The following is a 57671-nucleotide window of genomic DNA, read 5'->3' as shown; positions in this document are numbered from 1 at the left end:
TGATCAGTCTTCACCGCAGATCAATCAGGCTTTAGCTGGTTTAAATGGCTCACGATATTTAACAAGTCAAGAGTTTCATAATTTGCCTGAAGCAGAGCAGGCCATTCGAGATGGCGAAATTGATGCCATTTTGTATTTTCCTTCAGATTTTGCCAGTCAGGCACAGCAAGGTAATGCCAAGGTTCAACTATTATTAAATGGTACATCCACCACTATAGCAACAGCCTTAGAAGGTTATGTTGCAGGTGCTTTAGCTACCGCGCCGTCTATACAAGTTGACCGTGGGCAAATATTAGCAACGCCAAGCTCCGTTAATATTGAACAACGAATATGGTTTAACGAATCTGGTAACAGTGCTTGGTTTTTAGTCCCTGGCTTAATGGTGCTCATTTTGACTTTAATCGGTGCATTTTTAACTGGTTTACTTATTGCCCGTGAAAGGGAGCGAGGAACTCTAGAAGCTTTATTTGTTACGCCTGTACGGCCATTTGAAATTGTATTAGCAAAACTCATTCCGTACGTTGTCGTCGGCATGATTGATATCATGATCTGTCTTGTTGCTGCATATTTTATTTTTGAAGTGCCTATGCGCGGTTCATTATTCTCAATTTTATCTGCTTCATTTCTATATTTAATTGTGTCGTTATTACTTGGTTTAACTATATCAGGCTTTGCTCAAAATCAGTTTCAGGCGAGTCAAATTGCCTTATTGGCAAGTTTTATGCCCGCGCTGATGCTTTCTGGGTTTGTTTTTGATACACGCAACGTGCCTTTGGTTGTGCAAATTATTAGTCAGTTACTACCGGCTACACATTTTATGATTTTAATTAAAACCTTATTTATGGGAGGTGATGATTGGAAGTTATGGTTTAAAGAATGCGGTTTTCTAGTGGGATATATCGTTATTTTGATATGTGCTGTGAACTTTTCACTGAAAAAACGGTTGAGATAAAGATATGTGGCAGCAACTAATCGCTTGGCTAAAACACTTAAGTTTTTTGGTCAAAAAAGAATTCTTAACCATTTTTAGTGATCCTGCAAATAGAGTCATTTTATTTGTACCCGCACTGATGCAAGCGCTTTTATTTGGTTATGCTGCTACTTATGATGTTAACCGTGTGGATTATGCAATTTTAGATCAGAGCAATGGGCAGGTCTCACATGAACTCATCTCAAAACTAGATGGCTCTGGTATTTTTAAGCGTGTTGCAACCCTTGAATATAGTGATCAAATCAAACAAGTTATTGATAATCGTCAGGCACTGGTTGTAATTACGATACCGTCTGACTTTGAGAGTAAATTAAATAATAACCAAAGTTCATCTATACAGGTGATTGTTGATGGCAGGAACTCATCAACTGCTGTTGTGGCGGGTTCATATCTAAATAAAATTATTGGTCAGTTTAATCAGCAAAAATTTAACTCAGCTTTGCCGATTAGCCTTGAAACAAGAACATGGTATAACCCAAATCAAGAGTCAAGATGGAGCTTAATGCCTTCATTAATTGCGGCCTTAAGTATGATGCAGACATTACTTTTATCTGCTTTATCAGTTGCACGTGAACGTGAACAGGGTACATTTGATCAGTTATTAGTGACCCCCTATACACCATTACAAATAATGATTGGTAAGGCCTTACCGCCAATTTTTGTAGGCTTGATGCAATCAACCATTATTTTATTGATCATTTTGTTCTGGTTTAAAATTCCTATGAATGGCTCTATTGGGCTGCTTTATTTTGGTTTATTGAGTTTTAACATAGCTGTAGTCGGTGTGGGCTTATCAATTTCGGCATTATCTTTAAATATGCAACAAGCCATGCTTTTTACTTTTTTATTGATTATGCCTTTAATGTTGCTTTCAGGTTTACTTACACCCGTAGAAAACATGCCGGAAGCATTACAAATAGCAACGTACGCAAATCCTTTAAGGTTTGGAATTAACTTGGTACAACGAGTTTATTTGGAAGGTGCAGGTTTTACACAAGTCAAATTTAACTTTATTCCAATGATCATACTTGGACTGGTCACTTTACCTTTGGCAGCTTGGCTATTTAGAAATAGATTATCTTAATTAAAAAGCCCCATTTTAGGGGCTTTAAAACTTACTTAAGCACGTACGATCAGCTCGTAACCCGTATATTTACGGACGTTGATGACACCAATATCAAAGATTAAATATTGCCCTTTAATACCTTGTAATACACCACGAATTTTTGGTGTTTTATCTAGATTAAGAGACTTAATTTTTTCAGGATATTGTTCAACTGGATAAACAAACTCACGTGGCAATTCATTTTCCAGTAGTTCAACCGTTTCGTTAAATTCAAGGTTTTGACTGAATTCCTCACGAATAGTTTGAATTTTCGGTGCAAACTCTTCGATTAACTGATCACGTTGTTCAGTCAGTTTCAGAGGTTCAGCTTCACCCTTAAGGAGTTTACGCCAGTCAGTTTTGTCAGCAACTAAAGAACCAAACATAGTTTCAAGTTGACCAGATAAACGGCGTGATCCAACTTTTAAAATTGGTAAGGCTTGGGTTGCACCTTGATCTAACCAACGACCTGGCATATGGCTAACACGAGTAATGCCTACTTTTAGAGCACTTGAGTTTGCCAAATATACAATATGCGGTTGGAAACACACATTATGGGCAAAGTCATCTTCACGACATGTACCTAAATGATAGTGGCATGTTTCAGGTTTCATAATGCATAGGTCACATTCTGCTTTAGTTTTAAAGCATTTAAAGCAGTGGCCTTGAGAATAAGATTTTGGTGTTTTAGTGCCACAAGAAGTGCAATAAATATTACCTGTCCATTCGATTTCTAGTTCTTGTCCTAAATTAAAAGGAAGATCAATTTCTGAACGGTCTAATACAAATTTGTATTCAACATTTGCCTTGGTTGTCTGTTGATCAGTTACACTAGCATCTTTTAGGCCTGCATGCATTTTATGGCAAATGCCTTGTAGTTCCATAAAGTTTAAACTCACATCTTTCAATTAAGGGTTGCAGTTATGGCTGAACAAAATGTCATCACTTCTATGCTAGACGATTTATCAAACGAACAGCCCATTCATACTGCACTTTGTATTGGCCAGAAAATTGACCAGAATAACGCAATTCAATGGCACTATTTTACCGTAACTGAGCTTTTAAGTCTGCCTTTTACTCAGCGTTATGACTTGGGTTTTGTATTGTTTGATACAGATGAAATGCAGAACATAACTGAACTACAAAAGTCACAATTATTAGTGAAGCTAAGAGATTTATTAGCAAAACGAATTGTTGTAGTAAGTAAACGCAGTGATGAACAGTTATTACGTTCTTTAGGTTTCACGCAACTCATTGATAAAACTTCACATGATAGTGATTTTGCTTTATGGCAATTTAATATCTTGACCTATAAGCATGTTCCAGATTGGTTTAATTCAAAGTTCTGGGCAAACCCAGAGAATTGGAATAAATTCCGCTGGTAAAATGGCACAAAATCTCTTTCAAAATTTAACAATTTGGCTTTTGCTGTCTTAACAAGAATCCGCGTATGCTCGTGTATAAACCATACATAAGAGTTACACATGACAAATTTAAGCAACATTGTAGAAGTTCTGGCTCAGCAGGCTTTAGGTGGGAACCAGCAAGCATCAGGTCAAGGTGGTTTAGGTGGAATTTTAGGTTCAGTACTCGGACAAATGGGGGGCAATACTTCTTCTGGCGCACAAGGTGGTCTTGGAGGCGTACTAGGTTCTGTATTAGGTCAAGTGACTGGAAATAATAATAACGCACCTCAAGCAGGTGGTGGCGTACAAAATTTATTAATTGCAGTTGTACCTTTAATCTTAGGTTGGGTTCAACAACAAGGTGGTTTGCAGGCTGCTTTAGAAAAGTTAAAAGGTGCGGGTTTAGGTAACCAAGTTCAAAGCTGGGTTGATCCAAATCAAAGTAATAGCGAAGTTCCTACTCAACAATTGCAGAGTTTATTTAATCCAGCTGACATTGAGCAAGTTGCTGCGCAAGCTCAAGCTCCAAAAGAGCAAGTTTACGGTGCAATTGCTTCAGTCTTACCTCAAGTCATTGACTCATTAACACCTCAGGGTGAAAGTACCGATCATCAAGAAGCAAACCAAGACATTCAAAACGTTATGAATCTTGTAAGTGGTTTCTTAAAGTAAGCTACAAAGTAAAAAAAAGCCGATATAAAAATATCGGCTTTTTTAGTCTGAACAATAAAATAAAAGGGCATTAGCCCTTTTATTTTAGATATGAATCAAAGATAACTAATTAGAAGTTATATTCGATACCTGTACCTACAACAGTTTGTTTGTCATCATCATTCAACCAGTCACGTTTTTGTTGAGCAACGATGCCGTAGAAACGAGCTTGCTTGTTGATTTGGTAATCAAGACCTAAACCGTACAAGTCTATTTTACGATCTGATTGACCACTTACTTGTGTTTCAGCTGAAGCATATTCTGCTTTTACTTTAAGTTTAGTGTTAGGAATTTTATAAGCAGCTGTTACTGCATATGCTTGTTCCTCTAAACCACGGTAAGCTTTACCCGCTTTATCGATTGAACCATCTGATTTATATGATTGACCATATGCAGTCAATTCATCAGTAGGTTCAGCGTGTTGCCATAAAGCACCTACAACAAAACCTGATTTTGCGATGTCATAAGAACCAGTTACACGGTAAGCATCTGTATAAACATCTTTCAAACCGTAAGCCGCATATTTACCTTTAATACCAAAGTCACCAGCGGCAGCTACTGCTAAGCCAAGGTCTTTGTTTTCATAACCAAGCGCAGTAGACACAGAGTCAAAGCTGTCATTCTTGCTGTCTTTACCAGTTTCACCTTGTTTGCTGTCAGAGGTGCTTTCACCAGTTTGAGCCATGATGTTGAAAGTTAAACCAGCTAATAATTTAGGGTCTAATTCAAAACCAACTACGTTATCTAAGCGGTTTTCACCGTACATGATATTGGTAATATCTAAACGTGTATCGTCATTAAAGATGTCTTGGTTACCACCAGCAGCAGTTTTAAAGTAAGAGTCGTATTTACCTACTTTTAAAGTACCAACACCTTCAGTTTTTAAACCGATGAAACGGTTACGAGCGCTAAGGTCACTATCAGAACCTGAACCATCAGTAGAAATTGCCCATTCAGCTAAATAAACAGCAGATAACTTGTCAGTTAATTTCTCTTCGCCTTTTACCCCAATGCGAGAAGAGTTTGAGTTAACTTCGGTAACATCACTTTTACCATCGAAATTTTTATTATCAACTTGGTTAATAGAAACATTTAGTTTGCCATACAAAGTTGGCGCTGCTTGCACCGCGTTTATGCTCAAAGTTGCAACTGCGGCAGCGAGTAGCAATTTCTTCATTGAGATTTCTCCAAAAGGTATTTAAAAATGGCGTATGCCTAGTTAACTATTTATTTTGTAGTTGACTTATGTACAAAAAGTTACAAAAGCTCACCAACTTGCTAAGCAGTATCGGCAAACTTTGTGACAGGGGCGTGAAAAATAAATGACAGTTTTATGACGATTAAAATTTAGAAATAAATTAATTATTTTAATTTTTTATAGTTTTTAGACGAAAAAAAGCGGAGTCAAAACTCCGCTTTAATATATTAAAAATCAAAGAGCTGCTTTAATTTTCTCAGCTAAAGCTTTAATTTTTTCTTGATCACCTAACTCTACAGCATGTCTTCCAAGTTGATGCACATTTGTAGGAATAAGGTGAAAATGAACATGCGGAACAGTTTGTCCAGCCGCTGCTCCAGAAAGTTGCATCAAGACAATACCTTCTAAATTGAGGGCTTTTTCCATTGCTTTCGCAATTTTCTGAACAATTTGGATAGTATATGCGGCTGCTTCTGGGGGTAAATCAAGGAGCGTTACAGCAGGTGTTTTTGGAATAACTAATGTATGACCATCGGCTTGAGGCATAATATCCATAAAAGCTAGAACTTGATCATCTTCATAGATTTTTATCGCTGGAAGTTCATTGCGTAAAATTTTGGCGAAGATATTTTGATCATCGTATGCCATGTATTAGTCCTTTAAAATTATTTACATTTCAATTCTTTCTGACGCTCTTTAATAGCATCAAGACGTTGTTGCTCTTTGTCAGAAAACTTTGGTTTTGTCGTATGACAGTTTTCATTACCATATTTTTCTTTAGCATCAGGATCTTTAAAACAAAAGCCTTTTGATGCATAAATCAAATTATAGTCATCTTGCAATTTCTGACATTCTTGCTCAGGCGTTGCAGCTTGAACGCTTAAACCAGCCATGCTCACCATGCCAGTAAAGACTGCAACCATAAATTTATTCATGAGCGTTTCCTCAGTTAAAGGTATGAACCTGTACTCAATATAAGGTTTATTACCAATATTTCAATGATTATTAATTACTCAAATGTCATTTTGGGTGATAATTTGTTCATAAAATAAATAAAAACTTTAGATATCAATAATTTATAAAAATCAAATAAAAACATAAACTTAAGAGAAATTATATATATTTTTTTAGAATTTGATTCTTTTTAATTCACTTTTAACTTTTATTGGCGATATAAAAATATGCCTAAGATTAAGGTGATCAGATATAAAAAATTTTAGCAAAAGATGAGATCTTATAGCCTATTCCATTTGCTAAATAGACAAATGAAGTTTGAAATTAGGTCAATGAAAAAGGGGATTAGCAATGACATTATCAAAAACACAAAACGTGATAATTATCACAGTTTGTGTTTTTAGGATTAAGTGGAATTCACTGGGCCCATTTTAATTTAGACGGAAATGGGCTTTTTCTTTTAAGCTGTAAAATATTAATAGACCAAAAGTAATCTTATTTTACACTTCAATTGAAAGATGTATTGATTTTGCATGTTTTAACTTCTATTATATAGTCCTTAAATTGCTGCGTTTGATAGTTTTTTGTTTTTGTAGCCCATTTCTAAAATTGAGATGGGTTTTTTTTATTTAAGTTATTTCGAAATATATTAATTTAACCCCACTCTTGTGAGTTGTAATTAGCTATATGTTTAATTAGTGTGATGCATTAGGCATACAACTTTCACTTTTACTGTTGTGGTTACTTTTTAATCTAACTAACTTACATATAGCAATGTTATATTCATCATACTTCCTTAAAGGATCTGATTATTCATCGGAGACAAGATTAAAAGGAAATAGAGAATGCCAAAATTTTTACTCATTGCTGAAAGCATTTATGAGAAATCTGAAGAAGAAAAGCTTTTCTCAGAGGATATTATTGAACACTTGAATCGCTTAGTTAGTATGATTCGACAAGAGATAAAAGATACTTCATATAAATTAAAATATAACTTTATTGATTTTGAAGAATGTTTAAATAAGCCAGCAAATGAATGTTCAGCTAAACTCGATATTAGTTTAATGCCAACATATAAAAATAAAGGTGAATATATTATGTGGTTGGCTAGTTTTATTGAAAAGATTACTTTGGGGGGAAGAGAAAAGTTCCCACCACTTGCTAATACTTTGCTTCCTAGCTGTATGCTTGCCAATCCTTATTCAGCAAAAATGGAACAGGCTAAGGTTGTATCCGAAAAAAGTGCACAAATGATTGTAAATTATTTTAGATCCTCCGATTATAAAAAGGTTAATAAAGTACCTACGTAGTATAAAAATAATAATCTTTCAGATACTTAATGTTTTTATATAGAAAAATTTTCGTAATGAATGACATGAGTTTGCATGTTTGAGATTTCCTGCTATTCATTATTGAGCCTATTAAAACTAAGTTTAATAGGCAGCCTTCTAAAAGATTAAATTTACTCTAATGTAATCTTTGTCCACGCTTCATACATTTTAACTGCCGCAGAGAAGTCACTGTTGTCTTCAGCAGTTAAATGAGCAGCTTGGATTAAACTTTGTGTTAATGACAAAAGCGGGGCAGGAAGCTTTGCTTGCTTGACTAAATCCAAAGCAATTCCTGTGTCTTTGGCAAGAAGAGGTAAGCCAAAGGTTACTGGAAATTCGCGACTCAATACACGCTGTGGGAAGATAGTTTCTGTTACCAGACTTTTACCACTTGAAGCGTTAATACACTCTAAAGCTTCGTTCAAACTTACCCCATGCGCTTTTAAAGCACTGAAACCTTCTGCAACAGACCAAAGGTTGACCGCAAGTAGCATATTATTAACTGCTTTTACTGCAAATCCAGCGCCAGACTCACCGACATGTTTAATTAATTTTCCTACCGCTTGTAGAGCTGGTAATGCGCGTTCGAAAGCTGCTGCATCACCACCCACCATTACAGTCAGAGTTGCATTTTCAGCTCCTACGGTTTGACCGCTTACTGGAGCATCCAGAAAATCAATATTCAATTGCTTTAATGAGCTGGCTAAGGCGCGGGCAGAGTTAGGAACCCCGCTGGTACAGTCAATCCAGATTGCACCAGATTTAATTTCAACACCATTAATAAGTACTTCTACATCAGTGCTTGTCGGTAAGCATGAAAATATAATATCTGCTTGTACAGCTTGCTCTAATGAGACAGCCTTAGTGCCATAGTCTGCTGCATGTTGTTTGGCTTTTTCAAAATTTCGATTCCATACATAGACAGTATCGAAGTGTTTTGGTAAATGCGCTGCCATACGGTAGCCCATTGCACCCAAACCAATAAATGCAACAGATTGACTCATGACCTTATCCTTAAATTTGTGTTGAACGTTCGGCGAGCCATGCAGCCAGTTTCGGCCAAAACTCCAGAGCACTTGCTTGACTCGACATTAGGCCTAAATGACCACCGGGGATGAGAGTAAACGTGACATCCTGACTGTTTGTCAATTGACTTAATGGTGAAGCAGCGTCAGCAGTGACCAACTGATCACTACGACCCGCGCCAACTAAGAGGGAACAATCTATATTTTTTAATTCGATTTTCTTATCTTTTAACTGAATAAAGCCGCGTTTTAGCGGATTTTGTAGCCAGACATTAAACAACATGTCCTGATTAATGCCACCCGGATAGTCAATCATATTATTTAAAAAGTTACTTAGGGTGGCATGCTCTTGTACAAATTGCAGGTCATCAAGATTCTTTAGCAATTGCACATGTCCATCTAACCAACCTTTAGGATCAAGAATTTTGAAACCTAATGAATTTAAAATCCCGGGACTGTGGATCAGACGTTTTGGCAATCCAGAGTAAATACGTTCCTGTATTTTCTTATTGCGACTAATCAACTGATTTATGGTTTGATAGAGCTTGCCAATATGGCCAGATGCATAACTATCTATTGGACTACCAAGAACAATTAAATTTTTAATGTAGTTGGGTTGGTTCAGAGCAGTATATAAAGTAACGAATATGCCTGCCATACTCCAGCCATGGAGCGAGATTTGCTCACTTCCTGAATGTGCGCGAACGAGTTTTATTGCTTTAGGAATGAAATCTTCAATAAATGATAAAAAGTTAAGGTGTCTATCTTTAAACTTTAAGCGTCCCCAATCGACCAAATAGACATCGAAGCCCGCATTTTGAAAGTATTTAATAAGAGAACGATAAGGATATAAATCATAAATCGCCATATTAATTGCGAGTGGTGCAACAAACACTAATGGTTCTTTAAATTTTTTTTGTGTTGCTGCGTAATAACGAATACGCGTTTGATTGAATTCGCCAATTACCTCAAAGGGGGTGCTTTGTGATAGTACCAATGTTTTTGAATGAAATAGTCGGGCAGAAAGGTGCTTGATTTGGCTTTGTTCTGAGACAAGGGACTTTAAGCGTTTCATCTTGCTTTACCAACTATTTACTAAAATTAAATAAAGTCTAAGCGATAATTTTAATGTTTACCTTGACCTTAAATACCTTAGACACTCAAAATGATGATAGTTTTTTAGTACATGACCAGTAAAGGCGAACATTTAATGAACCAGTCTGATGATTTAGAATACCAACTTGATACTTTAGCCATTCGTACCGGACATACTCGTAGTTTTGAAGGTGAGCATGGCGAACCGATTTTTTTGACATCATCTTTTGTATATGAAAATGCAGAAGAAGCTGCAGCAAAATTTTCTGGTCAAGTTCAAGGAAATATCTATTCTCGTTTTACCAATCCGACTGTATCGATGTTCGAAAAACGTTTAGCAGCTTTAGATGGTGCTGAACGTGCTGTTGCGACAAGCTCTGGAATGGGCGCGATTTTGTCAGTTACTATGGCATATCTCAAAGCGGGTGATCATGTTATTTGCTCAAGAGCAGTTTTTGGTTCAGTTGTTGCCTTGTTTGAAAAATATATTGCCAAGTTTGGCGTAGATATTACATTTGTCGATTTATGTGATTTGGACGATTGGAAAAACGCGGTACGTCCAGAAACTAAACTTTTATTTGTTGAGTCGCCGTCTAATCCTCTAGCCGAGATCGCAGATATTCAAGCGCTTGCAGATATTGCTCATGCGAATGGTGCATTACTTGCGGTTGATAACAGCTTCTGTACGCCTGTTTTACAGCAACCATTAAAATTTGGGGCAGACCTTGTCATTTACTCTGCGACTAAATATTTAGATGGACAAGGGCGCGCACTAGGCGGTGCTGTTGTCGGTAATCATCAGTTATTAGAAGAAGTTTTTGGTGTTGTCCGTACGCTTGGACCATCAATGAGTCCATTTAATGCATGGGTTTTCTTAAAAGGTTTAGAAACTTTACGTTTGCGTATGAAGGCACACTGTGAGAGTGCCCAAATTCTTGCAGAATGGTTATCTACTCATGAAAAAGTAGAAAAAGTTTACTATGCTGGTTTACCAACTCAAGAAGGTCATGAACTGGCCGCTAAACAGCAAACTGGTTTTGGTGGGATTGTTTCTTTCGTTGTTAAAGGCGAACGTGAAGGTGCTTGGAAGGTTATTGATAATACTAAGTTTATTTCGATTACTGGTAACCTAGGTGATGTGAAGTCAACAATTACCCATCCTGCAACGACTACACATGGCAAACTTTCTGTTGATGCAAAAGCTGCGGCTGGTATTCAAGAGGGGTTAATCCGTGTATCTGTAGGCTTAGAAGATATTAATGACATTATTCGTGATATCTCACGTGGTCTTGATCTGATCTAATTATCCTTATTGAAATAATTCTTTTGGGTTATTTTTTCATGAAACCATCTCTTTAATCGAGATGGTTTTTTTATATTTAAATGTTACTCAAATTTCAGAATTACAATAAAAAACCTACATTTTTGTTTAAATGAGAGCTAAGAGTACAAGGTATAAAGACTGTAAATTTAATTAAAAGAAATGTGAGTTTTAAAATGCTTAAGCCTATTGCTATTGTCGTTGTAGTGGGGGTAATCGGGGTAGTTGGATACAAATTGCTGACCAAACCGAGTCAGAACCCAATGAATGAGACAACTTTATTGATCAACAATGCAGAGAAGTCTGTTCAAGAAGCAGATAAATCTATTCAAGAAGCAAATACCTCCTTTAAGAAAGTTCCTTTAAGTGAATATAAAACAATTGATAAAGGTCTACAGGCATCTCAATAGTGCTATGAGTTTTTATAAGACTTTAACGTATGCCATCTAAATATTTAAGAAGTGTACCTAAGTATGAGCATGTTACTCATGTCGCTACGTAAAATAGAGCTAGAGATACTGATAGAAAACATTAGCCTATTGTGTCAGAATTACGGATTAATTTGAGTTCAATGCACTAATCTGTATGTATTTTAATCGCATAGGTTGGTTCAATGAGATTAAGTTTTTATAAAGTATTACCAGATAACGCATAATACTTTAAAGATTTGATAGAGATACGGAGTAAAGTTATGAATATCAATATGCTCATGCAGCAAGCGCAGCGTATGCAAAAAGATATGGAAACAAATATAAAAAAGGCGAAAGAAGAGCTTGCTCAAACTGAAGTTCATGCAGAAGCTGGTGGCGGTTTGGTTAAAGTAACCATGACTGGGCGCTATCTTGTAAAACGTATCGAAATTAACCCTGAATTACTTCAAGATGAACCAGATATGATTGAAGATTTGATTGCTGCAGCGGTAAATGATGCTGTACGTCAAGCAGAAGTTATTTCTGAAGAAAAAATGCAAAAAGCGAATTCTGGTATGGGCTTGCCACCTGGCTTAGCGGGCATGTTCTAAGGAAATTCTGTGTTTAGCGATAGATTTGAACAACTCGTTCAAGCTTTACGTATATTGCCTAGCGTTGGTCCGAAATCGGCTCAACGTATGGCATTACATCTTTTGATGAAAAATCGAGAAGGTGCGTTTGCATTAGCCCATGCTTTACATGAAGCTTCAAGTTATATTCATGAGTGCAGCATTTGCCATTCTTTAACTGAACATGAAATTTGTGATATTTGCGCCTCAACTGAGCGAGAAGATCAACTATTGTGTGTGGTTGAATCACCAGCAGATGTAATGGCGATTGAGCAAAGCGGAAGTTTCCGTGGTAAATACCATGTTTTAGGTGGGCATCTTTCACCTTTAGATGGTATTGGTCCAGAAGAAATTGGTATTCCTTATCTGATTCAGCGTTTAAGCCAAGGTAAAATTGAAGAAGTGATTTTGGCAACAAATGCGACTGTAGAGGGACAAGCGACCGCTCATTATTTGGTAGAGGCGACTAAGCACTTACCTATACAAATGACACGTATTGCTCAAGGTGTACCGCAAGGTGGTGAACTTGAGTATGTAGATAGCCATACCTTAAGTCAGGCAGTTCATAATCGTATGAGAATGAAATAAGCATTTCGATGCTTATTTCATTGATGTCATATAAAATTGAATTAGATTTATTAATTTAGCAATATAAAGGCAAATATTATTTTGTCTTTAATTACAAAAATCGTTTAAATAAAATATGAAAGCCCATAAGAATGAAAAAGATCTTATAGATTTTAAACAATGAATATTTGGAGTTAACTTTAAAAATATAAATAAAAGATCAAAAAATTATCTATTTTCGAAAAATTGTTCAAAAATAGAGTATTCATAAAGGTTTAAGTGGTAATTTCCCACTTCTATGTTATATATACCAGAGTTCTAAGCACTCTTTGCATTTACTTGAGAAAGCATGTTTCAGTTTATCCAACAGCAAACCGATTTGGTTGATGTTCTTCAAAAAATGGATCAATGTTCGATATACGGACTTGATACAGAATTTATTAAGGTTGACACACTCTGGCCTAAACTTGGAGTATGCCAAGTTAATGTAAATGGCGATGTCTATCTGTTGGATGGTGTTTCATTAGATCTAAGTCAGTTTTGGAAAAAAATATTTCTCGCTCAGCAGAACATTTTTCATGCGTGTGGAGAAGACATCGATTTAATCTATCATTACGCTGATCAAGAAGATCTGCTTAATGTGTTTGATACTCAAGTGGGCCTTTCTTTCTTGGGCCATGGGCTGCAAGTAAGTTACCAAGGGGCTTTGAAGCTTTGTCTCGACATTGACATTGAAAAAGATCAAACAAGATCTGATTGGTTAGCTCGACCTTTATCGCCTCAGCAACTTTGTTATGCGGCAAATGATGTTCTATATATAATGAAGTTAGCGCATCATATTCAAGAACAGCTTAAGCAGAAAGGGCTTTATGACTATGTTCTTGAAGATTGTAGTAGTTTAACTAAAGAAATTATTAGTGAAACGCCGACAGAGTTGCTTTACACCGATGTTGGTAATTATCGCCATTCGCGTCGTCAATTGATGCAACTGCAAAATTTAAGTGAATGGCGCGAATACATTGTTAAAGCAACGAATCAGCCACGCAGTTTTATTCTTAGAAACTCAACCATGATTGATATGGTTGAAAAGAATCCACGTAATAGTTTTCAACTCTCGCAAGTTAAAGATATTCGCCCAAACGTAGTTCGTGAATATGGAAAAACTATTTTAGAATTACTTAAAGATTTGCCGATTGAAAGTGAATGGCCAACAAGAATTGCCAAACCTTTTAAAGTAACATCTAAAGAAACTTTGCATAAAATGGATATGGTACTTGCCCATGCAATAAGTGAAACTTCTATTCCTAAAGAAGTATTGCTTAGAAAGAAATGGCTAAATGCAATTCATCAACATGTTCTTTCTCAAGGGGATGAACAAGATTTACCTGATTATCTTTTGGGTTGGCGTTACGAGCTATTAACTCAACCATTAATTCAGTTATTTCAAGAAGAAAAACAAAGTCTATCCATTTAAAATGATGTGATAGTTCAAATTTAAAAGCTCATCTTCGTGATGGGCTTTTTTAATGAAGAGTAATGAATAATTTAAATTGAGTAGTTTTTATTTATAAATAATAGATATTCAATATTAATAGTTAATAAAGTAAATGTTTATGTTAGCTATATTAAATAATTAACTTTATTAAAAAGCTAGTAAAGTGATGGGTTGAAGTAATTTTAATTTGTAAAATTGATAATGAATTAAATTAACTGATTCAATGAGAAAAATTCAATTGATTAAACATACAGGTCTGTATATTCTTGGTTGTAAGAAAAACAATTTCAATATAAATAATATATAACTATAAGTTTGTTTCGGTGCAGAAATAAAAAAGCCAACCCAATTGGGTTGGCTTTTTATTTTTAATCATATAACTCAGTTAAAATGTCAGTAGATTCTTAAATTTTAAAAATTAAGGATTTATATTTTACTAACTTTCTGTATATGAAGCGGAAAGTTCAGCTACGAGTTTCTCTGCTTTTTGAAAAGCATTTTCTAATGATTTTAGATGTCGTGCATCTCTAAATTCTTGATATTCTGAAGCAATTTCATAAATTTTCTCTACGCCTAAATATTTGCTGAGCGTGCGAAGGTGAGGTGTGAGGTGATTCATCTGATGGCGGATGCCTTCTTTCTCAAAACCAAACTCTCCACTAGAGGTGATAATGATTAAAATTTTTCCATATAGAAGCGGTTGTAAAGGAAAGTCTCCTCGAGCAAGGTCAAAATCAAATGTTTTATTAATCCGAATAATTTGGTCAAACCATGCTTTAAGTTGAGCAGGCATACCATAATTGTACATAGGGGAAGAAATTAAAATGATATCTGAACTCGAAACTTCCGCGATTAACTGATCTGATATAGATAAAACATCACATTGAGCTTGAGTTCTTTTATTTTCAGGTGTGAATACAGCATCAATCCAGTCTTGATTAATAAATGGTGGCGGATTCATTCCTACATCACGATAAATATACTCATCTATAGGCAGTTGTTTTTTCCATGAGCTGACCAATCGGCTGGCAATATTTTTAGAAATCGAATTATGGTTTGGATTAGGGTTAATCGCAGCTCTTACACTAGCATCTATATGTAATATTTTACTCATCATAAATTCCAAAAAAGTTAAGGTTTAATTTATTTTGAGTTTTAAAAGATAAGTAGACAAACGAGAAAATTACATTTATAGATGAGTTTAGTTCACCTATAAGTATCACTTTGGAGAAAGCATGCAAGTCTCTTTGCAAGCACTTAAGGCATTTGAATCAGCCGCTCGATTGGGGAGTTTTAAATTGGCTGCTGAAGAACTTTCGCTAACACCTACTGCGATTTCACATCATATTACTAATTTAGAAAGCAGATTAAATGTTGATTTATTTCATCGACAAGTAAGAAAAATAACGCTTACAACCACCGGAGAGAGACTTGCTGGGGCAATTTCTGAAGGGTTTCGTAAAATTGAAGATGCATTAGATGAAATAACAGTAAATGGAAATGTAGTGAGAGTGGCTAGTACGTCTTCACTCGCTGCAATGCTGTTAATTCCTTCTATAAATGAATTTTATCAATTGCACCCCGATATCTCAGTTGAATTCTCTACAGGCGAAGCTTTAGAAAGTCATTTATATACATTGCCTATTCGATATGGTGATGTATCTTCAGTACCAGCTAAAGATGTCCTTAAATATGAGTCTTTTAATGTATTTGGTGCATCTAAACTTGCTCTGACCAAAGATGCGAGTGAGCCAATAACGTTATTTACCACAGAATGGAAAAATAAAGCATTACCAAGTCCACCATTAGACACATGGCTTAAGGTGAATGGATGGGACCAAAAGAGGGTGATAATTAAGAAATTTGATCAGGAAATTTTTGGCATACATGAGGCTTTATCTGCCAATGGATTAGTATTTTGTTCTGCTACACTTACCCATAGGTTCATTAAGGCGAATCTTTTACAGGAGTTTAAAACCAAACCCATTCAATCCGAGCTGTGTTACTACATTCCAAATAAGGAAGATTTTAAAAATAGAAATGCGAGAAAATTTATTGAATGGGTAGAAAGTTTATTCAACCAGTAAACTTATATCTTTGATTGGTTTTAACTACACAACACTAAAACTTATATAGCCTTTTTATGCTATAAACTTAGATAAATTAATAATTAGAGAGATAAATATGCTTAACAACTTTAATGCTGAACAAGCTCGTCAAAATGCTAAAAACTTTAAAATAAACCAAGACGTCATATTGGAAAAAATTTTAACTGGTACTGAGTCTGAATCTAAGGAGGGAAAGAGAAAAGCAACTTTCTGGTTTCCTGTTGATGCTATAAGCCCTGATCATCTTACTCTGGTTGAAGAGGAGCTTAAAAACAGAGGGTTTAATGTCTCAACTGATATTGAGCACTCTGGTACCACGATCACAATTGAAATAAGTTTCTAATTATCGTTGTGTTTTAACCAAACCATCCTTAAAACAAGGATGGTTTTTTTTGTTGCATGATTTTCTGTGATTTAGAGGAAGTAAATATAAATTTATTTACAATTAAATTTATATTAATCAGGATATTATTTGACAGACTCCATCTTCTTCTGTAGCTTTACTTTTTGAGTGGAATATGGATATGAACTTCCAAACAATACTTTTATCTTTCAAAAATCAATCTACTGGTACAGATGCATTTAAAGATTTAAAAAATGCTTGTGAACAGTCTCTTAAAGAATCTCAAAATACAAAAGAAAAAGCAGCCGTCTATTTAATCTATGGTTTTGCGCGTAGCTACGTGATCTTATATGAAGATGAAGCAGTAACGTCTGAATTTGCCAACACCTCTAAGTCTACGCTTATAGACTACATGGAATGTTTAAATGAAGCTCTATTAAGTCAAAATGATAGCGCTATTTTGAATGCCTTAAATCAAGTAAGCGATGACTATATAAAGAGCTCTCGAGTTTTCTAAACACTATTAATTTATTTTTGATGAAAATACTTCTTTAGCCCAAGCTAAAGAAGTATTTAATGTTTGTTTTAGTGAGACTTTTTCTTACCGCCACCATCTTGTTTATTGACAGTAGACCATGCAATTCGTTCAGCTTCTTCTTGAGAATGACCTCTATCTACTTCACTCTCAACAATATGTTTAGCCTGACGTTTTTGCTTTGCTGTATAAGCTGTTTTATCACCGCGAGGCATAAGTTCATCCTCCATATCTATCATTAAGATACTTAATATTTAAACATGCTGAGAATTTAAACCAGTTAAGTAATGTCTCCCAATGTGTATTAAGTAGTTAGAAGTTTTACCTAAATGTGAATGTAAAAAAGTAATACCTCACTTTAATATCATAAATTTCATAGTATTAATGTGTGCAAGTATTAAAAATAGATCACAAAAAGTACTCAGTAACGAACATTTTTTCTTTTTTCCTAAAAATTGTTTTTATTTTATTAAAGTTGAAAATTAGGTTTAGTGTTTAAAATCAAATATTTATTAATTTGTTGTGAAAGCGAATTTTTATCTGGAACAAAGTTATTATCGACCTTAATCAATGTTGTAGGTTAATATTTCCCAAGAATTAAAAAAACGACTGATGCGTAAACAAACCTGCGTGTGTGAGTCGTTTTTTTTCATGTATGCTGTCCTTAGTTCAAGAGTTGATTTGAAATGCACTGTGATATTTATAGATCGAGCAAAAAAGATGAAATGTACATGTATATTGCTCGTCCAAACTATCCTGACGATGCGGAACAAGCTGATCCGTTTGAAAATGTTCCTGAAGCTGTTTTACAAGCGTTTGGTCGTGCAACGTTTGTCATGCATTTAGAATTAGCTCCAACACGCAAATTGGCGCGTGCTAATGTTTTACATGTTTTAGACTCATTACAAACAAAAGGTTTCTTTATTCAGATGCCGCCAGAAGGGTTAATTAACCCAAATGCGGTTGAACCAGAGGGCTTACGTGGTGCGTGAAGATCAAACTGGAATAATGAATCAATTATTCTCTTTTTTGGATGTTGTTCCTGAAGGTGTTATTGCTTTAACAGCTTACGGAATAGGCGCTATTATTGCTTTATGGTGTTGGTGGCGATTAATGCGTCGCCTTCCTACAACTTTTGGTGCAATTAGCTGGCTTATTGTATTTGCTGTTTTAGTTACCCCAACAGTGTCTGAAGGACCGAATGCATCAGTAGCACCGGCTATTTTTGGACTCCTATTTGGTGTTTTAACCAAAGATAGCCCTCTGATTTGGTCAAATTTATCTTTAATTCTGTTTGTAGTTGGTCTAGGTTTGGTTGTTGGCTATTGTTGGTCAAAATATTCAACAAACAAAAGCATGCGTTCCATCTAACCATTGAAATAGAAAAATAAGGTCTTTACATGTCTGCTGATACCCAACATTTTACCGGTACAGATCAATATATCGCGACTGATAGTCTTAAGCTCGCTGTAAAAGCAGCTCGTGCTTTACAAAAGCCTTTACTAATTAAGGGTGAACCAGGTACGGGTAAAACTTTACTTGCTGAACAAGTAGCACAAAGCTTGGGTTTAAAACTGATCACTTGGCATATCAAATCCACAACCAAAGCGCAGCAAGGGTTGTATGAATATGATGCGGTTTCTCGTTTAAGAGACAGCCAGTTAGGTGATGATCGAGTTTACGATATTAAGAACTATATTAAACCCGGTAAACTGTGGGAAGCTTTCACGAGTGAAGAGCGTTGTGTTTTGTTAATTGATGAAATTGACAAAGCCGATATCGAGTTTCCAAATGACTTGCTGCATGAACTCGATAAAATGTCTTTTTATGTTTATGAAACCAATGAAACAATTACGGCAACACAACGCCCAATTGTAATTATTACTTCGAATAATGAAAAAGAATTACCAGATGCTTTCTTGCGTCGTTGTTTCTTTCATTACATTGAGTTTCCAGATGAAGCTACAATGCGAGAAATCATTGCTGTTCATTTCCCAAATATCTCTGCAACCCTAGTAAACGAAGCTTTACAGGTTTTCTTTAAACTACGTGAAATTCCTAATTTGAAGAAACCACCATCAACCTCTGAGTTAATTGATTGGTTAAGCTTGCTCATGGCAGACGATATGCCAGAAGATGTATTACGCAATCGAGATACATCAAAAGCGATTCCACCTTTATATGGCGCGCTGATCAAAAACGAGCAGGATGTGCAACTCCTCGAACGTTTGGCTTTCATGTCTCGACGTTAAAGGAGGGAATAACCCATGTTTGTGCGGTTATTTTACACCTTACGTAAATACGGTGTTCCAGTTACAACTCGTGAGCTTATTGATTTAAACCGTGCAGTAAGTGAAGGTTTAGTTTTTGCCGATCAAGAAGAGTTCTATCAACTTGCTAAAACAATTTTAGTTAAAGATGAGCGCTTTTTTGATAAGTTTGATCGTGCCATGAAAGATTATTTTGACGGCATTGAAACCTTTGATCTGGACGAGTTACTCAAGCAAGTTCATAAGTTACCAAAAGACTGGTTTGATTTAGAACTTATAGAAAAGCATTTAACTCCTGAACAACGAGCAGAACTCCAAAAAGCAGGTTCCTTAGAAGAACTGATGAAAATGCTGGAAGAGCGGTTACGCGAACAGCATAAAAAACATCAGGGTGGTAACCGCATGGTGGGTACTGGTGGTACTTCACCTTTTGGGGCCTTTGGAGATCATCCAGAAGGTGTCAGAATTGGTGGACCAGGGCGTAAACGTTCGGCAGTTAAAGTCTGGGAACAGCGTAAATATCAAAATCTGGATGATGACCAAGTTCTTGGTACTCGCCAAATGCAAATTGCTTTACGTCGGTTACGTAAATTTGCGCGCCAAGGTGCAGCTGAAGAATTAGACGTTGACGGTACAATCCGTGAAACAGCTAAGCAAGGTATTTTAGATGTTCAAATGGTACCTGAGCGTCGAAACCGAATAAAAGTGCTGATGTTGTTCGATGTGGGCGGTTCGATGGATGCTCATATTGCACAATGCGAAAAACTGTTTAGTGCCGCTAAAAGTGAGTTTAAGACACTCGAATATTTCTATTTCCATAATTGTCTCTATGACTATGTCTGGAAAGATAACTACCGAAGAACTGCAACCCGCATGAACACATGGGATTTGTTTCACACCTATGGACGCGACTATCGTGTAATTGTAGTGGGTGATGCCAGTATGGCACCGTATGAGTTGAAATCGGTGGGCGGCTCGGTTGAATATATGAATGATGAAACAGGTGAGGTTTGGTTACGTCGCCTACGTCAACATTTTGATAAAACAGCGTGGTTAAACCCTGAAACAGAAGGGTATTGGCATTACACTCAAACCATTGGGTGGATTAAAGAGATTTTTGAAAATCATATGTATCCAATGACACTAAAAGGTATTGAGGATTTAACGCGTTACCTTTCTCGATAAGCTTAATAACTTTAATAATTTAAAAAAGAGGGATGATATGCAACATCAAATTAACGGTATTGCTTTGCCGAATGAACAAGGATTTTTTGGTGAATATGGCGGACAATTCATTCCTCCACATTTAAAAGAAGCAATGGATGAAATTAATGTTGCCTATGAAGAAATTCGCCATACATCTGAATTTCAAAATGAACTATCAGACCTCTTTACAAATTATGTAGGCCGTCCAAGTCCGTTATTTCATGCGAAGCGTTTGTCTGAACAGTTAGGTGGCGCACAAATTTACTTAAAACGTGAAGATTTGAACCACACTGGTGCCCACAAAATTAATCACTGCTTAGGTGAAGCTTTACTTGCTAAATATATGGGCAAAAAGAAAGTTATTGCTGAAACAGGTGCTGGTCAACATGGCGTTGCTTTGGCAACCGCTTGCGCATTAGTAGGCATTCCCTGTGAAATTCATATGGGTCAAGTCGATATCGAAAAAGAACATCCAAATGTGGTCAAAATGAAAATTTTGGGTGCTCATTTGGTGGCAGTTACACGTGGTACAGCAACATTAAAAGATGCTGTAGATAGTGCGTTTGAAGAATATTTAAAAGATCCTAAAAACTTTATATATGCGATTGGTTCTGTTGTAGGTCCACATCCATTTCCTAAAATGGTTCGTGATTTTCAATCGATTATTGGCAATGAAATTAAAGATCAAACGCATCAACGATTTGGAAAAAGTCCAGATTATGTTGTGGCATGTGTAGGTGGTGGTTCAAATGCAATAGGTGCATTTACTGCATTTTTAAATGACTCAGATGTAAAACTTGTTGGGGTTGAGCCAGCTGGACATGGTTTAGAAACTAATATGCATTCGGCAACGCTAACTTTAGGTAAGCCAAGTCAAATTCATGGTATGGCGTGTTATGTGCTTGAAAATGAGGCGGGTGAACCTTTACCCGTGCATTCTATTGCTTCAGGACTAGACTATCCGGGTGTTGGGCCACAACACAGCTTTTTAAAAGATTTAGGGCGTGTTGAATATAGCACTGCAACTGACCAAGAATGTTTAGATGCTTTTATGACACTTTCTCGTGTTGAAGGCATTGTTCCTGCACTTGAAAGCTCACACGCTGTCGCATGGGCAATTCGTGAAGCACCAAAACTGCCGAAAGAAACCATGATTGTGGTGAATCTATCAGGGCGCGGGGATAAAGACTCTGATTATGTTGCCGAAAAGCTTAAGCTTTAAAAATAAATTAAACTTTAAAAACAGCCCTCCATTTAAGGGCTGTTTTTTGTTTTGAACATCTAAATCAAATTTCATTATTTTATAATTAAAACAAAGTATTCTGATTTTAACGTGTGATTGTTAGAGATAGGCATGTAAAACTCCTGTTCACAAGGCAAAGCGTTGCTTTGCTGTACCTCACTCAGTAGAATAGTCACTTTGCAAAATTTGCCTTTGGAGACGCCTAAGTGGAGCGACCGACGATTAGCCCTGAAAATTTACAGGAAGCGGCTGAAAATTTATCAACAATTCGAGATTTTATTCGTTTTGGGGTATCAGCATTACGTCAACATGATGCACATTTAGGACAAGGTACTGAAGATTATTTTGCAGAAAGCTCTGCATTAGTTTTACAAACCTTATCTCTTGAATGGTCAGCAGACGCAGAAATTCTAGATGCGAAGTTATTACCAAGCGAAAAAGCAGAATTTTTAAGCTTATTGGAACGTCGTATCAATGACCGTATTCCAACATCTTATTTATTAAATCTTGCTTATTTCTTTAATAAGCCATTTTATGTAGATGAGCGTGTACTCATTCCACGTTCACCAATTGCAGAATTAATTGAGCAACGTTTTGCACCATATTGTTTAGATGAAAATGGTCAAATGCGCGAAGCTCTTAATAATTTGCCAGAAAATGCAAAACCTAAAACTCCACAACGTATCTTAGATATGTGTACAGGTTCTGGTTGTATTGCGGTTGCTTTGGCTTATGCATATCCAGACGCTGAAATAGATGCAACTGACATTTCTAAAGAAGCTTTAGAAGTTGCTTCAATTAATACTGAACACCACAATAAGCAATATCAAGTTGCATTACTTGAATCTGACTTGTTTGCCAAGATTCCGGCTGAAAATCAGTATGATTTGATTGTAAGTAATCCTCCATACGTTGATGCTGAAGATATGGCTGACTTACCAGAAGAGTTTTTACATGAACCTGAACTTGCATTGGCAGCAGGCCAAGATGGTTTAGATTTAGTTCGTAAAATGCTTGCACAAGCGGCAGATTACTTAACTGAAGATGGTCTTATTGTCATTGAAGTAGGTAATTCTGAATGGTCTATGCGTCAGAACTTTAATACGATTGATTTCAACTGGCTCACTTTCCAAAAAGGTGGTTCAGGTATTTTTGCTTTGACTGCTGAACAATGTCGCCGTTATAGAAAACTATTTGAAGAGCAAATATAAGGAGTTGGGCATATGGCAGGGAATAGTATTGGACAACTCTTTCGTGTAACCACTTGTGGTGAGTCTCATGGCGTTGGCTTAATGGCAATTGTTGATGGTGTGCCACCAGGCCTTGAGCTAACTGAAGAAGACTTGCAAAAAGATCTTGACCGTCGTAAACCGGGAACTTCTAAATTTGCGACTCAACGTAAAGAGCCAGATCAGGTTAAAATCATTTCAGGTGTTTTTGAAGGTAAAACGACAGGAACGCCAATTGGTTTATTGATTGAGAATACTGATCAGAAATCAAAAGATTATGGCAATATTGCCCAAACTTTTAGACCTGGCCATGCCGACTATACATATACGCAAAAATACGGTTTCCGTGACTATCGTGGCGGTGGCCGTTCAAGTGCTCGTGAAACTGCTATGCGTGTTGCAGCGGGTGCAATTGCTAAAAAATATTTGGCAGAAAAATTTGGCATCTTGATCCGTGGTCATGTTACTCAAATTGGCAATGAAGTTGCCGAAAAACTGGATTGGAATGAAGTTCCGAATAATCCATTTTTCTGTGGTGATGTCGACGCTGTTTCACGTTTTGAAGCTTTGGTGACTTCTTTGCGTGAACAGGGAACAAGCTGTGGCGCGAAGCTGGAAATTTTAGCTGAAAAAGTTCCTGTAGGCTGGGGTGAACCTGTTTTTGACCGTTTAGATGCTGATATTGCTCATGCGATGATGAGTATTAATGCGGTTAAAGGGGTAGAAATTGGTGATGGTTTTGCAGTTGCTGGACAGTTTGGTCATGAAACACGTGACGAATTGACCAGTAATGGCTTTTTAGCGAATCATGCTGGTGGGATTTTGGGTGGTATTTCAAGTGGTCAATCCATTCGAGTTGCTATTGCACTAAAACCAACAGCAAGCATTACAACACCAGGTAAAACGATTAATTTAAATCGTGAAGATACCGATGTGTTGACTAAAGGCCGTCATGATCCATGTGTAGGCGTACGTGCAACACCGATTGCAGAAGCAATGCTAGCGATTGTTTTAATGGATCACTTCCTACGCCATCGTGCTCAAAATGCAGATGTTATTCCGCCATTTGCGCCAATTGAACCTTAATCATATTTTTTGATTATAGTACTTAAAACCCCGTATTTAATTTAAATATGGGGTTTTAAGTTTTTATTACACTGAAGTTTGATTAAATTTTAAATTATTATCTTGTCTTATAATGTTTATATAAATATAATATTCTGCGATTTATTTTTGAATATATTCATCTGTAAAATCAGCAATTAAATATTGTTAATTTTTACTACACCAGATTTTTATATTTATCAAATAAAGTTAATTTAATCAAATTGCTTTTATATAAGCTTATTACATATTTAAATTTTTAATACTTTAAACAAAGAATTTTCAAAGTCATCATTGAAATTGGGGAAATATCAATGAATCAATGCACATATAGAATTGGCTGTATGTCAAAGGATAGGCTATTGCCTAAAAATTTAGAGGCAATGATAAAAGTTATTCATGACTTATCTTTGTCATCTCATCTTTTAGGGAATTGGATATACAGCGAAGATAATCCAGACATACATATTATTGATTTAGATAGCGGTTACACCAATATACTTATTCCAAAAAAAATTAAGATCGTATTAAGTAATAATCCTGAACTTTTAAAAGGCTACCAATATGGTTTGAAGAGACCTATAAGGTATCAGGAGCTTCTCAATATTTTACAAGATATTGAGAAGAATGAATATTTTAAAATTAGTCATCAAGAACGTATAACAAATAATGAGAATATCGTTTCTAAAGATCATTTGGAGACAAAGATTCTTTATAAACTTGTTTGTTATCCAAACTTTAAAAACATTCATGCAGAGCAGATTGTTAATGTTACTAGAGTTTGTGCTTTATTATCTATTGAGTCAAAAACAGCTCAAGAAATTAAGAGGTTTTTGAATTTATCCCTTGATGAAATACAAAAAATTATAGAAATAATAAAAAAAGAAGCTTATCCAAATTATGAAACAATACATGAAAATATTGTTTCGATTTTACCATTTTCGGCTGAAACCATTTCTACTGTGCCGCAGAGAATAGAACAAAATTCATTTTTTTATTTTTTAATTAAATTTTGGAAGAAACTGAAGAGAGGGTTCTAATGAAGTAGAATTTTTCTACATTATATGGATTGGAGCCTATAATTTTTATTATCTAATACAAAAGTTAATTAATTGAAAGTCGCTAAATTTATTAAGTTTATATAAGCCATTTTTTAACAGATGGTTTAAATTTAAATAAAAGAGATTTTCGTATGTACTGATTCTAAATTATTTTTAGCTTTGCCACGGATGGAAAAGCTAATTATTTATATTGAGTCATTTCAAATGGAAGTTAGACTTTTTAAGTTAAATCTACAATTTGTTCTTCGTTTACAGCAATCTTATATTGATTACGCCCATTCGTTTTTGCCTTATACAAAGCATGGTCAGCGCGTGCTACGAAAGCAGAAATTGAATCGTTTAGGCGTGGAATCGTGGTTGCCACTCCAACACTAATAGTGACTTGTGGTGAAACATCACTACATGGGTGTTTAATTGCAATTTTATCAATAGCATTCATTAAACGTTCAACCTGAATCAAGGCTTGCTGAGAATTTGTCATTGGAAATAACAGTAAAAATTCTTCGCCACCATAACGAGCCACCAAATCACCACTACGCGCAGCAATAGAGGAAATAGCAATTGCGATTTCTTTTAAGCATTCATCACCCTTTAGATGTCCTAAAGTGTCGTTGTAAGCTTTAAAATAGTCGATATCGACCATCATGATGGTAAGGGGTGTTTCATGCCGTAAAGCACGTCGCCATTCGTTATCCAGTGTTTCATCTAGATAGCGTCGATTGGCTAAACCGGTGAGTGCATCTTGCTGGGAAAGCAAAGATAATTGCTGTGCTTGCTGCATCAGTTCAATGCGATTCAGCTCGATCATGCAGTTTTGTAAGTAGTTTTCTCGATGTTGGCGGTCAGTTGCATAGGCAAGGGTCATTCCCAAGAAACTACTGAAGGTGTAAGTCCGGTTCAAGAAAGTCCAGTCGATCACCCCATTTAAGTAGTTACTTACCAAAATTCCAACAAGTCCTCCAACCCACCCAGCAAATATGGCGGTATAAAAACGCATACCTACTGCACCATAGATAATTACAATTGCATACATCATCGCTGCATGAAAAAGAACGTTCTCTTGGCCATTTTCTATAACGTTAATTAAAATAAAAGTAATTGCGACTGCTAAAGCTGAGCCAATTCCTACATAATAATCAAAATACTGATTTAATTTTTTAATAAACGATAAAATCCAGGCAAGGAAAATAATTACACCCACCCAAGAATAATAACTAAACCAGGGTAAAACTTGTTCAGTTGGCAATACTTGATATATACCAAAGCTTAAAAATATATATAATATTAAAATAATAGGCGCTCTATAGCGGAACTCATAGGCAGCACCGTTTTGGTATTGAAAACGATAAATCGTTTCAAGCTGCTTTGGAAACCATACGAAATTTAATCCTCGTGTGGTTAATAAATCTATTTGTTCCTGTCCCAATATATTGGAACCCTGCAACTTCATAATTAATGCTCTCTATATTGGAAGTTGTCATAAAATGAGACTTATTTTTAGTAAAGTTCCATCTAAAAATATTGATTATATAATGTGTGATTTATTCAAAATAATAATACAGATTTTTTAAAAAAGTAATGATTTTTATCTGAGTTAAATGTGATAAAAATCACGACATTTCAATGATTAGCGTAACAATTATCTAAAGCGTCGCAATCCATCGAAAAAAGTTACAAATGGTCGATTAACGATTGTATCTTTATCATTTTCGGATAGACTTGTAGCGTGAAATACAGATGATTGCTGTCATATAAATAGGAAAATTAGCAATGACTGCTCTAAATCAATATGGAATGCATTTAGAAATTACACCGCATAATGGATGGTCACAGCAGTTCTGGGATGACCTGCTACCAGCGAAAGAACGGGTAAGTAAACATCCGTTTTTTTCAGAAATGGCCAATGGGGGATTGAGCCTAAATAGTTTCCGTTATGCTTTACTTAATTTCTATCCATTAGTCGCGCATTTCCCGTCATATATGGCTGGGGCGTTAGGCAAAGCAACTGGTTTTTCTGAACCTGGCGTTACAGAAGCACGAGATTGGTTAATCCAAAATATTAAGGTAGAAGAGCGGCACTTAAAATGGTATCGCGATTGGGCTGGAGGTTTTGGTTTAACTGTAGAAAAGCTTGATAGTGTGCGGCCACCAGCTGCGATGAATGCAGTAAACCATTTCTTATGGAATATGAGTCATCGCGGTAATTTGGCAGAGTGCCTTGCTGCAACAAATCTGGCAATTGAATGGGCAACTGGAGACTGGTCTATTCAGGTCTATAAAGGTATTCATGCATACACTGATCATCCTGACGTAACGATTGATAAACGTTCTTTGGCTTGGTTGCGTGCGCATGCGCATTATGATGATCTTCATCCTTATGAAGCCATGGAGCTGATTAAGCGTTTATGTAATGATCGTCCTGACTGGCAGAAAAAAGCATTTCATGCTGCTGAAGAAGGGCTGCGTTATTATGAATTAGCCTTAGATGATTGTTATAGGGTGCAGCTTCAAGCTTCTGCTTGATCTTGCCTCAATAAAAGGGAGAATATTTATACGATATTCTCCCTTTTATTTTATTCGAGTAATTTTAAAAGTTTAGTTCGATAAGGTGTTTCTTCAGGTAATAATTCAAGTAAACGTTCAACAGCATCTACACGATCTGGCACACGACTGACCACTCGTAATAGTTGATCAACATCTTCAATTTGATAAATCACATGACTCAAGCGAGCATCAAAGCAATCTCTCCACGCACACAAAAATGGGCTTTCTGATTTAGCTAAAAAACTTCCTCTATAGAGTGTAAGAGTAGTCGATGTGAAGCCTAGGTTTAATGCTTGCTCTGCCATTAAGAAATCACATTGGATTTCACAGTTAAGTTTATAAGGGCGAGACTCGATAACATCGGGGATTAGGTTTCTAAGTTGAGAAAGTTCTGCTTTTAAGGTGGTGGTACTTACTGGTCGATCGCCATATAAAGCATAGTGAAGTTCTTCAAGATTAATTCCCTCAGGACAAAGCGTCAGAATGCACAGAATCTCAATTTGACGTTGAGTCAATGTAAGACTGTGCTGGTTATATTGAACTTTAGGAGTACCAAAAGCCTTAATATATAAAATATTTTTTTGATGAAGCTGAATTGCTTGCTTCACAATATCAGCGCATCTTTCAACAGCTAAAAGCCCAAGAGAATTATGTTTTTGATATTTGGTCGACAAATTCATAATGCCATAAAATTGGCCTGTATTTGTATCGGTAATTGGTGCCGCATAGCAGACCCAATCTCTTACACTATTCATTTGGTTTTCGTGTGAGTAAACGCAGTTAGCTGAATGAGTATTTAATGCTAAACCAATTGCATTTTGACCTACTGCCTGAGTTGACCACTGGCCGCCTTCAACAAAATGAACTTGCTCGGCCGATGAGCGCATCGGTGTACTGCTCCATGTCCAAAGTAGAGTGCCATGTGGGTCGGTCACACCAATTGCCATATCGGCATCTTCGGCAATATGCATTAAATTCCGATGACACTCGTGAATCGAACGACCAAACAATGAATGTTCCCATTCTTCGGTTAGGTCAAATAACGGAGCCGCTTCGAGGTCAACTGGTGGTTTTTTTCCTAATTGTTGAGAATGAGATGACTTTTCTGGCCGGAATAATGACGGCGTGGTATCTAAAAAGGGTGATGATAATTGTTTTGACATATCCATATCGAAATTCCTTTATCATTGAAATGGCGTATCCGTAGCCGCTCAACCGTTATAACTTTCTTATTGTGACTATTTCCTAGTTATCTCCTTACCTTAAATAATTTTATAAGCCTTGACCATTATCCTATTGGATAAGTTTTGTTAATTACCTGATCTTTAAGATAAGACATCTTGTCGGCTGAAAGGCTTTGGTACTTCTTCTCCAAAATATTGTCGATCAGCAAAGTAGCTAGAACGGACCATAGGGGCACTCCAAATATTTTTAAAACCTAATCGTTTACCGTGTCGCGTGTATCTTTCAAATTCTTGTAAATTTACAAACCGATGAATAGGTGCATGTGACTTTGATGGCTGTAAGTACTGTCCAATGGTAATAAGGTCTACCTGATAATCTTTTAAGTCGTTCAGTAGAGCAAGTACTTCTGCTTCAATTTCTCCTAATCCAACCATTAAGCCAGACTTGGTTTTGATATCGGGACAATATGCTTTAAAGCGTTTTAGTAACTCTAGTGAGTGTTGATAGTCTGAGCCAGGGCGCATCGCTTTATATAAACGCGGAACTGTCTCAATATTATGATTAAACACATCTGGAGGAGATAAGCTCAAAGTCGAAAGAGCTGTCTCTAAACGACCACGAAAATCTGGTACTAAAATCTCAATCAAAGTTTCTGGGCAGCGTTTTCGGATTTCTTCGATGCACTTTACAAAATGTGCAGCGCCACCATCGTGTAGATCATCACGGTCTACAGAGGTAATCACGACATATTTTAAGTTTAGGTTTGCGACCGTTTCTGCTAAATGCTTAGGTTCATCTTCATCTAAAGGTTTTGGGCGACCATGGGCGACATCACAAAATGGGCAACGTCTAGTACAGATATCGCCCATAATCATAAATGTTGCCGTACCTCCACCAAAACATTCCGGTAAATTTGGACACGCCGCTTCTTCGCAAACACTGTGTAACTTCTGTTGGCGTAGCAAATTTTTTATGCGTTTAATTTCTTCAAAATCGGTTATTTTGGCTCTAACCCAGTCAGGTTTAGTCGGTAACTCTTCTGTAGGTAAAATTTTAATCGGAATGCGAGCAACTTTATCCGCTCCTCTTAATTTAATACCAGCTTCTACTTGTCTTTTAAAATCCATATTCATAATTCCATTTTATTTAAAACCCGCTTAAACTTCTATATTTTTAATTTAATTAGATTATATTAAAAAGCGCAATTAATTAAAAACACAGGGTGTGGCGAGTATTATAAAATAAGAAAGGTTGGTTAAAGGTTTGTTTTATAACTTAATGAAAATTATGAAAAATTTTTAAAATTATTTTTGATAATTAAGTTTTTGAAATTTAAAAAATAATTACATATATTTTAATTAAAAACTTTTTAGTCTAATAGATTGATTATTAATTTTGAGTTTAAGTATTTATAGCGAATTAGATTTTCGCTTGAAACTTGGTTGAATTTTTAAAATCAAGATAATAAAGGAAAAGGATATGCAATTAACGGAAGAGCAATTACTCGCAGCATATAAACGCATGCGTGATATTCGTGAATTTGAGGATCGACTTCACGAAGAAAATACTAATGGTGATATTCCTGGCTTTATTCACTTATATAGTGGTGAAGAAGCTGTAGCAGTCGGGATTTGCGAAAACTTAACTGACAAAGATTATATCACTTCAACACACCGTGGACATGGTCACTGTATTGCAAAAGGCTGTGACATTCACGCCATGATGCTGGAAATTTTTGGTAAAGATGACGGGCTATGCCGTGGAAAAGGCGGTTCTATGCATATTGCCGATTTAGATAAAGGTATGCTCGGTGCCAACGGGATTGTGGGTGGGGGACCTCCTTTAGCAATTGGTGCGGCGTTGACAGCGAAAACCTTAAAGACTGGTGGCGTCGGACTATCTTTTACAGGTGACGGCGGTTCAAACCAAGGTCTTACTTTTGAAGCAATGAACATGGCGGTTGTTCTTAAACTTCCAGTCATTTTCGTTTTCGAAAATAACGGTTTTGGTGAAGGGACTGGTCATGATTACGCAGTAGGAAGCAAAGACATTGCTGGTCGTGCAGCAGGTTTTGGTTTACCAGCGGTTAAAGTTGACGGTACAGACTTCTTTGCTGTTTATGAAGCAGCCCAAACTGCCATTGAACGTGCACGTCGTGGTGAAGGTCCGAGTGTTATTGAAACCATTACAAACCGTTTTTATGGCCACTTCGAAGGTGACCCTGGCTTGATTCGTTCTAAAGAAGAAGTCGAGTTCATCAAAGAAAATAAAGATCCTTTGAAAATTTTCCGAGAGAAAGTTAAAGGCAAAATTGATGAAGCTAAGCTAGACGAGATCGATGTCGCATCTAAGGCAAATGTTGATGATGCTGTTGCTAAAGCTCGTGCTGCGGCATACCCACAACCAGAACAACTCCTTACCGACGTCTATGTCTCTTACTAAAGGAATAGTTAAGATGCCAAATAAAAGTTTTCGTAATGCAATTAAAGAAGCCATTGAATCAGAAATGCGCCGCGACCCAACGGTTTTTGTAGTTGGTGAAGATGTTCGCGGTGGACATGGTGGTAAAAATACTGAAGATAACGAGCTTGAAGGTTTCGGTGGTGTACTTGGCGTAACCAAAGGCTTATGGACTGAATTTGGTTCAGAGCGTGTTATTGATACGCCAATTACCGAATCAGCAATTATTGGTATGGCCGCTGGTGCTGCTGCAACAGGTTTACGTCCTGTTGCTGATTTAATGTTTATGGATTTCTATGGCGTGTGTCATGACATGCTCTATAACCAAGCCGCTAAGTTCCGTTATATGTTTGGCGGAAAAGCAAAAGCGCCAATGGTTGTACGTGGCATGATTGGCGCAGGTTTTTCTGCAGCAGCTCAGCATTCGCAGTCACCATATAACGTATTCGCTGCGGTTCCTGGCTTAAAAGTTGTGGTTCCATCTAGCCCATACGACGTGAAAGGGCTATTAATTCAGGCTATTCGAGATGACGATCCTGTGGTGTTCTGTGAGCATAAAATGCTTTATGACATTAAAGGTGAAGTTCCAGATGATGCCTACACCATTCCTTTTGGTGTAGCAAATTACACCCGTGAAGGGACAGACGTGACCATTATTGCTTTAGGTTTGATGGTACATCGCGCTAATGAAGTGGCAGACAAACTTGCAAAAGATGGTATTTCAGTTGAAGTGGTCGACCCTCGAACAATTTCACCTCTTGATGAAGAAGGAATTTTAGAGTCTGTTGCATCGACTGGGCGCGTGGTCATTGTGGATGAATCAGCAGCACGCTGTGGTTTTGGTCATGATGTTGCTGCACTGGTCGCGCAAAAAGGTTTCCACTATTTGAAAGCACCTGTTGAACTCGTAACGCCACCACATACGCCTGTTCCATTCTCTCCAGTTTTAGAAAAAGAATGGATTCCAAGTGTAGAGCGTATTGAGCAAGCTGTGCGAAAAACTTTGGAGGCTTAGGATGAGCGAAATTAAAACGTTGGAGATCCCGAAATGGGGATTATCCATGGAAGAAGGTACTATTGCCCAATGGTTGATTAAAGAAGGCGATAGCTTTAATAAAGGCGATGAAATTTGTGAAATTGAAACCACAAAAATCGTCAATGTATTAGAAGCGCCTTTTGCAGGAATACTCCGTAAAATTTTGGCGAAAGACGGGGATACTTTACCCGTCGGTGGGCTTATTGCGGTATGTGCTGATAGTGAAATTTCTGATGCAGAAATTGAAATGTTTATTGCCTCACTAGGTGGGTCAGCAGCTAAAGCCCCTGAAGCACCTTCGGAGCAAAGTAAAGCAGAAACATCTGCACCTGTTGCTGAAAAAGCAGAACAGCCACAGACTTCAACAGCTAGCGCTCCAGTTCCGGTAAAGGTAGCTAAAGGTGATTACGCTGTACCGGAGTCACTACAAGGCTATCAAACATCTGATGAGTTGTTTACCACACCGCATGCATTAAAGCTTGCAGAAAAGCACAATGTGAACTTAGCAAAAATCACGGGTTCTGGTCGCGAAGGACGTATTAGTGTTCAAGACATTCAGAAGGCTGTACAGGTTGCTGGTGGTCAATGGCCTGATATTAAGCAGCAAACTCAGGCTAAAGTGGTTAAATCTACGGCTGATGATAGCCGAGTTTCAGCGACACCTGTAGCACGCCGTTTAGCAAAGCAATGGGGTATTAACCTAAACGACTGCCGTGTTTCAGGTACTCGTGGCCGTGTCTGTAAAGAAGATGTTGAAGCGGTTTATTGCCGTAGTAATCCAACGTCGGTAAATGAACAATCTGCTCAATGTGCTGCTCAACCACAATCGACCGTTACTACTGTCGCGATGAATGGTATGCGTAAAGCGATTGCTTCACGGTTACAGGCTGCAAAACGTAATGCACCGCATTTTCGCTTAGTGGTCGATCTAAAAGTAGAAGCTTTGCAAAATTTGCGTAAGCAAATTAATGAGACTGTTCCACAAGTGAAACTTTCGATTAATGACATGCTAATTAAAGCAGCTGCTGCGGCACTGATTAAAGTACCTGAGGTAAACGTTCAATTTGATGAGGTGACTCAATCAATTTTACAGTTCTCTCAAGCCGATATTTCGGTGGCCGTAGCGATTCCAAACGGTTTAATTACACCTATTGTGAAAGCTGCGAATCAAAAATCGTTGGCACAAATTTCTGATGACATGCGTGATTTGGCAACGCGTGCCAAGACTGGCAAGTTACAACCTGATGAGTTTCAGGGCGGCAGCTTTAGCATTTCAAATTTAGGAATGTTAGGCATTAAACAGTTCGATGCCATTATTAATCCACCGCAAGGTGCAATTATGGCATTAGGTGCTTCTGAATCTCGCGCTGTTGTCGAAAATGGTAATGTCGTGGTTCGTGAGATTGTCACAGCGACGTTGTCATGCGATCACCGAGTCATTGATGGTGCAGTTGGGGCGAAATTCTTGGCCAGCTTTAAGCAGTTTGTTGAAAACCCTGCTTTAATTTTGGTGTAGGAGAACCCGCATGTCAGAAGCTCAATTTGATTTAATTGTGATTGGCGCGGGACCGGGTGGATATGTGGCTGCAATTCGTGCAGCCCAGCTCGGGTTAAAAACCGCAATTGTAGAAGAGCAACACTTAGGTGGAATTTGTCTAAATTGGGGCTGTATTCCAACCAAAGCTTTGCTTGCAGGCGCAGAGCTTGCAACCCAGTTTAAACATGCTGGACAGTTTGGTTTTCAGGTATCGCAACTCGATTTTGATATTCAAAAGCTTGTGCAGCATAGCCGACAAGTTTCAGCACAGCTGGTACAAGGCATCGATTACTTACTAAAAAAGAATCAGGTGACTGTATTTAATGGTCGTGCTCAACTTACAGCGAAAGAAAAAATTGAAGTGACTGATGCTCAAGGTAACAGTCAGGCTTTGAGTGCACCACATATTATTTTGGCAACAGGAGCTAGAGCTCGACATGTTCCTCAACTTCCTGTCGATGGAAAATATGTGTGGAGCTATAAAGAAGCGCTTGTGCCAGAGGATTTACCAAAAAGTTTACTGGTTGTTGGCTCAGGTGCAATTGGCAGTGAGTTTGCTAGCCTTTATCAAGATTTGGGTTGTCAGGTCACGCTTATTGATTTAGCCAAGCAAATTTTACCAACCGAAGATGCAGAAGTTGCTCAATTTGTCAGAAAACAATTTGAACAAAAAGGAATGAAAGTCTTAACCGATGCTGTCGTTCAAAGTATTCAAATTGAAAATGATCAAGTTCACTGTGTGATTGAAACGGCAAATGATGTTCAAACGCTTGTTTTTGACCGTGTGCTTTCGGCAATTGGTGTACAGCCTAATACCACAGGGCTAGGCCTAGAACGTTTAGGTGTGGAACTCAATCCACAAGGTTTTGTGGCAATTGATGATTATTGTAAAACCAATGTAGCAGGGCTTTATGCCATTGGGGATGTTGCTGGAGCACCGTGTCTTGCCCATAAAGCAAGCCATGAAGCCATGATATGTGTCGAAAAAATTGCTGGTGTAGCTAATGTACATTCACTTGACCGTAGCCAGATACCCGGTTGTATTTTTACGCATCCACAAGTGGCGAGTATTGGTTTAACGGAAAATGCAGCAAAAGCTCAGAATCTACCTATACGAATCGGTAAGTTTTCTTTAACAGCAAATGGCAAAGCTTTGGCAATTGGTGATGCATCAGGTTTCGTTAAAACGGTAATACATGCAGAGACGGGGGAATTACTTGGTGCACATATGGTCGGCCATGAAGTGACCGAGCATATTCAGGGCTTTGCAATTGCTAAATATCTAGAAGCAACTGATGAAAGTTTAGCTCAAGTGATTTTCCCACATCCAACATTATCAGAAGCCATGCATGAATGCATTTTGGCCTCAATGCAACGAGCGATTCATATGTAGAAATTCTACATTTACAGGAGTTGAACATGGTTAAGGGATTAAAAAATAAAGTCGTTTTAGTGACTGGGGCAGCTCAAGGCATTGGCCGTGGGATTGCCCTGCGCTTAGCGCAAGAAGGGGCACATATTGCATTAGTGGATATGAAACAAGATCGACTGAACGATGTGCAGCATGAAATTCAGGCTTTAGGTGTAAATGCGAGCACATTTATTGCTGACGTAAGTGAGCGCGAGCAAGTGTATGCTGCTATAAATCATGCTGAGCAGACCCTTGGTGGGTTTGATGTCATGATTAATAATGCTGGAATAGCACAAGTTCAAGCGATTGCGGATATCACACCTAATGAATTTCAAAAAATAGTCGATATCAATATTGGTGGAGTGCTGTGGGGCATTCAGGCTGCTGCTGCAAAATTTAAGCAACGCCAACATAAAGGTAAAATCATTAATGCCTGCTCAATTGCGGGCCATGATGGGTTTGCTTTACTCGGTATTTACTCAGCAACCAAATTTGCAGTACGAGCACTTACCCAAGCTGCGGCAAAAGAATATGCCAGTCATGGTATTACGGTAAATGGATATTGTCCCGGAATTGTCGGAACAGACATGTGGGTTGAGATCGATAAACGTTTTGCTGAAATTACCGGTGCAGCAATCGGTGAAACTTATAAAAAGTATGTGGAAGGCATTGCTTTAGGTAGAGCCCAAACACCAGATGATGTAGCCGCATTAGTTGCTTTTCTGGCAAGTGAAGATTCAGACTATATTACGGGTCAATCCATTTTAACGGACGGCGGAATAATCTATCGCTAAAACAACATCCTGATTTGAGGGAGATAATAATGAAAGCAGCGCGTTTTTATGACAGAGGCGATATTCGTATTGAAGATATCCCTGAACCAGAAGTCACTCCCGGTACTGTAGGCATTAAGGTAGCTTGGTGTGGAATTTGTGGTACAGATTTGCATGAGTTTATGGAAGGACCGATTTTTATTCCACCGTGTGGACATCCGCATCCTATTTCAGGCGAATCTGCACCGATTACCATGGGACATGAATTTTCAGGTGTGGTCTATGCCGTAGGTGAAGGTGTGGATGACATTGAAATTGGTCAGCATGTGGTGGTAGAGCCTTATATTGTGGCGGATGATGTACCCACTGGACCAGGCGATAATTATCATCTTTCCAAAAATATGAACTTTATTGGTTTAGGTGGTTGTGGTGGTGGTTTGTCGGAAAAAATTGCGGTTAAACGCCGTTGGGTGCATCCAATTTCCAATAAAATTCCACTGGATCAGGCGGCCTTAATTGAACCGTTATCTGTGGGTCATCATGCTTTCGTACGCAGTGGTGCAAAGGCTGGTGATATTGCACTGGTAGGTGGTGCGGGCCCAATTGGTTTATTGCTTTCGGCAATTTTAAAAGCAAAAGGGCTTAAGGTCATCATTACCGAACTAAGTGCCAAAAGGAAAGAAAAAGCTAAAGAGTCGGGAGTCGCAGATTATATTTTAGACCCGTCAGAAGTTGATGTTGTTTCTGAGGTCATGAAAATTACTAATGGCGATGGTGTCGATGTCGCGTTTGAATGTAGTAGCGTTAACAAGGTATTAGATACTTTGGTTGCGGCAGTGAAACCAACAGGTGTGATTGTTATAGTTTCGATTTGGAGCCATCCAGCATCAATTAATGTGCATAGTGTAGTAATGAAAGAGCTTGATGTACGAGGCACAATTGCCTACGTAAATGACCATCAAGAAACCATTAAACTGGTCGAAGAAGGTAAAATAAATCTTGAACCTTTTATTACGCAGCGTATTCAACTTGATGATTTGATTTCACAAGGTTTTGAAACCTTAATTCATAACAATGAGTCAGCCGTTAAGATTATTGTACAACCCTAAATAAGTACTTAAACCTATAAAAAAAGAGCGAATCATCGCTCTTTTTTTATTAAAGTAAGTTGTTGTTTTGAGCTTTAATAATAGGGGGTAATGGTTGTCCTAATGAACTTAAAGACTCTCGTTCAATTAAACGCACAATAGAATCGAGCGGTAAATCATTTTCTTGCAAACCAAAAGGTTCTTCAATTTGAGCACTTAAGGCATCTAAACCTAAAAACATATAAGCGATTAAGCCGACAATAAGCGGTGTCCAAATACCTAAGGCAGCTTCAAGGCTAAACGGTAAGATGAAACAGAAACAGTAAACGGCACGATGTAAAAGTACTGAATATGAGTAGGGTAAAGGTGTTCCAGCAATCCGGTCACAACCCGCTTGAATATTACCTAGCTCAATAATATGTCGATTTAGCGTGCTATAGATAATGTCACTAATTTCGCCGTCTTTGAGTATTTTAACTAAATCTTTTTGAATATTTTCGAGTACAAATTGCGGTGCATTAATATGCTCATTTAAATAATTAAGTGAAGAGTTATTTAAATAGGCATGTTCAAGAAATTTTGTGGGTTCGACTGTTTGTTGACGCAGTCGATCACGCAATAAATTACTAAAAATTAAGACCTGATGAATTAAATGTTCGCGTTGTTCATTAGATAAAACATGGCTATCTCTAACAATATGTCTGGCATTGGCAATTAGCGCACCCCAAAGTTTGCGGCCTTCCCACCAACGGTCATAACATGCGTTATTTCGAAAACCCGTACAAATTGACAGAATCACACCGAAGATAGTAAATCCGATTGCAGGTACGGTAGGAATTTGAATCCAATGATAATAAGAGAGCCAAACTACACATGCTGAAATAAGTACAACAAAACTCAGTGCAGGCAAAACCTTCGGCAAAATTGTTCCTTTCCAAGCAAATAATAATTTAAATACATTGCTTTTATCGCGAACAATCATATAAAGCCTTTGAACTAACGAACCTAACCAAGTGCAATATGATACGCCTTAGACGAGTTAAATATCTCCCTAAAGCTTATGTTTTTGTCTATATCGCCAAAGAGTAGTGCGGCTAATACCAAAAATATTCGCGACCATATTCAGGTTATGGTTATATTTTTCTAAAGCAGCTTGCACATTTTTTGGACTAAGTTCTGTATTTGTCTCGGGTAATTTAACGTAATCTTCAGCATTTAAGAGCTCATTCGGTAAGTCTTCGACTTCAATTTCATCCTTACCATTTGCCATGGTTAAAGCATAAAGCAGGGTGTTTTTTAGCTCACGAACATTTCCCGGCCAGTCATAGTTCAATAAAATCTGCATGGCTTTTTGATTAACATGACGAGGCATTGTGTCTAGTTGAGTGGAGCTTTCTTTTAAAATCTGATCGACAATGAGAGGAATATCGACTTTTCGCTCTCTGAGTGGCGGTATAAAAATTGGAATTACACGTAAACGGTAGAGCAAATCATGACGGAAACGCCCAGCTTTGGCTTCTTCGCGTAAAGCTTTATGTGTTGCGGTAATAATTCGGACATTGGCTTGAATCGGTTTTTCACCACCTACAGGAGTAAATTCACCTGTTTCTAACACCCGTAATAATTTAGCTTGAAGCTCTAAAGGAATCTCGGCAATTTCATCCAAAAACAGTGTTCCACCGGCGGCACGCTCAAACACGCCTTTATGGTCGCGAATTGCTCCCGTAAAAGCACCTTTCACATGCCCAAAGAGTTCACTTTCTAAAATATTAGAATTTAAAGCAGCACAGTTAATCGCTACAAAAATCTTATTTTTACGTTGGCTATAATCATGAATTGCTTTTGCCACTAGCTCTTTACCACTACCAGATTCGCCGCGAACGAGCACAGGAAACTCAGTAATTGCCACTCTTTGAATGATTGAAAACATACGGGTCATTTCAGGCGAACAGCTATTAAAAACTTTAGCCAAGTCTTGCAATTGTTCTGTGAGCTCTACTTCATCAGCAATATCATTCTCTATGCTAACGGGCTGTAGGATATGCAACTTCCCGATAATTCGATGCTCTGCAATGTAAATATCATTTTCCTGATAGATAAAGCGCTTTCTCATTTTAGGAGTATTAACTTCGAGATATTGATTGTGATGGTCTTGAGTAAGCGCTGCCATGCTCTCAACAGAAAGATCATCTGTATTAAATTTATAGTGAATTGCTTGAGTCGTTGTGTCTGCTAAAAACAGACTCGCACTTGGGAATAAAGCTTTTAATTGCTCAAATAAAATAAAAAAATCTTGTTCTGACTCAAAATTTAACTTTGCCATTGTCTGTGTTTCATAATCGTTTCATTGAAACATACTTGAGTTTCAAAGGAACATCAAGCTGAGTTTATTTTCTAACTTTAATTTTACCTATTATTTTAATTGTTTGATTTTTATATTTATTATTTAATTTTAAATAATTGGCATCTTATTTGCAAAATATAGGAAAGAAATAAATTATTGGGGTATAAATCATGTTCTTTAAGCAGTTTTTTGAGCAGGAAAGTTCGACTTATACATATATGCTTGGGTGTAAAGAAACTCGAGAGGCTGTTTTAATTGACCCAGTTGCATCAGATATAGAGATTTATACAAAAGAGTTAGAGCGGCATCAATTTACGCTCATCTATACCTTAGATACCCATGTTCATGCAGACCATATTACTGCTGCAAATTTGCTTCGTGAACGTTTCAATTGCAAATCGGTTTTACACCGTAATTCAGATGTAAGTTGCGGAGATATTTTAATTACAGATGGTTGCATGCTTAAAGTCGGCAATCTCAGTATTGAAGCACGTTATACACCAGGTCATACCAATGCTTGTACGAGTTACCTAGTTGGAAACATGGTTTTTACGGGTGATGCATTATTAATTGATGGATGCGGTCGAACTGACTTCCAGCAAGGTAATGCAGGGACACTTTTTGACAGTATTCATAAACAACTTTTCAGCTTACCTGACGAAACTATTGTGTATCCGGGACACGACTATAAGGGTCGTTTGTCTTCAACGATTGGTTATGAACGTTTAAAAAATTCACGTCTAGGTCAGAATCGCTCACGAGAAGATTTTATTGAATTAATGAATAACTTAAATCTGCCATATCCAAAACAAATCGATAAAGCGCTTCCTGCCAATCAGGCTTGCGGCTCAATTTCACAATCATAAGGTGGCAATATGGAACTTAAACGAGTTAATCAAGAATTTTATGTTGCTGGCCAAATTACAGCCGACGATATTGCGGAAATTTCACATCAGGGAGTAAAAACTCTGATATGTAACAGACCAGATGGAGAAGGTGCAGATCAACCCAATGTGATTGAAATTGAAGAAGCAGCTCAACAATATGGTCTAAATGTAATTTATCAGCCTGTTACCAGTGGCAAAATTACCGACCAACAAGTTACCGAGTTTAAGCAGCTTTATCAGAATGCCCAAAAACCTGTTTTAGCGTATTGTCGCTCTGGTATGCGTGCAATCAGTTTGTGGGCTTTAGCAGAAGTTGCCCCGAAAGATGCGGCTTTATTAGTAGAATTGGGTAACAAACTTGGTTTTAACTTGAAAGGGTTAGTGCCACGTATTTTAAAAAGCGATCATGAATCAGCGACAATTCCTTGTTATAGCGTTGTGATTGTGGGCGCTGGAGCAGCAGGAATTTCTGTAGCATCTAGTCTTTTATGTCGTGAACCTAATTTAGATATTGTCATTATTGATCCGGCAGATACACATTATTATCAACCGGGCTGGACCATGGTTGGTGGTGGTATTTTTAAACCACAAGTAACTGCACGCTCAATGGCAAGTGTGATTCCTTCAAAAGTAAAATGGATGAAAGCAGCAGTTGCCGGATTCGACCCTGAGCATAATCAGATTATTTTGGAAGGATGCCAACCCATTCAATATAAAGCGTTGGTCGTCTGTCCTGGTTTAAAACTCAATTGGCATGGCATTGAAGGTTTAGTCGAAACCTTAGGAAAAAATGGGGTGACGTCTAACTATCGCTATGACTTAGCGCCCTATACATGGGAATTGGTACAACAGCTAAACGGTGGAAAGGCAATTTTTACCCAGCCGCCTATGCCGATTAAATGTGCGGGTGCTCCTCAAAAAGCAATGTACCTTTCAGCTGACTACTGGTTAAAGCAAGGCAAACTCAAAGATATCTCTATTCATTTTTATAACACTGGCGGTGTTTTATTTGGTGTGAAGGAATATGTACCTGCACTAATGCAATACGTTGAAAAATATGGCTCTGAACTGCACTTTAACCATCAACTTGTCAAAGTAGATGGGCCTGCAAAAAAAGCATGGTTTAAGGTTGTGAACGATGAAAATGCAGCATTGGTCGAGACTGATTTTGATATGTTGCATGTTGTTCCACCGCAACAAGCCCCAGACTTTATTCGTGCCAGCACACTCACTGATGAAGCAGGCTGGGTGAGTGTGAATCCACAAACCTTACAACACACACAGCATGCCAATATTTTTGCTTTAGGCGATGTGATGAATGCACCTAATGCCAAAACTGCTGCTGCGGCACGTGCACAAGCTCCTATCGTTGCTGTAAATGTTCTAGCACAACTAAACGGTGAACAAAACTTCTTTGAATACAACGGCTATGGCTCATGTCCACTCACCGTAGAGCGTGGAAAAATCGTTCTGGCTGAGTTTGGCTACGGCGGAAAATTACTCCCAAGTTTTCCGAAATGGGTAATTGATGGGCAAAAGCCATCTCGTTTGGCATGGTTACTTAAAGAGCAGATTTTACCGCCGATTTACTGGCAAGGCATGCTTAAGGGCCGCGAGTGGATGGTCAAACCTGAGCGAGGATAAGAGTAAAGCAACGCTTTACCCTGAGAAGCGGCTAAAGCTTCGCAAGAAGGCGAGAGCTGTGCTCGAGTGGAAGAGGATAAACAAAGCAACGCTTTGTCCTGAGAAGCGGTTGAAGCTTCGCAAGAAGGCGAAAGCTGTGCTTGAGCGGAAGAGGATAAGTAAAGATTAATAATCTTTGCCCTGAGAAGCGGTTAAAGCTTCGCAAGAAGACGAAATCTATTCACTCATTAAGCAGTAGTCTACTGCAAATGATGTATATGCAATTTTAGGCTTTTGATATGTTATTACTTGTCGTTGAAGGCATCGTGATTGGCTTTTTACTAGGTCTGACTGGTGCAGGTGGTGGCATTCTTGCTGTACCTGCGCTAATGACTAGTCAAGGCTGGAGCGTGGCTCAAGCTGCACCGATTGGTTTGCTCGCTGTTGCGCTGTCTACACTCATTGGAACCATTGAAGGCTTATTTAAAAAGATTGTTCGTTATCGTGCTGCTATTTGGATCGCCCTAATTGGTGCCCCTATGGCCCATATCGGCATCTTAATAGCCAATGCGATTTCGCCTGTCTGGCTCATGTTAATGTTTAGCTTAGTCATGTTTACAGTGGGTTATCGGCTCATTAGTAATCGAGTATCAGACTTTCATAATCCGCCGTGTCAGGTTAACCCAAGTACGGGACGCTTTATCTGGAATTTTAAAACTGGTGGCGTTCTTGCCAGCATCGGAATTATTGCTGGGCTTTTAACTGGCATGTTAGGCGTTGGTGGCGGCTTTGTAATTGTGCCAGCGCTTAGAAAAGTCACAAATTTGGATATGCACAGCATTGTTGCAACCTCACTTATGATTATTTTTCTCATCAGTGGAATGAGTATTGTGATGCATATGGCAGAGGGTTTTCACTATCCAGTAGGCATTACTAGTGCGTTTGCGCTCGCATGTGCAGTTGGTATGTTATTAGGGCGTAGAGCTATTCGTTTTATTCCCTCTGCAATTGTGCAAAAAGTCTTTGCTTTAATGGTTTTTGCTGTCGCAATTTATATGGTCATTAAGATAGTTAATCTAACAAGTATCTAAGTGATATAGTATTTTAACTATCTCTATAGTTAGCAATTTTTCAAAGATGAGATGTTAAAATTATCTTGGGAAAATTGATTTAAACCATTTAAATTTTTGAGAAAGCGAAATGAAGCGAGTTAACGTGGCAATTTGTGGTTTTGGACGGATTGGGCAACAAATTGCAGAGCTTCTTTTAAATCGATCGACATACTATAAACAAAAATATCAAATTGATGCCCGTTTAGTGGGTGTCTGTAACTCATCATCAGGCTTAATTGACCAAGATGGTTTACAAGCTGATAAATGGTTAGATAAAACACAATATCAAGCAGGCCTAACTGAGCAAAAGTTTTTAGAACAGGTTCAAGCAGATGTCATTATTGAGACAGGGCCAAGTGACTATGTGACAGGTGGAAAGGGCCTATTTTATTTAAATTATGCTTTAACACATAGCATGAATGCGATTGCGGTATCTAAAGGTGCGTTAGTCGTAGAAGGCAAAAAATTAATTAATTTGGCACATCAACAAAATAAAAAACTATTTTTTAGCGGTGCGACGGCTGCGGCCTTACCGACTGTTGATTTGTTTGAATATAACTTAGCAGGCTGTGAAATTTTAGAAATAGAAGGCGTTTTTACAGGCACCACGAATTTTATTTTGAATGATATGTTGCAACATGAATGTGCGTTTGTAGAATCTCTTGAAAAAGCTCAAGCAAAAGGTATTGCGGAACCTGACAGTTCTTTCGATGTAGATGGATGGGATACCGCTGCAAAAATTACGATATTAGCCAATACTGTTTTAGGAGCTGATGTAAAAATTCAGGATATTCCAAAACAAGGAATCAGTCATGTCACAGCCGATCATATACGTGATTGGAAAAAAGAAGATCTAATTCCTCGTCTGGTCGGTTTTATTCATATTAAGAATCAGCAAGTTCAAACAGGCGTTGAGTTACGTTTAGTGCCAGCACATCATCCTTTTGCTCATCTGCAAGGTTCCAATAAATGCATTCGGGTGTTAACTCAAGAAATGGGGGAACTTGTTGTAAGTGGGGGAGCATCTGCACCTTTAGCTACGGCAGCTGCGGCTTTGAAAGATTTTGAGCTGATGCTAAAAAAGTACTGCTAGAGATGAATTATTACTTATAAAAAAGCAGGCTTTTAGGCCTGCTTCTCACAACTTTTTTGACTATTAAATAACTTTTTTCCAATTTCAAACTTACTAAACATTAAGTAATTGCCGAGTAAGATCAATAAAATTCCAAATAATGCATTTAAGGTCCACTCATATCCTTCAAAGAAGGTAGAAACTGTTAGAGCAACTAAAGGGAAGAGTAATGTGCTATAGGCTGCTTTAGCTGCACCAATTCGCCCAACCAAAGAAAAATAAGCTGAAAACCCAATAACCGTACCAAATACAGCCAAGTAAAGTATCGAACTTAAAAATGGGAAATTCATCGGCGGCATTAAATCTTGTCCTGTAAATAAAGCTAGGCTTAACATCACCAATGCCCCATAGCTCATGGCATAACAGTTTGTTGAAAAGATATTTAGACCACGCTTTTGGTGTCTAACACTAATCATATTTCCTAAAGAAAAACCGTAAGTGCCTATTGCACATAGTCCGATACCCATTAATAACTGTACATTAAACTGGCTATTAATCAGATCATGCCAAAACAGTAAAACAATACCTATGAGTCCTAAAATTGCAGCTGGCGCAAAGTTTGGAGAAGGTTTCTGTTTAAAAAAGATAAGCGCATTAATGGCATTAAAGAAAACAGCCATCGAAAAAATGACAGACTCTAAACCGCTATTTACATATTTAACTGCAGTATAAAAACAAATAAAGTTTAGGCCAAAAACGCAAAGGCCTTGCAGCATACAAAACAAGTGATCTTTTAAAGCAATTCGCTGCAATTTTCCTGAAAATAGTAAAACAACCCACAGTAATAAGGCTGAAATGGCAAAACGCCATAAAATTGCGACAACTGGTGTTGCATAATGGCTCTGAACGGCAATTCCAATCCATGTTGTTCCCCAAATCAACACCACCGCAACATAGAGTAAAATATTCATAACTTCATCCTCGATTACCAAGCTTAAGTATCTAGGAATGCTTCATTTTTCACGTATATATTCTTGTGTTGTACATGCAAGATCTTGCGTTTTTTATATGACTGAACTAGCTGAATTTTACTGAATATGGTTAACTTAAGCTCAATGATATTCGTTTTAATTTTGCATGGCCTATCAAACTTTAGAACAGCTACAGCAATCTAAAGCCAAGCTTCACGAAACTGTGGTGCTTGATGAGAATATACAACTTGCATTTTGGTCTAATCAGCAAGATCGTGTAAGTGTCTGTAGCGACCACCATACTTTAAGTCTCTATATTCAAGATGGCTATGAAAGCTATCAAAAAACCCCTGCAGGTTGGAAAAATGGCGGTGGGCCGGGGCGTTTTTGCTTATTGCCTGAACATCAGGAATCAACTTGGGACATACGTGGTGGGCTTAAATTCGTTCACTTGTATTATACCGACCAACATTTGCGTGATGTTGCCGAAAAAATATGGGACAAAGAACCGAATCAAATTCAACTAAATGAAGTTGCATTTAGTGATGACGAACGGATTCGAGCACTTTATCAGTTCTTCTTGCTAGATTGTGATTGGCAAGATTCTTCAAACCATTTACAAATGAGTACAACAGCAAGTTTATTGTTGAATCATTTAATTCGAAGATATAGCAATGTTAAGTGGCAACAGCCTGTCATTAAAGGTGGACTGGCACCTCATAAACTCAAATATATTCAAGACTGGATTGAAGGGCATTTAGACCAAGCACTCACTTTGTCAGACTTGGCAAATGTTGTGAATTTAAGCGAATACCATTTTGCTCATATGTTTAAACAATCCATGAATATGGCGCCTCATCAATATGTCATGCAAAGACGCTTAACTAAGGCAAAAGGGTTAATTCAGTCATCTCAGCTTTCTTTACAAGATATTGCTTTGGTATGTGGTTTTAGTTCAGCAAGCCATTTAAGCCATCGCTTTAAACAATTTTATGGCATGAGTCCTTCGCAGTTACGTTAAAGGACTCATGACTTATTTTTATAAAAGATAAACAATTAATTCAACTTACTAATTTATTGATATTCATTGAAATTATTTTTTTAACTAAAGTTATCGCTTTAAATTATTTCCAAAGCTGAAACATTTTAAACATTATTTGCTCAAGTTGTTATAACAGGTTGTAAGCCGTGAGCCAGCTACCCCACGATCCCAAAAATCATAAGCCTCTTTACGATCAGTTAAGGGAACTCATCCTTAACAAAATTGTAAATGGTGAATATGCCGTGTTGAGTCAAATTCCATCTGAAAACGAGTTTGCTGAACAGTTTGGTGTAAGCCGAATCACAGTTCGCCAAGCACTCAACCAATTACAGTTGGAAGGCTATATTTTTAAGGTGCCAGGTAAAGGGACCTTTGTAAGTAAGCCAAAAACGTTCCAGAACATTTCAAGTTTGCAAGGTTTTGCAGAAGCAATGTCATCTGCTGGTCACGAAATTTTAAACCGTGTCATCTCGGCCGAGCTTAAACAGATCCCGATGCACGTTGTGCCCAAATTAAAGTTACCTGTTAAAGCCAATGTATATGAAATTCAACGTGTTCGTTTGCTCAACCGTCAACCAGTGTCTTATGAGTTGACTTATTTGCCAGAACATATTGGTTTGAAGCTTAAAGAAAAAGCGATTGATTTACGCACAACCGATATTTTCAAGGCATTAGAACAAGAGTGCGACATCCCTTTGGGACATGCGGATTTAAGCATTGATGCCACGGTGGCGGATGAAGAATTAGCGGCTTTGTTGCAAGTCGAAATCGGAACTCCTGTATTACGGGTTGAACGTTTGACTCATGACGCAAATGGCCAACCGATTGACTATGAATATCTCTATTTTTCAGGCGATACCTTCCAGTACCGTTTACGTATTCATCGTTAATAACTCAGATAAAAATAAGGATTTTACAATGGAAACTAAATATCTTGAGTTCGATATTGTGGTGATTGGTGGTGGAACTGCTGGACCAATGGCTGCGATTAAAGCAAAACAAGAAAACCCGAATTTAAAAGTCTTACTCATTGAAAAAGCGAATGTAAAACGCAGTGGGGCGATTTCAATGGGAATGGATGGACTGAATAATGCTGTCATTCCTGGCTACGCAACACCCGAGCAATACACCAAAGAAATTACCATTGCCAATGATGGAGTAGTTAACCAAACCACTGTATATGCATATGCGAAGCATAGTTTCACAACCATTCAACAGCTCGATCAATGGGGTATTAAGTTTGAAAAAGATGAGACAGGCGAGTTTGCTGTAAAAAAAGTACATCACATGGGGGCATATGTTTTACCAATGCCTGAAGGCCATGACGTTAAAAAAGTTTTATATCGTCAGTTAAAGCGTGCTCAAGTCAAAATTAATAATCGAATTGTCACCACAAAGCTTTTAAAAAATGAGCAAGGTGCAATCAATGGTGTACTTGGTTTTGACTGTCGTAGTGGTGACTTTTATGTCATTAAAACGAAAGCTGCCATTTTATGTTGTGGTGCCGCAGGGCGTTTAGGTTTGCCATCTTCTGGCTACTTAATGGGTACTTATGAAAACCCAACCAATGCAGGTGATGGCTATGCAATGGCATATCATGTAGGTGCTGAACTTGCCAACTTAGAATGCTTCCAGATTAATCCGTTGATTAAAGATTATAACGGTCCGGCTTGTGCCTATGTAACTGGCCCTTTAGGAGGTTATACCGCTAATAGTAAAGGTGAACGTTTCATTGAATGTGACTACTGGAGTGGTCAAATGATGTGGGAGTTTTACCAAGAACTGGAAAGTGGTAATGGTCCTGTTTATTTAAAAGTAGATCATCTGGCCGAAGAGACAATTCAAACCATCGAAGAAATCTTGCATACCAATGAACGCCCAAGCCGTGGACGTTTTCATGAGGGCCGAGGAACCAATTACCGTCAAGATATGGTAGAAATGCATATTTCAGAAATTGGTTTCTGTAGCGGACACAGTGCTTCTGGCGTATGGGTCAATGAAAAAGCCGAGACTTCGGTTAAGGGATTATACAGTGCTGGCGATATGGCAGCTGTACCTCATAACTATATGCTTGGTGCATTTACCTACGGATGGTTTGCGGGTGTAAATGCCGCGCAATATGTGAATGCAATTGAAGACAGCGAATTAAACCAAGGTGAAATAGAAGCAGAAAAAGCTCGAATATTTGCGCCACTAGATTGTTCAGAAGGTTTACCTCCAGAACAAGTGGAATATAAGCTGCGCCGTTTTGTAAATGACTATTTGCAACCACCTAAAACACGCCAAAAAATGGAAATTGGGCTCAAGCGTTTTGAAGAAATCAAACAGGATATCAAGCGAATCTCTGCAAGAAACCCGCATGAGCTGATGCGTGCCGCTGAAGTTTCTTTTATTCGAGACTGTGCGGAAATGGCAGCCAGAGCTTCACTGTTTAGAGAAGAAAGCCGCTGGGGACTATACCACTATAGAGCAGACTTCCCTCAAAAAAATAACTCGGATTGGTTCTGTCACGCGCATTTGAAAAAAGATGAACAGGGCAACATGGTCAGTTTCAAAAAGCCAATCGAGCCTTATGTGGTTCCGATTAACCAAGATGAAGCTGTGTCTTATGACCGTTTACGCATTCAAAAAGACGTTGCTCTTGCAGACTAAATAAATCAGGAATTCAAATCATGGCTTTTATTTTTAAAGAAGTTCAGCACCGTACTGTCGCACCCGTCATTATCGATGAAGATAAATGTATTGCTGATAAAGGATGCACAGTCTGTGTAGATGTTTGTCCAATGGATTTATTGGCAATCGATCCAACCACTCAAAAAGCTTTCATGCAGTTTGATGAATGTTGGTATTGCATGCCTTGTGAAAAGGACTGCCCAACGGATGCGGTCAAAGTAAATATCCCATACCTACTCAAATAATTAATTTGGAATACGCAACATGAGACAAAATAAATTGATCAATAAAAAACTATTACTCAGTAGCTTAATTGGTGCCATTGTACTTGGCACTTTGGGGTGCGGCAGTAAAACAGAAACTGTTCGTGTCGCTATTGGCACGCAAGACACCACCATTAACTGTGCAACAGGTGGGTTGCTCATTCGTGAATTGAATTTATTACCAAAATATTTACCCAAAGATGGTGAATACAAGAATGTTAAATATGACATTCAATGGAAAAACTTTACCTCTGGTGCACCACTGACCAGTGAGATGGTGGCTGGGCGTCTAGATTTGGGAGCAATGGCTGACTTTCCTGCTGTTAATAATTTAGCGGCATTTAAAAAAGCTGGAAAAGAAAGCATATTTTTAGCGCCTTTGTCAGGCAGTATTAATGGTAGCGGTAATGCGATTGTTGTTCCCATTGACTCAAAAGTAACTTCACTTAAAGAGCTAAAGGGGCAAACAATTTCTGTACCTTTTGCCTCAACTGCTCACGGACTATTATTGCGAGCAATTCAAGCTGAAGGTTGGCAACTTGATAAAGATATTAAAGTGATTGCCCAGGCGCCAGAAGTGGCGGGGCCTGCATTAAAAAGTCATAAGATTGCTGCGCATGCTGATTTCGTACCATTTGGAGAGTTATTTGCTTACCAAGGCTTTGCCAAAAAAATCTATGATGGTTCACAAGCAAAATCACCTACATTTCATGGTTCACTTGCCAGTAAGGATTATGCACAGCAGCATCCAGAAGTCATAAAAGCTTATTTACAAGCAACCATTGAAGCGAATCGCCTGATTCGAGAACAACCTGAAAAATATAGTGAATTTATTGCTGAAAAAACTGGTATTCCTGCCGAAGTTGTCTATCTCTTCCATGGTCCATTAGGTCTACAAACTCGTGACTTAACGTGGAAACCTGAATATCGAAAAGCGACTCAAATTGCGATAGACACCTTAAAAGTTTTAGGCAAAAACGACGGTACGCTTGATGTAAATAAATTTATTGATGACCAATATATTAAGGATGCATTTCAGGCATCTGGACTTAATTACAGCCAGCAACTCGCTGACTATGCAAAATCACCTTTGGTTGCCAATGATGCTTTAACGGGCCAACCCATCAAAACATTTGATCGGGTGACTCAAATTTGGGTAAAGGGTGAAGAAAAAGTTCGTAGCTATGAAACGCCTGAGCATGCTTTTTCTGATTTAAAGAAAATTCAAACCGATGGAAAAACGGTGCGTGTGGTTTATAGCCAAGATCATCAGTCCGACATTAAGTTACTTGCCAATCTGGCATGGTATGCCACAGATAAAGCAGGACAAATTCAGGCCTTTTTATTAAAAGATGATGCTGAAAAATGGGCTAAACAACAGGGCGGAAAAGTATATGACTTTAAAGCTATTCAGCTTGTAACACAGAGCTGATGTGTTGTCTTACCTAATGAGCAGGAGGTGACGAATGAGTAGTTTAGTCCAAACAAAACCTAAAAACCAAAGTACATTTTTGGTTAAATTTTTCCAACAATTGAAGTTATATCCGGCGCATTTAAAAAACTATGCCATTGCTTTTACATCTATAGCTTTCTGGATAGTCATTTGGCAAGGACTTGCTCAGTTTAAAATAAATTTAGGCATTGTGAACTTTAGCAATGTCCCGACACCTTTAGATGTCATTCATGCGCTATGGGCTTTCTTTCAACTTAGCACTGCATTTGAACATGTTGAATCTAGTGTCTTTCGCGTAGTGGTTGGTTTTGTGCTCGCGGCTTTAATTGGTATAGGTATTGGTTTGTTGGCAGGACGTTATCAAAAACTTGCTGCATTTCTGATGCCGCCATTAGAAGTATTACGTCCAATTCCAGCAGTTGCATGGATTCCTTTAGCGATTCTGATTTTTCCATCCTCAGAAGCTTCTATGATTTTTATCACTTTTATCGGGGCTTTATTTCCAATTTTATTAAACACTGTACATGGTGTTGGTGCAGTTGACCCAAGACTCGTTGCGTCAGCGAAAAGTCTAGGTGCTTCTGATCTCGCCATTATTCATGAAGTCATCATTCCGGGAGCATTACCGAACATCATTACCGGTTTATCTATTGGAATGGGGACTTGTTGGTTCTGTTTAGTGACTGCCGAAATGATTTCAGGCCAACACGGAATTGGATACTTCACATGGGAATCGTTCACCTTGCAAAACTATAGCAATATTGTGGTTGGCATGGTGCTAATAGGAGCGTTAGGTATGTTTAGCAGTACATTGGTGCGTGTGATTGGAAACCGATTTACCCCATGGTATCAACTAAGGAAATCATAAAATGTCAATTACACAAGGCCATGTGCGTATTCAAAATCTATCGCTACATTTAGGGCAAGCTAAAAATCGTTTTCAGGCATTAGATCGGGTTAATTTTGAAATACAACCGGGTGAGTTTATATGTCTACTTGGCCCATCTGGTTGCGGTAAATCTACATTATTAGGTGCTTTGGCAGGGCACTTACCGATTAGTTCTGGGACTTTAACGGTCGATAATGAATCTATCCTCGAACCGCATCCAGACAGAGGTTTGGTGTTCCAGCAACATACCTTATTTCCATGGAAAAGCGTGCTTGAAAATATTGCCTTTGGTTTAAAAATGAAAGGCATCGCCAAACAAAAGCGTATTGTACAAGCTCAGAAAATGGTTGATCTGGTCGGGCTTAAAGGTTTTGAACATAAATTTCCAGCCGAACTCTCTGGTGGCATGCAGCAACGGGTTGAAATTGCGAGAGTACTAATTAATCAACCTCGTATTTTATTAATGGATGAGCCTTTTGGTGCGTTAGATGCTCAAACTCGTTTAAAAATGCAAATGCTATTACTCGAAATTTGGCAAGAAATTCAAACTTCAGTTTTATTTATTACCCACGATATTGATGAGGCACTTTTTTTAGCTGACCGAGTCTTGATTATGAGCCATCGACCAGGGCGAATTATTGAAGAAATTCCGCTTAAGTTTGAACGTCCAAGAGACGTTGAGCTTGTAATAAGTAGTGAATTTACAACCATTAAAAAACATTGCATTCAGACTTTAAAAGAAGCTACTCAACAAGAAGAGTTAAGCCGTTTAAATCCATTAGGGCTTGGAAAGAAATCACAAATTAAGGAATACGAATGAGTTTTTATTATCAAGCTTTAGATGACCTCGATGAATATAATCAGGAATTTCTTGCACAGCTTAATCACGCAGATGAAAAGATTCGCTTTGTTGCTTTAATGAATATTGGTGATGAAGAAAATCCGGATTTACTTCCTTGGTTGCATGCAGCACTACAACACGATTCTTCAGCTTTAGTTCGTGAAGAGGCAGCAAAAAAGTTAGAAAGTTGGGAAGATCCACCCAGTTTACAAGTATTGGCTCAAGCCTTATTTGATAGAGATCTGAATGTTAGACAAGCTGTCAGCCAAAGCTTAAGTGAAGTGAAAAATGCGGCATCCGCCCAGATCCTTGCGCCTTATTTAAAGCATACGAATACTTTTGCTCTTAGTACAATTTTACGTGCTTTAAAACCTTTAAGACCACAGCAATTATTCACAGAGATATCTGCTTTGGTAGATCATGAAGATGTTCTTGTGCGCCGTGAGGCAGTCAGTGCATTAAGTTGGTTACAACAGGACCAAGCGATTACGATATTGGCAAAAACTGCTGAAACAGATGTAGATAATGAGGTTCGCCGCATTGCAACAGGTGGTTTGGCCTATAGTCAGAGCATATCAGCTGAGGTTATCCAAGCACTTCAACATTCTTTAACTTCGGAAAGTTGGCAACTAAGAGTTGAAGCTGCACTTACGATTGGAAAATTACATATCGTTCAGCTCGAAACTCCCTTAATTCATGCTTTATCTGACTTATATTGGCAAGTACGTATTGCCGCAGTCCGAAGCTTAGGGTTACTCAAGTCGCGTCTGGCAGTTGCTCATTTGTCTGATAACTTTAATCATGAAATTAGCAATTTACGTAAAGAGGTCGCTTTAGCACTCGGTGAAATTGGCACCTCAGAAGCTCAAACGTTATTGGAACAACATCAAAATGACACCGATCCTGAAGTACGAAAAGCGATTCGTATTGGATTAAATCAAATTGGTGAGGTGAAATATGCAAGTCAGACCTGATATTCGTGTTGATACTACAAATAAACAAGTTCACTTTATATGGACCGATGGCTCAAGCGTATGTTTGAGTCATCAAAATTTGAGGGAAATTTGTCCATGTGGTTTTTGCCGAGCGAAGCGAATTAAGCAAATTAAAATAGAACACCAAAATGTTGAAGTGACAGCTATGTTCGATCAAGGCTACGGTGCCCAAATTTGTTTTAGTGATGGGCATGATAAAGGAATTTTTCCGTGGGCTTTTTTAAAAGAATTTGCTAAGTGCTAAAAAATGCCTTCTGCTTGGGACAGAAGGCATCTCATTTACTTAATGATCATGTTCTAAATAATCTGGTTTTTTCGGAAGCGCAAGGCTACACAAGAAACAGATAATCAGCATGACAATGACATAAATAAAGAAGGTATTTTCAATTCCGGCAGCTTTGAATTGCAAGGCAACCGAAGGTGCAGAACCACCAAAAATAGCATTACCTACCGCATATGAAAATCCTACTCCGAGTGCGCGTACGTGAGGTGGGAACATCTCAGCTTTTACTAAACCACTAATAGATGTATAGAAACTCAAAATCATCATCATAAAAATGAGTAGCAAGGTAATGATGATCGGTGAATCTATATAATTAGGCATCCCAATTGCCATCACTGGATAGATAAAAATCGCAGATAATAAGCTAAATGCCAGCATTGAAGAACGTCGCCCAATACGATCCGAAATGGAACCAAATACAGGTTGAGCACACATATAGACAAATAGTGCGAAGGTCATGATATAACCAACGGTTTTTCCATCCATACCTAAATTAGTTAAATAGGTTTTTGAATAAACAGTTTCTACATAAAACGTTAATGAACCAGCAGAAGTGTAGCCGACTACTAATAAAAAGGTTTTCCAATGCTTTTTAAAGAGCTCTCTTAAGCTACCAGACTCTTTGCGTTCACTATCTTGATGTGAAAGTGTTTCTTCTAAACGACTCCGTGCAAGTAAAGATAGAATGGCAGCAATACCACCAATAATGAACGGAATACGCCAACCACCATCAAGTAATTGTTGTTCACTTAAAAACGTTAATAAGATTACACCAAGTAGGCTGGCAAGTAACTGGCCACCAGAAAGGGTGACATATTGGAAAGAGGAATAAAAACCACGTTGACCCTTTAAGCCTAATTCACTCATGTATGTTGCGACTGCACCATATTCACCACCCACCGATAGACCTTGAAGTAAGCGTACTACCAGTAAAAGGAAAGGGGCAAATAACCCAACTTGTTCATAAGTGGGTAGGGCTGCAAATAGAAAAGAGCTCAAAGCCATTAAGCAAATTGAGACAATCATTGATTTTTTTCGACCGTGTCGGTCTGCAATGCGTCCAAATATCCAGCTACCAATAGGACGCATAAAAAAGCTTGCTGCAAATACACCCCAAACGTAGATCGATTTGGTCGTGCTATCCATGTCTGGTGCAGTCAGAGCTTGAGTAAAGTAAGCAGCAAATACCGCATAGATATAAAAGTCGAACCATTCAACCAAATTACCTGAAGCTGCGCCTACAATCCCTCGTATTCTGCTGCTCTTTTCTTCCTTAGTATATGTCATAGATATTCCGTCAGTTAGCAGAAAAAATAGAAATTTTCAGATGTACTGAACAGGAAATAGAATGAATCTTTAGATATCACTCAATCCTGAGTACTTTCTTAGAATTCCTCTCCATTCATTTTTTATAATTTTAAATTTCCATTCTAGTGATTCTATGATCTTTTGTTCGATTTAAAGAAATTTTTACCGATAATCGAACAATTCCTTAATTTAGTGAGTTGATCAATGCACCATAAACTTTATTTAAAATCAAACATCTAATTTATTAACCATATTCGTTATTGTATTCCTCCTTGGTCTAGACCTATTTCTGAGCTTAGTTTTATTTTGACTATTTGGTAATACTTAAAAAGTTATAGTCCTAATTTCATAGAAAATAAACGATATTCATATAATGATGACGCTTTATTACACAAAATTTACTTAATCTAAAAAATATATAATTTGTTGTTTCTCTATATTTGTCACTGTATTCTTGCGTGGCTAAAAATAGGCTCAGCAGTTACTTCTAGCGCTTCAAATTATGCACGGTATGGCAGGTAGTTATTCAATGGAAAGACGTTCGTTAAATCTTCACTTCATAACATGCTCTAAAACAGCATTGGCTTCATCTATTGCACTGATGACATCTGTAGTCTACGCAAATGAAGCGGAGGTTTCGCAGCTCCCAACCATTACTGTGAACGCTACACAAAATAGTGATGCGCTATATACATCTAAAAAAGTCAATTTATCTGGTTTTCAAACAGGTGATGTAAAGAAGGTACCTGCATCTATTACCACCATTACCTCTGAGCGCATAGCAGATCAACATGCAAAAACACTGACCGATGTTATTAAAAATGATTCATCTTTAGGAGATGGCTACGCTGCTATTGGCTACTATCCAAACTTTGTAGCACGCGGTTTTGCCCTCGATTTAGGCTCTAGTTATCTCATTAACGGCCATACCATACGTGGCGAGCAAAATGTAGCTTTAGAAAATAAAGAGCAAGTTGAGATTTTAAAAGGCATTTCTGCGATTCAAAGTGGAATGTCGACACCAGGTGGTGTTGTTAACTATGTAACTAAAAGACCTGCCGATGTTAAAACTATTACGGTCGATGCAAATTCAGAAGGTGGTTATACACTAGCAACGGATGTAGGCGGCTTTTTAAATGATAATTTTGGCTATCGAATAAATTTAGCGCATGAAAGTATTCACCCAAATGTCGATCATGCAAATGGTAAGCGTGAGTTTGGTTCAGTTGCTTTAGACTGGAAAATTAATGATCGCTCTAAATTACTATTTGATATTGAAGCTCAGCATCAAAGCCAACGCTCAGTACCAGGTTATCAACTACTTGATGGGCAAGAAGTACCAACAAATGTAGATCAAGACCGTTTATTGGGGTATCAGTCTTGGAGTAAATCGGTTGTAAATAACAGTGTAAATGCAAGTTTGAAATATCAATATGCATTTAACGATCAATGGAATGGTAGCTTAAGTGCGTCTCAAAGCCGTGTTGTGATTGATGATAATAGTGCTTTTCCATGGGCCTGTTACAGTACGCCAGTTTGCGAAATTAATACTTTTGATAAAGATGGTAATTATGGTATTTATGATTTCCGTAGTCCAGATGACACACGCATTACCAACCAGTTTGCTGCTGGGTTAAATGGTCAATTAAACACTGGCACCATTCAGCATCAAATCGCTTTTGAATTACAACATACTTATAAAACTTTAAAACGCTATAATTCTAATTCAATGGAGCTGGATCCTATCGGATTAGGTAATATCTATGAAGAAACACGGGATTATGCACCAGCTCAGATTGACTTAAGAAATTACTACAAAGCCCTAGAAAGTGATCAGACTGCTTTCACCATATCTGACCGAGTTCAATTTAACGATCAATGGTCAACTTTATTGGGTGGAAAACTTATTCACCTTGATGAACAAGCTTATGATCCAGATGGACAGCAAAGCCGTGATACAGATTTAAATAAGTTCTTACCGCAATTAGCTCTCATGTATAGCCCAACTGCTACGACTAATCTTTATGCTTCATATGCCAAAGGATTATCTGATGGTGGAGAAGCTCCATGGTTTGCTAATAATGCTCTAGAAGTTTTATCACCTAAAAATTCTGAACAATATGAACTTGGTGTTAAGCAACAAATTCGAAACTTTTTGGTAACAGCAGCTATTTTTGATTTAAAACAAGACAATCAATATAGCAAAGTAAATGCAGATGGAACTTTCGATTTTATTGAACAAGGAGAACAACACAACCAAGGTATTGAGTTAGGTTTAACTGGTGCTTTAACCGATTCAGTGGACGTAAGTTCTGGTGTTACCTATACCAAATCTCATCTTGTTGATATTGAGAGTGACAGCTACAAAGGTCATCAAACTCAAAATGTGCCGAAAGTCCGTGCAACTGCGCAGTTATCTTATAAAGTACCTTCAGTTGAAGGGTTAAGATTACTCAGTGGTATGCAATACAGTAGCAGTAAATATGCAAACAAAGAGGGAACGGCAAAAGTAGGTGGTTATAGCGTCTTTAATATTGGTGCTGC

57 protein-coding genes (2 of these 57 running past the window's edge) are annotated in these 57671 nt (G+C 37.8%); 42 read left to right on the top strand and 15 right to left on the bottom strand.

What is annotated here, in order from left to right; translation table 11 throughout:
- Both MJX77_RS15610 and MJX77_RS15605 read left to right on the top strand, forming a co-directional pair.
- Window positions 1–952, top strand: the 3' portion of a protein-coding gene (locus tag MJX77_RS15610) for an ABC transporter permease (protein WP_252059592.1). 173 nt of this gene lie to the left of the window's left edge; 952 of the gene's 1125 nt are visible here — the last part of the coding sequence; its start codon lies beyond the left edge, outside the window; it ends in the stop codon at window positions 950–952.
- 4 nt (window positions 953–956) lie between these two features.
- Window positions 957–2075, top strand: a complete 1119-nt coding sequence (locus tag MJX77_RS15605; RefSeq protein ID WP_252059591.1) for an ABC transporter permease — start codon at window positions 957–959, stop codon at window positions 2073–2075.
- 35 nt (window positions 2076–2110) lie between these two features.
- Here MJX77_RS15605 and MJX77_RS15600 read toward each other — a convergent pair whose 3' ends face one another.
- Entirely contained in the window at window positions 2111–2980 is an 870-nt protein-coding gene (locus MJX77_RS15600; RefSeq protein WP_049836561.1) for a DUF2797 domain-containing protein, read from the bottom strand.
- A 39-nt stretch (window positions 2981–3019) separates the two neighbouring features.
- On the opposite strand from MJX77_RS15600, the gene MJX77_RS15595 reads away from it, so the two are divergent.
- Window positions 3020–3481 (top strand): DUF6231 family protein, encoded by a 462-nt coding sequence (locus MJX77_RS15595; protein WP_005304907.1) that lies wholly within the window; start codon window positions 3020–3022, stop codon window positions 3479–3481.
- 99 nt (window positions 3482–3580) lie between these two features.
- Complete coding sequence (locus MJX77_RS15590) at window positions 3581–4174, top strand: YidB family protein (protein ID WP_252059590.1); 594 nt, start codon at window positions 3581–3583, stop codon at window positions 4172–4174.
- Window positions 4175–4283: 109 nt separating this feature from the next.
- Here MJX77_RS15590 and MJX77_RS15585 read toward each other — a convergent pair whose 3' ends face one another.
- The 3 genes from MJX77_RS15585 to MJX77_RS15575 all read right to left on the bottom strand — a co-directional run bounded on the left by MJX77_RS15585 (window position 4284) and on the right by MJX77_RS15575 (window position 6346).
- Window positions 4284–5390, bottom strand: a complete 1107-nt coding sequence (locus MJX77_RS15585) for a porin (RefSeq protein WP_151767280.1) — start codon at window positions 5388–5390, stop codon at window positions 4284–4286.
- A gap of 255 nt (window positions 5391–5645) precedes the next feature.
- Window positions 5646–6059, bottom strand: a complete 414-nt coding sequence (locus tag MJX77_RS15580) for an HIT family protein (protein ID WP_111853820.1) — start codon at window positions 6057–6059, stop codon at window positions 5646–5648.
- A gap of 17 nt (window positions 6060–6076) precedes the next feature.
- Window positions 6077–6346, bottom strand: a complete 270-nt coding sequence (locus tag MJX77_RS15575) for a YARHG domain-containing protein (protein ID WP_005304919.1) — start codon at window positions 6344–6346, stop codon at window positions 6077–6079.
- Between the two features lie 864 nt (window positions 6347–7210).
- Here MJX77_RS15575 and MJX77_RS15570 point away from each other — a divergent pair.
- Window positions 7211–7675, top strand: a complete 465-nt coding sequence (locus MJX77_RS15570; RefSeq protein ID WP_252059589.1) for a hypothetical protein — start codon at window positions 7211–7213, stop codon at window positions 7673–7675.
- A gap of 152 nt (window positions 7676–7827) precedes the next feature.
- Here MJX77_RS15570 and MJX77_RS15565 read toward each other — a convergent pair whose 3' ends face one another.
- Together MJX77_RS15565 and MJX77_RS15560 are read right to left on the bottom strand one after the other, a co-directional pair.
- Window positions 7828–8700, bottom strand: a complete 873-nt coding sequence (locus MJX77_RS15565; protein WP_252059588.1) for an NAD(P)-dependent oxidoreductase — start codon at window positions 8698–8700, stop codon at window positions 7828–7830.
- A 10-nt stretch (window positions 8701–8710) separates the two neighbouring features.
- Window positions 8711–9796, bottom strand: coding sequence for an alpha/beta fold hydrolase (locus tag MJX77_RS15560; protein WP_252059587.1), 1086 nt, complete (start codon window positions 9794–9796; stop codon window positions 8711–8713).
- Between the two features lie 135 nt (window positions 9797–9931).
- Between MJX77_RS15560 and MJX77_RS15555 the strand changes: the two genes are divergently transcribed.
- The 5 genes from MJX77_RS15555 to MJX77_RS15535 all read left to right on the top strand — a co-directional run bounded on the left by MJX77_RS15555 (window position 9932) and on the right by MJX77_RS15535 (window position 14217).
- Window positions 9932–11119, top strand: a complete 1188-nt coding sequence (locus tag MJX77_RS15555) for an O-succinylhomoserine sulfhydrylase (protein ID WP_216070181.1) — start codon at window positions 9932–9934, stop codon at window positions 11117–11119.
- Window positions 11120–11313: 194 nt separating this feature from the next.
- Window positions 11314–11547 (top strand): hypothetical protein, encoded by a 234-nt coding sequence (locus MJX77_RS15550; protein WP_151823210.1) that lies wholly within the window; start codon window positions 11314–11316, stop codon window positions 11545–11547.
- Window positions 11548–11828: 281 nt separating this feature from the next.
- On the top strand, window positions 11829–12158 hold the full coding sequence (locus MJX77_RS15545) for a YbaB/EbfC family nucleoid-associated protein (RefSeq protein WP_005304937.1): 330 nt from the start codon (window positions 11829–11831) through the stop codon (window positions 12156–12158).
- A gap of 9 nt (window positions 12159–12167) precedes the next feature.
- Complete coding sequence (gene recR / locus MJX77_RS15540) at window positions 12168–12764, top strand: recombination mediator RecR (RefSeq protein WP_224971875.1); 597 nt, start codon at window positions 12168–12170, stop codon at window positions 12762–12764.
- Window positions 12765–13092: 328 nt separating this feature from the next.
- The gene (locus tag MJX77_RS15535) at window positions 13093–14217 is read left to right on the top strand and encodes a ribonuclease D (RefSeq protein ID WP_111853826.1); all 1125 of its coding nucleotides are present in this window, start codon (window positions 13093–13095) and stop codon (window positions 14215–14217) included.
- 457 nt (window positions 14218–14674) lie between these two features.
- On the opposite strand, the gene MJX77_RS15530 is transcribed toward MJX77_RS15535, so the two are convergent.
- On the bottom strand, window positions 14675–15355 hold the full coding sequence (locus MJX77_RS15530; RefSeq protein WP_252059586.1) for an FMN-dependent NADH-azoreductase: 681 nt from the start codon (window positions 15353–15355) through the stop codon (window positions 14675–14677).
- 118 nt (window positions 15356–15473) lie between these two features.
- Between MJX77_RS15530 and MJX77_RS15525 the strand changes: the two genes are divergently transcribed.
- From MJX77_RS15525 to MJX77_RS15515, 3 genes are all read left to right on the top strand, one after another.
- Window positions 15474–16325 (top strand): LysR family transcriptional regulator, encoded by an 852-nt coding sequence (locus MJX77_RS15525; RefSeq protein WP_013198008.1) that lies wholly within the window; start codon window positions 15474–15476, stop codon window positions 16323–16325.
- A gap of 97 nt (window positions 16326–16422) precedes the next feature.
- Window positions 16423–16689, top strand: a complete 267-nt coding sequence (locus MJX77_RS15520; protein WP_005304955.1) for a hypothetical protein — start codon at window positions 16423–16425, stop codon at window positions 16687–16689.
- A 181-nt stretch (window positions 16690–16870) separates the two neighbouring features.
- Window positions 16871–17206 carry a hypothetical protein gene (locus tag MJX77_RS15515; RefSeq protein WP_013198007.1) on the top strand — a complete coding sequence of 112 codons (336 nt, stop codon included), beginning with the start codon at window positions 16871–16873 and terminating at the stop codon, window positions 17204–17206.
- A 68-nt stretch (window positions 17207–17274) separates the two neighbouring features.
- Here the strand turns inward: MJX77_RS15515 and MJX77_RS15510 are convergent, their stop codons facing one another.
- Window positions 17275–17439: a hypothetical protein gene (locus MJX77_RS15510; RefSeq protein ID WP_002113596.1), complete on the bottom strand. Its 165-nt coding sequence runs from the start codon at window positions 17437–17439 to the stop codon at window positions 17275–17277.
- Between the two features lie 471 nt (window positions 17440–17910).
- Between MJX77_RS15510 and MJX77_RS15505 the strand changes: the two genes are divergently transcribed.
- The 8 genes from MJX77_RS15505 (at window position 17911) to MJX77_RS15470 (ending at window position 25316) form a co-directional block, all read left to right on the top strand.
- Window positions 17911–18216, top strand: coding sequence for a YcgL domain-containing protein (locus MJX77_RS15505; RefSeq protein WP_005304960.1), 306 nt, complete (start codon window positions 17911–17913; stop codon window positions 18214–18216).
- On the top strand, window positions 18209–18595 hold the full coding sequence (locus MJX77_RS15500; RefSeq protein ID WP_250374201.1) for a hypothetical protein: 387 nt from the start codon (window positions 18209–18211) through the stop codon (window positions 18593–18595). Before MJX77_RS15505 ends, MJX77_RS15500 begins: the two co-directional genes overlap by 8 nt.
- Before the next feature lie 29 nt (window positions 18596–18624).
- On the top strand, window positions 18625–19476 hold the full coding sequence (locus MJX77_RS15495) for an AAA family ATPase (protein ID WP_002113662.1): 852 nt from the start codon (window positions 18625–18627) through the stop codon (window positions 19474–19476).
- A 15-nt stretch (window positions 19477–19491) separates the two neighbouring features.
- Entirely contained in the window at window positions 19492–20679 is a 1188-nt protein-coding gene (locus tag MJX77_RS15490; RefSeq protein ID WP_005304964.1) for a vWA domain-containing protein, read from the top strand.
- 37 nt (window positions 20680–20716) lie between these two features.
- On the top strand, window positions 20717–21922 hold the full coding sequence (gene trpB, locus MJX77_RS15485; protein ID WP_144730438.1) for a tryptophan synthase subunit beta: 1206 nt from the start codon (window positions 20717–20719) through the stop codon (window positions 21920–21922).
- A 227-nt stretch (window positions 21923–22149) separates the two neighbouring features.
- Window positions 22150–23154, top strand: a complete 1005-nt coding sequence (gene prmB / locus MJX77_RS15480; RefSeq protein ID WP_004792537.1) for a 50S ribosomal protein L3 N(5)-glutamine methyltransferase — start codon at window positions 22150–22152, stop codon at window positions 23152–23154.
- 12 nt (window positions 23155–23166) lie between these two features.
- Window positions 23167–24258, top strand: a complete 1092-nt coding sequence (aroC, locus tag MJX77_RS15475) for a chorismate synthase (RefSeq protein ID WP_004792535.1) — start codon at window positions 23167–23169, stop codon at window positions 24256–24258.
- A 332-nt stretch (window positions 24259–24590) separates the two neighbouring features.
- A complete protein-coding gene (locus MJX77_RS15470; RefSeq protein WP_004792533.1) occupies window positions 24591–25316 on the top strand; it encodes a hypothetical protein in 726 nt (241 codons plus the stop codon).
- A gap of 241 nt (window positions 25317–25557) precedes the next feature.
- On the opposite strand, the gene MJX77_RS15465 is transcribed toward MJX77_RS15470, so the two are convergent.
- Window positions 25558–26787 carry a GGDEF domain-containing protein gene (locus tag MJX77_RS15465; protein WP_005304984.1) on the bottom strand — a complete coding sequence of 410 codons (1230 nt, stop codon included), beginning with the start codon at window positions 26785–26787 and terminating at the stop codon, window positions 25558–25560.
- A gap of 320 nt (window positions 26788–27107) precedes the next feature.
- On the opposite strand from MJX77_RS15465, the gene MJX77_RS15460 reads away from it, so the two are divergent.
- Window positions 27108–27860, top strand: a complete 753-nt coding sequence (locus tag MJX77_RS15460; protein ID WP_252059585.1) for an iron-containing redox enzyme family protein — start codon at window positions 27108–27110, stop codon at window positions 27858–27860.
- A gap of 50 nt (window positions 27861–27910) precedes the next feature.
- Here MJX77_RS15460 and MJX77_RS15455 read toward each other — a convergent pair whose 3' ends face one another.
- Complete coding sequence (locus tag MJX77_RS15455; protein ID WP_013198000.1) at window positions 27911–29050, bottom strand: hypothetical protein; 1140 nt, start codon at window positions 29048–29050, stop codon at window positions 27911–27913.
- A gap of 156 nt (window positions 29051–29206) precedes the next feature.
- On the bottom strand, window positions 29207–30193 hold the full coding sequence (lipA, locus tag MJX77_RS15450; protein ID WP_252059584.1) for a lipoyl synthase: 987 nt from the start codon (window positions 30191–30193) through the stop codon (window positions 29207–29209).
- 352 nt (window positions 30194–30545) lie between these two features.
- Between lipA and MJX77_RS15445 the strand changes: the two genes are divergently transcribed.
- Genes MJX77_RS15445 through MJX77_RS15420 form a run of 6 tightly spaced genes read left to right on the top strand, consistent with a single transcriptional unit; the run spans window position 30546 to window position 37392 of the window.
- Complete coding sequence (locus tag MJX77_RS15445) at window positions 30546–31508, top strand: thiamine pyrophosphate-dependent dehydrogenase E1 component subunit alpha (protein ID WP_252059583.1); 963 nt, start codon at window positions 30546–30548, stop codon at window positions 31506–31508.
- 13 nt (window positions 31509–31521) lie between these two features.
- Entirely contained in the window at window positions 31522–32541 is a 1020-nt protein-coding gene (locus MJX77_RS15440; protein ID WP_005304999.1) for an alpha-ketoacid dehydrogenase subunit beta, read from the top strand.
- A gap of 1 nt (window position 32542) precedes the next feature.
- Window positions 32543–34078: a dihydrolipoamide acetyltransferase family protein gene (locus MJX77_RS15435; protein ID WP_252059582.1), complete on the top strand. Its 1536-nt coding sequence runs from the start codon at window positions 32543–32545 to the stop codon at window positions 34076–34078.
- A 10-nt stretch (window positions 34079–34088) separates the two neighbouring features.
- Window positions 34089–35492: a dihydrolipoyl dehydrogenase gene (lpdA, locus tag MJX77_RS15430; protein WP_252059581.1), complete on the top strand. Its 1404-nt coding sequence runs from the start codon at window positions 34089–34091 to the stop codon at window positions 35490–35492.
- Between the two features lie 26 nt (window positions 35493–35518).
- Window positions 35519–36304, top strand: coding sequence for an acetoin reductase (locus MJX77_RS15425; protein WP_252059580.1), 786 nt, complete (start codon window positions 35519–35521; stop codon window positions 36302–36304).
- 29 nt (window positions 36305–36333) lie between these two features.
- On the top strand, window positions 36334–37392 hold the full coding sequence (locus MJX77_RS15420; RefSeq protein ID WP_252059579.1) for a 2,3-butanediol dehydrogenase: 1059 nt from the start codon (window positions 36334–36336) through the stop codon (window positions 37390–37392).
- A 49-nt stretch (window positions 37393–37441) separates the two neighbouring features.
- Here MJX77_RS15420 and MJX77_RS15415 read toward each other — a convergent pair whose 3' ends face one another.
- Together MJX77_RS15415 and MJX77_RS15410 are read right to left on the bottom strand one after the other, a co-directional pair.
- The gene (locus MJX77_RS15415) at window positions 37442–38353 is read right to left on the bottom strand and encodes a bestrophin family protein (protein ID WP_252059578.1); all 912 of its coding nucleotides are present in this window, start codon (window positions 38351–38353) and stop codon (window positions 37442–37444) included.
- Between the two features lie 69 nt (window positions 38354–38422).
- Complete coding sequence (locus tag MJX77_RS15410) at window positions 38423–39694, bottom strand: sigma-54 interaction domain-containing protein (RefSeq protein WP_252059577.1); 1272 nt, start codon at window positions 39692–39694, stop codon at window positions 38423–38425.
- Window positions 39695–39885: 191 nt separating this feature from the next.
- Here MJX77_RS15410 and MJX77_RS15405 point away from each other — a divergent pair, with 191 nt between their 5' ends.
- The 4 genes from MJX77_RS15405 to MJX77_RS15385 all read left to right on the top strand — a co-directional run bounded on the left by MJX77_RS15405 (window position 39886) and on the right by MJX77_RS15385 (window position 44430).
- Window positions 39886–40581, top strand: coding sequence for an MBL fold metallo-hydrolase (locus MJX77_RS15405; RefSeq protein WP_252059576.1), 696 nt, complete (start codon window positions 39886–39888; stop codon window positions 40579–40581).
- Window positions 40582–40590: 9 nt separating this feature from the next.
- A complete protein-coding gene (locus MJX77_RS15395; protein ID WP_353619235.1) occupies window positions 40591–42246 on the top strand; it encodes a bifunctional protein tyrosine phosphatase family protein/NAD(P)/FAD-dependent oxidoreductase in 1656 nt (551 codons plus the stop codon).
- Between the two features lie 278 nt (window positions 42247–42524).
- Complete coding sequence (locus MJX77_RS15390) at window positions 42525–43316, top strand: sulfite exporter TauE/SafE family protein (protein WP_252059575.1); 792 nt, start codon at window positions 42525–42527, stop codon at window positions 43314–43316.
- A gap of 109 nt (window positions 43317–43425) precedes the next feature.
- Window positions 43426–44430 carry a homoserine dehydrogenase gene (locus tag MJX77_RS15385; protein WP_252059574.1) on the top strand — a complete coding sequence of 335 codons (1005 nt, stop codon included), beginning with the start codon at window positions 43426–43428 and terminating at the stop codon, window positions 44428–44430.
- A gap of 32 nt (window positions 44431–44462) precedes the next feature.
- Here the strand turns inward: MJX77_RS15385 and MJX77_RS15380 are convergent, their stop codons facing one another.
- Window positions 44463–45380 carry a DMT family transporter gene (locus tag MJX77_RS15380; RefSeq protein WP_252059573.1) on the bottom strand — a complete coding sequence of 306 codons (918 nt, stop codon included), beginning with the start codon at window positions 45378–45380 and terminating at the stop codon, window positions 44463–44465.
- A 166-nt stretch (window positions 45381–45546) separates the two neighbouring features.
- On the opposite strand from MJX77_RS15380, the gene MJX77_RS15375 reads away from it, so the two are divergent.
- The 9 genes from MJX77_RS15375 to MJX77_RS15335 all read left to right on the top strand — a co-directional run bounded on the left by MJX77_RS15375 (window position 45547) and on the right by MJX77_RS15335 (window position 53780).
- Window positions 45547–46401, top strand: coding sequence for a helix-turn-helix domain-containing protein (locus MJX77_RS15375; protein WP_252059572.1), 855 nt, complete (start codon window positions 45547–45549; stop codon window positions 46399–46401).
- A 167-nt stretch (window positions 46402–46568) separates the two neighbouring features.
- Entirely contained in the window at window positions 46569–47312 is a 744-nt protein-coding gene (locus MJX77_RS15370; RefSeq protein WP_023274243.1) for a GntR family transcriptional regulator, read from the top strand.
- Window positions 47313–47340: 28 nt separating this feature from the next.
- On the top strand, window positions 47341–49074 hold the full coding sequence (locus MJX77_RS15365) for a fumarate reductase/succinate dehydrogenase flavoprotein subunit (protein WP_252059571.1): 1734 nt from the start codon (window positions 47341–47343) through the stop codon (window positions 49072–49074).
- 20 nt (window positions 49075–49094) lie between these two features.
- The gene (locus tag MJX77_RS15360) at window positions 49095–49340 is read left to right on the top strand and encodes a 4Fe-4S dicluster domain-containing protein (protein ID WP_000864073.1); all 246 of its coding nucleotides are present in this window, start codon (window positions 49095–49097) and stop codon (window positions 49338–49340) included.
- Between the two features lie 19 nt (window positions 49341–49359).
- Window positions 49360–50790 carry an ABC transporter substrate-binding protein gene (locus MJX77_RS15355; RefSeq protein WP_252059570.1) on the top strand — a complete coding sequence of 477 codons (1431 nt, stop codon included), beginning with the start codon at window positions 49360–49362 and terminating at the stop codon, window positions 50788–50790.
- 34 nt (window positions 50791–50824) lie between these two features.
- Window positions 50825–51679, top strand: coding sequence for an ABC transporter permease (locus tag MJX77_RS15350; protein WP_252059569.1), 855 nt, complete (start codon window positions 50825–50827; stop codon window positions 51677–51679).
- Window position 51680: 1 nt separating this feature from the next.
- Window positions 51681–52520, top strand: a complete 840-nt coding sequence (locus MJX77_RS15345) for an ABC transporter ATP-binding protein (protein ID WP_252059568.1) — start codon at window positions 51681–51683, stop codon at window positions 52518–52520.
- The gene (locus tag MJX77_RS15340; protein ID WP_252059567.1) at window positions 52517–53515 is read left to right on the top strand and encodes a HEAT repeat domain-containing protein; all 999 of its coding nucleotides are present in this window, start codon (window positions 52517–52519) and stop codon (window positions 53513–53515) included. The genes MJX77_RS15345 and MJX77_RS15340 overlap by 4 nt, the downstream gene beginning before the upstream one ends.
- Window positions 53499–53780, top strand: a complete 282-nt coding sequence (locus MJX77_RS15335) for a DUF971 domain-containing protein (RefSeq protein ID WP_252059566.1) — start codon at window positions 53499–53501, stop codon at window positions 53778–53780. Before MJX77_RS15340 ends, MJX77_RS15335 begins: the two co-directional genes overlap by 17 nt.
- A 39-nt stretch (window positions 53781–53819) precedes the next feature.
- Here MJX77_RS15335 and MJX77_RS15330 read toward each other — a convergent pair whose 3' ends face one another.
- Window positions 53820–55106, bottom strand: coding sequence for an MFS transporter (locus MJX77_RS15330; protein ID WP_049836597.1), 1287 nt, complete (start codon window positions 55104–55106; stop codon window positions 53820–53822).
- A 523-nt stretch (window positions 55107–55629) separates the two neighbouring features.
- Here MJX77_RS15330 and MJX77_RS15325 point away from each other — a divergent pair.
- Window positions 55630–57671, top strand: the 5' portion of a protein-coding gene (locus MJX77_RS15325; RefSeq protein ID WP_252059565.1) for a TonB-dependent siderophore receptor. 163 nt of this gene lie beyond the right edge of the window; the window shows 2042 of its 2205 coding nt (coding positions 1–2042); it begins with the start codon at window positions 55630–55632; its stop codon lies off the right edge, out of view.

The organism is Acinetobacter sp. AHP123, assembly GCF_023757925.1.
Taxonomy (GTDB): Bacteria; Pseudomonadota; Gammaproteobacteria; order Pseudomonadales; family Moraxellaceae; genus Acinetobacter; species Acinetobacter oleivorans.
The sequence above is the reverse complement of the archived record's forward strand: the minus strand, read 5'-3'. Positions and strand labels throughout refer to the sequence as shown.

What these genes read in the sequence shown, in the direction of transcription:
- MJX77_RS15350 (WP_252059569.1), top strand. Translation starts at nt 50,825, where the DNA reads ATGAGTAGTTTAGTCCAAACAAAACCTAAAAACCAAAGTACATTTTTG.
- MJX77_RS15380 (WP_252059573.1), bottom strand. Translation starts at nt 45,380, where the DNA reads ATGAATATTTTACTCTATGTTGCGGTGGTGTTGATTTGGGGAACAACA.
- MJX77_RS15435 (WP_252059582.1), top strand. Translation starts at nt 32,543, where the DNA reads ATGAGCGAAATTAAAACGTTGGAGATCCCGAAATGGGGATTATCCATG.
- MJX77_RS15545 (WP_005304937.1), top strand. Translation starts at nt 11,829, where the DNA reads ATGAATATCAATATGCTCATGCAGCAAGCGCAGCGTATGCAAAAAGAT.
- lpdA (WP_252059581.1), top strand. Translation starts at nt 34,089, where the DNA reads ATGTCAGAAGCTCAATTTGATTTAATTGTGATTGGCGCGGGACCGGGT.
- MJX77_RS15360 (WP_000864073.1), top strand. Translation starts at nt 49,095, where the DNA reads ATGGCTTTTATTTTTAAAGAAGTTCAGCACCGTACTGTCGCACCCGTC.
- MJX77_RS15410 (WP_252059577.1), bottom strand. Translation starts at nt 39,694, where the DNA reads ATGGCAAAGTTAAATTTTGAGTCAGAACAAGATTTTTTTATTTTATTT.
- MJX77_RS15600 (WP_049836561.1), bottom strand. Translation starts at nt 2,980, where the DNA reads ATGGAACTACAAGGCATTTGCCATAAAATGCATGCAGGCCTAAAAGAT.
- MJX77_RS15565 (WP_252059588.1), bottom strand. Translation starts at nt 8,700, where the DNA reads ATGAGTCAATCTGTTGCATTTATTGGTTTGGGTGCAATGGGCTACCGT.
- MJX77_RS15530 (WP_252059586.1), bottom strand. Translation starts at nt 15,355, where the DNA reads ATGATGAGTAAAATATTACATATAGATGCTAGTGTAAGAGCTGCGATT.
- MJX77_RS15420 (WP_252059579.1), top strand. Translation starts at nt 36,334, where the DNA reads ATGAAAGCAGCGCGTTTTTATGACAGAGGCGATATTCGTATTGAAGAT.
- MJX77_RS15590 (WP_252059590.1), top strand. Translation starts at nt 3,581, where the DNA reads ATGACAAATTTAAGCAACATTGTAGAAGTTCTGGCTCAGCAGGCTTTA.
- MJX77_RS15525 (WP_013198008.1), top strand. Translation starts at nt 15,474, where the DNA reads ATGCAAGTCTCTTTGCAAGCACTTAAGGCATTTGAATCAGCCGCTCGA.
- MJX77_RS15375 (WP_252059572.1), top strand. Translation starts at nt 45,547, where the DNA reads ATGGCCTATCAAACTTTAGAACAGCTACAGCAATCTAAAGCCAAGCTT.
- MJX77_RS15490 (WP_005304964.1), top strand. Translation starts at nt 19,492, where the DNA reads ATGTTTGTGCGGTTATTTTACACCTTACGTAAATACGGTGTTCCAGTT.
- MJX77_RS15390 (WP_252059575.1), top strand. Translation starts at nt 42,525, where the DNA reads ATGTTATTACTTGTCGTTGAAGGCATCGTGATTGGCTTTTTACTAGGT.
- MJX77_RS15330 (WP_049836597.1), bottom strand. Translation starts at nt 55,106, where the DNA reads ATGACATATACTAAGGAAGAAAAGAGCAGCAGAATACGAGGGATTGTA.
- lipA (WP_252059584.1), bottom strand. Translation starts at nt 30,193, where the DNA reads ATGGATTTTAAAAGACAAGTAGAAGCTGGTATTAAATTAAGAGGAGCG.
- MJX77_RS15425 (WP_252059580.1), top strand. Translation starts at nt 35,519, where the DNA reads ATGGTTAAGGGATTAAAAAATAAAGTCGTTTTAGTGACTGGGGCAGCT.
- MJX77_RS15460 (WP_252059585.1), top strand. Translation starts at nt 27,108, where the DNA reads ATGACTGCTCTAAATCAATATGGAATGCATTTAGAAATTACACCGCAT.
- MJX77_RS15510 (WP_002113596.1), bottom strand. Translation starts at nt 17,439, where the DNA reads ATGCCTCGCGGTGATAAAACAGCTTATACAGCAAAGCAAAAACGTCAG.
- MJX77_RS15455 (WP_013198000.1), bottom strand. Translation starts at nt 29,050, where the DNA reads ATGGATATGTCAAAACAATTATCATCACCCTTTTTAGATACCACGCCG.
- MJX77_RS15550 (WP_151823210.1), top strand. Translation starts at nt 11,314, where the DNA reads ATGCTTAAGCCTATTGCTATTGTCGTTGTAGTGGGGGTAATCGGGGTA.
- MJX77_RS15335 (WP_252059566.1), top strand. Translation starts at nt 53,499, where the DNA reads ATGCAAGTCAGACCTGATATTCGTGTTGATACTACAAATAAACAAGTT.
- MJX77_RS15465 (WP_005304984.1), bottom strand. Translation starts at nt 26,787, where the DNA reads ATGAAGTTGCAGGGTTCCAATATATTGGGACAGGAACAAATAGATTTA.
- MJX77_RS15345 (WP_252059568.1), top strand. Translation starts at nt 51,681, where the DNA reads ATGTCAATTACACAAGGCCATGTGCGTATTCAAAATCTATCGCTACAT.
- aroC (WP_004792535.1), top strand. Translation starts at nt 23,167, where the DNA reads ATGGCAGGGAATAGTATTGGACAACTCTTTCGTGTAACCACTTGTGGT.
- MJX77_RS15440 (WP_005304999.1), top strand. Translation starts at nt 31,522, where the DNA reads ATGCCAAATAAAAGTTTTCGTAATGCAATTAAAGAAGCCATTGAATCA.
- MJX77_RS15495 (WP_002113662.1), top strand. Translation starts at nt 18,625, where the DNA reads ATGTCTGCTGATACCCAACATTTTACCGGTACAGATCAATATATCGCG.
- MJX77_RS15470 (WP_004792533.1), top strand. Translation starts at nt 24,591, where the DNA reads ATGAATCAATGCACATATAGAATTGGCTGTATGTCAAAGGATAGGCTA.
- MJX77_RS15535 (WP_111853826.1), top strand. Translation starts at nt 13,093, where the DNA reads ATGTTTCAGTTTATCCAACAGCAAACCGATTTGGTTGATGTTCTTCAA.
- MJX77_RS15595 (WP_005304907.1), top strand. Translation starts at nt 3,020, where the DNA reads ATGGCTGAACAAAATGTCATCACTTCTATGCTAGACGATTTATCAAAC.
- MJX77_RS15355 (WP_252059570.1), top strand. Translation starts at nt 49,360, where the DNA reads ATGAGACAAAATAAATTGATCAATAAAAAACTATTACTCAGTAGCTTA.
- MJX77_RS15585 (WP_151767280.1), bottom strand. Translation starts at nt 5,390, where the DNA reads ATGAAGAAATTGCTACTCGCTGCCGCAGTTGCAACTTTGAGCATAAAC.
- MJX77_RS15560 (WP_252059587.1), bottom strand. Translation starts at nt 9,796, where the DNA reads ATGAAACGCTTAAAGTCCCTTGTCTCAGAACAAAGCCAAATCAAGCAC.
- MJX77_RS15385 (WP_252059574.1), top strand. Translation starts at nt 43,426, where the DNA reads ATGAAGCGAGTTAACGTGGCAATTTGTGGTTTTGGACGGATTGGGCAA.
- MJX77_RS15445 (WP_252059583.1), top strand. Translation starts at nt 30,546, where the DNA reads ATGCAATTAACGGAAGAGCAATTACTCGCAGCATATAAACGCATGCGT.
- MJX77_RS15570 (WP_252059589.1), top strand. Translation starts at nt 7,211, where the DNA reads ATGCCAAAATTTTTACTCATTGCTGAAAGCATTTATGAGAAATCTGAA.
- MJX77_RS15580 (WP_111853820.1), bottom strand. Translation starts at nt 6,059, where the DNA reads ATGGCATACGATGATCAAAATATCTTCGCCAAAATTTTACGCAATGAA.
- MJX77_RS15365 (WP_252059571.1), top strand. Translation starts at nt 47,341, where the DNA reads ATGGAAACTAAATATCTTGAGTTCGATATTGTGGTGATTGGTGGTGGA.
- MJX77_RS15405 (WP_252059576.1), top strand. Translation starts at nt 39,886, where the DNA reads ATGTTCTTTAAGCAGTTTTTTGAGCAGGAAAGTTCGACTTATACATAT.
- MJX77_RS15555 (WP_216070181.1), top strand. Translation starts at nt 9,932, where the DNA reads ATGAACCAGTCTGATGATTTAGAATACCAACTTGATACTTTAGCCATT.
- trpB (WP_144730438.1), top strand. Translation starts at nt 20,717, where the DNA reads ATGCAACATCAAATTAACGGTATTGCTTTGCCGAATGAACAAGGATTT.
- MJX77_RS15415 (WP_252059578.1), bottom strand. Translation starts at nt 38,353, where the DNA reads ATGATTGTTCGCGATAAAAGCAATGTATTTAAATTATTATTTGCTTGG.
- MJX77_RS15520 (WP_005304955.1), top strand. Translation starts at nt 16,423, where the DNA reads ATGCTTAACAACTTTAATGCTGAACAAGCTCGTCAAAATGCTAAAAAC.
- MJX77_RS15605 (WP_252059591.1), top strand. Translation starts at nt 957, where the DNA reads ATGTGGCAGCAACTAATCGCTTGGCTAAAACACTTAAGTTTTTTGGTC.
- MJX77_RS15505 (WP_005304960.1), top strand. Translation starts at nt 17,911, where the DNA reads ATGCACTGTGATATTTATAGATCGAGCAAAAAAGATGAAATGTACATG.
- MJX77_RS15575 (WP_005304919.1), bottom strand. Translation starts at nt 6,346, where the DNA reads ATGAATAAATTTATGGTTGCAGTCTTTACTGGCATGGTGAGCATGGCT.
- MJX77_RS15515 (WP_013198007.1), top strand. Translation starts at nt 16,871, where the DNA reads ATGAACTTCCAAACAATACTTTTATCTTTCAAAAATCAATCTACTGGT.
- MJX77_RS15395 (WP_353619235.1), top strand. Translation starts at nt 40,591, where the DNA reads ATGGAACTTAAACGAGTTAATCAAGAATTTTATGTTGCTGGCCAAATT.
- MJX77_RS15340 (WP_252059567.1), top strand. Translation starts at nt 52,517, where the DNA reads ATGAGTTTTTATTATCAAGCTTTAGATGACCTCGATGAATATAATCAG.